Here is a 57,671-nt window from a genome sequence, read left to right as displayed (position 1 = left end):
TGCAAGAGGGGCAATTAGAGGCCAAGCGCTCAACAGCCCGCAATCTACTAGCCCTCGGTATGCTCAGCAACGAGCAAATTGCTGATGTCACAGGGTTAACGGTAGAAGACATTGCCCAATTATGGGAAGAAACCAAACACTGACATCGCCAGACGAAGGTCAGGCCTCCCATAAAACCCAATGCAGGCATTCAGCCCCCGTAGGAGCCCGACTCGTCGGGCGATCAGGCTATCTACAAGCGTTTACCCTCGACGCCCATATCCTTCCTGATCGCGCAATAAATAGGGGGATCAGGCCATCCACCATCAATCACCTTGGTGTCTCAATACGCAGTAGCGTAGTACCTATGATTAAGAGAATGTATGCTTATTGCTCATATGGTTTCTCAGTGTGCCAAACTCAGCCATAAGCATCCTCAACAGCCAGTTCCAACATGATCACTAGGTAGCCATGCCATGAGATTGAGTGCTCACGAAATTCAGATCATCAAAGCATCGGTCAAGGCAGTTTTTGGGCCCCAGGCAGAGGTCTCGCTGTTCGGTTCAAGAACGGATGATAATGCTAAAGGCGGTGATATCGACCTGCTGGTGTCGGTTAATGATGTTGTTGAACACCCCGCATGGGACGTCGCGCAGTTGCAGGCAAAAATCATCAAGCAATTGGGTGACAGGAAAATAGACGTGCTTCTGGACGCACCCAATATGCCAAGAGTTGCTATTCATCAGGTTGCGAAGTCGCAAGGAATAGCGCTGTGAATTTATATCCAGAGAGCCAAGAAAGACTCAGGTTTCTGAGCCGTGTAGTCGATAAAGAACTCAAACATCTAGAATATGCAGACCATCAGGTTTTTGGTGGGCTGTTAACTTATGACGCTGTTGAAGATCTGGATAAAACCCCAGAACTAGCGATGAAAGTAGAAGCATTTGTCAGTCGATTTTGTCGTTGCAAGATACCCTCGGAGATAAGCTGTTACCAGCGCTGCTTAAAGCACTGGGCGAGCCAGATCGGGCATTGCTTATTAACCTTGAAAAGGCAGAAAAGTAAGGTTGGTTGGCATCCTCTGAGCAATGGATCGCCCTCAGGCAACTACGCAACCAGATGATCCACGAATATATTGAAGATACGCAGACCCTGTTTGATGCGCTTACCACAGCGCATAGCAACAAAGCAGTACTTGAACATTTTGCGGATAAGCTTGGAAAACAGGTGTCGGTTCTGCTGTCGGGATAACACTAAGTCTAAGCGATCCGAACTATCTCCTGGATGTCGTCACAATCTATTCTGATCGCGCAATAAATTGCGCTCCTACGACCCCCTATGCACATACGTCGGTGGTTGCTGCTAGTCTATATAGGAGCTCGACTTGACAGACGCGATAACCTGCTGAATATGGTACGTTGGCTTAAGGATGGCAGATAAGGAAATATGATGAGCGACGCTAATGGACAGCGCGTAACGGATCACGATAGTCCCTGGAAAGATGCGCTTGAGAGTCATTTTGCTGAATTTTTGGCACTGCTGTTTGCAGATATTTATCATCATATCGATTGGTCGAAAGGGTATAGCTTCTTAGATAAAGAGTTACAACAGATTACCGCTGACGCCGATACTGGCCGACGTTACGCCGATAAACTAGTGAAAGTGTACGCCGATGACGGCAGCGAAACCTGGGTGTTGATCCATGTTGAAATCCAGGGCGAACCGGAAGACGCTTTTGCCGCGCGGATGTATACTTACCAATATCGCTTAAGAGATCGATACGGGATAGATGTCGTCAGCCTCTCCGTGTTGGCGGATACGCGAGCGAACTTCCGGCCTTCTGCCTTTCATTACCATTGTGAGCTGACCTTCACGTTTCCCATCGCTAAGCTGATTGACTGGGAATCGAAATGGGCCATTTTGGAATCCAGCGACAATGTATTTGCGTTGGTGGTGATGGCTCAACTGCGTGCCAAGCGCTTGGTGGATGGCAATGCAAGAACCCAGGCGAAAGTTAAGCTGGTTAGGTTGATGTTTGAGCGCAACTACAGCCGAAAGCAGATCCAACAGCTGTTTAATGTCATTGATTGGATGATTCAGTTACCTCACGGGCTGGAACCCGCTTTTCGCCAAGCGGTCTATGAAATTGAGGAGGCAAACAATATTGCCCTATATCAATACGTTTGAGCGCCACGGTATTGAAAAAGGCCTGCTGCAAGGCCGCGAGGAAGGTCGCTTGGCAGAAAAGCGTGAAACCGCTTTGAAGCTAATTAACCTTGGAGTGCTGACCGATCTTCAAATTGCTGACATCACAGGCTTAAGCGCACGTGATGTAGAAGCGTTGCGTTCTGATAACCACCATTGAACTCTGCCGAGTCTCTGCCAAGCGATTGAACTGACTGCATTTGGCGATTAGCAGTGGTTAGATCCTCCCTGATCGCCCAATGAATTACGCTCCTGCAAGTGCGATCAGGCCACCCACAACCCCTCACCGCTTCTGCAAATGCGCAATAGGCACTTCCACCTGCTGCGGGCGGTTGAGCAGGGTGAGCAGCAGCAGGGCGCGGTCCTGGCCTTTCAGTTCGGTCAGCTGGGCCAACTGGCCTTTGAACGCCCCCTCGGTGACTTCCACCGCATCCCCCACGTGAAAATACGCCTCCTGCTGGGTCTCTTTCTCCACAAGGTGCTGGTACAGCGTATCCACAATATGCTCGGGCACCACGGCAGGCTGGTCGCCGAACGTCACCAGCTTCAACACCCCCCGCGTGGAACGAATAGGGCGCCAGTTACTCGCCACCTGGTCTAACCTGATAAATAGATAGTGAGGAAAGAGCGGCTCGGTGATCCACACCAGCTTGCCGCGGCGCTTTCGCTGTACCGCCAGCACCGGATGAAAGACATGATAGCCCTGGTTTTCCAGCTGCTCGGTAGCACGGAAAGACTCGCCCCCCTTGCACTGGATCAGGTACCATTGCGCGCATTCCGCGTTGGCTTGGCTAGCATGAAGGCTCATGGCGCTCCTGGCGTTATAATGAGTTGAAGCACAAGGTTTGATACCTGTAAGGCCAACGGGCATTGTAACAAAAACGCAGCGACCCAACGCAGCGCAAATCAAGATCAGGGCAAGGGAAAGCGCCCGGAACAATCCCCGGGCGGTAGCGTGCCCGGACGCTTTATAAAACGGCCTGGTTCAGAAACGGAGCATCATGGAAGTAGCGGCAATATTTACCCTGATGGTGGTGGTTGCCACCTTAGCCGCCCTCGCGCTTACCCGCATTGCCCCCGATGCCATCCTGATGGCCGCCCTGGGATGCCTCGTCATCAGCGGCACCTTATCCCCCGCCCAAGCGCTACAAGGGTTCTCCAACCCCGGGGTGATTACCATTGCCACGCTCTACGTGGTGGCCGCAGGGCTCAAGGAAACCGGGGCCATTCAATGGCTCGCCCATCTTTTGCTGGGTCAGCCCTCAAGGCTTCGTCAGGCCCAACTGCGTGTGTTGCTACCCGCCGCCGGGCTGAGTGCGTTCATGAACAACACCACCGTGGTCGCGATGTTCATCCCCGCGATACAAGAGTGGGCCACACGGCTGAAACTGCCACCGGGCAAGCTGCTGCTACCGCTCAGCTACGCCGCGATCATCGGCGGCACCTGCACCCTGATTGGCACCAGCACCAACCTGGTGGTGGATGGCTTGCTGCAAACCGAGCGCGGTGTCAGCCTCTCGATGTTTTCACTGGCGTGGGTCGGCGTACCGCTGGTTGTCGTTGGTGGCACCTTTCTATATTTCTTTACCAACAAGCTCCTGCCCGAACGCCAGGGTGTGCTTGAGCAGCTCGAACAGGCCCGCGAATACGTGGTGGATGTCGAGGTAGAAGCCAAAGGCCCCCTGGTGGGTAAAACCATCGCGGACGCGGGCCTGAGCAGCCTGGCCAACGGTTACCTCGCGGATATCGAGCGCAATGGCGAATTGCTCAACAACATCCCGCAAGAAACCACGCTGCAAGCGGGCGACATTCTCATGTTTATCGGCGCGCCGGAGTGCGCCCGCGAGCTACGCCGTATTCGGGGCCTGAAGCCCGCCAGCGGCGATATTCACAAGCTGGATATCGCCCACCACCGGCGCTGCCTGGTGGAAGCGGTGATCGGCCCGGACTTCGGCGGGCTAGGGCAGACCGTCAAGGCGTCGCGCTTTCGCTCCCGCTACCAAGCCGTGATCCTGTCCATTTCACGCCACGGCAAAAGCGTGCCCGGCAAGCTGGGGGCGGCAACGCTACAAGTCGGTGATACCTTGCTACTGGAAACCACCCACGATTTTGTCGACCAGTACCGCTACCGCAAAGATTTTCTACTGGTCAGCAGCCTGAACGACTCCACACCGCCGGATTTCCGCAAAGCTCCCGTAGCGCTTGGCATTTTGGCGGGTATGGTGGTCCTCAGCGCCACCGGACTGCTATCGATTCTGGAAGCCGCACTGCTGGCGGGTGGCGGCATGGTCGCCACCCGGTGTGTACCGGTCAGCAAAGCGCGCCGCTATATCGATCTATCGGTCCTCGTCGTGATCGCCGCCTCGTTCGCGCTGGGGGCAGGCATGACCGAAACCGGCGCCGCCGCCCAGGTAGCCCAATGGTTACTGTTAGCCGATGACCTGGCTCCCTGGGCCGCGCTGGCCCTGGTCTACTTGTTGACCGTGGTGTTCACCGAGCTGATTACCAACAACGCCGCCGCCGTGCTGATGTTCCCCATTGCGGTTTCGGTCGCGGATCAGCTAGGCGTCAATTTTCTGCCGTTCGCCATCGCCATCATGTTTGCCGCCTCGGCCAGCTTCATGACCCCGCTGGGCTACCAGACCAACCTGATGGTACTCGGCCCAGGCGGCTACCGCTTCAGCGACTACCTGCGCCTCGGCGCACCGCTCAGCGCGATTGTCGCCGTCACGGTGATAACCCTGGTGCCACTGGTATGGCCTTTTTAAGACGGAAGACGCCGCTGCGCGGCTGAAGAAGTAAGAAGTAAGGGGTAAGAGGTAAGAAGTAAGGAATAAGAAGTTCTTCCTTCTTCCCTCTTCCTTCTTCCTTCTAATTACTTTGAGGTTATTTTGTGACTGCTTTTATATCGAATGAACGACGCGCCCGCTTGATCGAAGGCGTACACGCCGCCGGGCGTGAGGTCATGGCGGTTTATGAGCGTGATTTCTCCGTCGAGACCAAGGACGACCAGAGCCCGCTCACCGAAGCCGATATGGCCGCGCATCACTCGCTGCTGGCGCTGCTGAAGGACCTGACGCCCGACGTGCCGGTGCTCTCCGAAGAGTCCGCCGAGATACCGTTTGCCACCCGCCAGACCTGGGAGCGGTATTGGCTGGTCGACCCGCTGGACGGCACCAAGGAATTCATCAGTAAGAACGGCGAGTTCACCCTCAATGTGGCACTGGTCGAAAATGGCGTGCCGGTCTTCGGCATCGTCTACGCGCCGGTGCTGCAAACCACCTGGGTAGGGCAGGTAGGCGGTGAGGTCTTCAAGATCGCCCAAGGCATTTACATCAATATTCAGGTACGCGAACTGCCCGATCCCGAAGAGTCGCCCTGGAAGGTGGTCGGCAGCCGACGCCACGGCGCAGAAATCTTTGAAGCCTTCTGCAGCGGCCTGCCCGCCCACGAGTGCGTCTCGATGGGCAGCTCGATCAAGCTGTGCCTGGTGGCCGAAGGCAACGCGGATCTCTACCCGCGCCTTGCCCCCACCAGCGAATGGGACACCGCCGCCGCCCAGGCCATCGTCACCGCCGCCGGTGGCGAAGTGCTCAACGCCGAAACCCTGGAGCCCCTACGCTGCAACCAGCAGGAAAGCGTACTCAACCCATACTTCATCGTATGCGGCCAGCGCGACACACGCTGGGAAGAAGCGCTAAACAAGGCCTTAAATACTCATTAACTAGGTGAAAGCGGGGGTGTAGAAGCCCGCCTTGTCGGGCGATCAGACCATCGACAAGTATTCACCCACGGCACCATTCAACAGGTTCTCGTAGGAGCACGACTTGTCGAGCGATCAGGCCAACTACGAGCAGTCACATATAGCTACACAACCAAGCACTGGTCAACGTAGAGTCAACCATAAATAAAATGTATCATGCCGATAAATTGTCAACTGCCTTGTGTGTGAGCGACCACTTACAATTTGGCGCATACACAACAATGGGCATAAATCAGTATCAGGGCATGGGAATGCGTCCGGAAAATCCCCGGGCGGTAGCGTGCCTGAATGTCATCCAGTGAGGTTAAAGCAGTGAGCATGGAGCAGCCCCCGCGCAGTACTTACCAAGACGATGAAATCTCCCTCGTCGATCTAGCTAAAATCCTTATTCATCGCCGCTGGTGGTTTGTTGTTACCTTCGTTGTGGTAGTGCTGGCATCCGGTGGCTGGGTGCTACTCCAAAGCGGCAAAACACCGATTCAGGAAACCAATTACCAGTACACCACGCAGTTAGCGGTAGGCTACAAAACACCCTCACACCTTATTGAGCCGCTGCCCTCAATTGTTGAGCAGCTTAACGCTGCAATTATTCCCAGAGTGAAGCAGCAGAACCAAGAGTTTAATTCTTTCACTACCCAAGCCAGCTATACCGACAATTCAAATATTGTCACCATCACCACCAAAGGTGAGCAAAACAGCGCTATTGCTGACTTCCATGAAAAACTGACAGCACCAATTATTGAACGCCATGAGCGTCTTCAGCAAAGCTTAAACAATCAGCAATCACCCATCTTTCAAAATGGCCAACCCTCACAATTGATGCCTTCAGAAGTGGTCGCATTGGCTGTAGAAACACAATCAACTACCGAAACGACCCAGGGTGTAAACAGTAAATTAGTTCTGGTGTTAGGCATTGTGTTAGGCAGTATGCTCGGAATAGTGATGGCGTTTTTTGCAGAATTTTGTGCGCGTGTAAAAGAAAGTTTAAGTACAGAGACACTTAGTTAAATTAATTCTAGTATATTGAAAAACCACGTTATGAAGGTGCTATGTTTTCTCGCGTAAAAAAGCTCTACTTGTTATTAACTGCAGAGCAGCGTAAAAGACTTCTGCGCCTACAAGTGCTGGTAGTCCTTATGGCCTTTGCCGAGGTGGCTGGTGTGGCTGCTATCGGTCCCTTTATGGCGGTGGTCGGCGATATCAGTCGCTTGGAAGGCGAGGGGACATTAGCTCAGCTGTATGCAGCCAGTGGAATGGATACGCCCCATCAGTTTTTATTCTGGCTCGGGATTTTGGTGCTAGTGGTATTGACCTGCGCGGCGCTGATTTCGATGTACGCTACTTGGCGTTTGGCGCTTTATGCACAGCAAGTTGGCGCAGAACTTTCTATACGACTCTACCAACACTATATGCGGCAACCGTGGCTATTCCATGCTAGCGGGAGTAGTAGCCAACTGACTAATAAGATTGCTCAAGAAACAGGTCGCATTACCAATAGCATCATTCAGCCGTTAATGCAGATGAATGCCAAAGGCGTGATGGCATTGGTGATGGCTATAACGATATTTTTGTACAACCCTTTAGTGGCCATTGCAGGGTTGCTTATTTTTGGGGTCGCGTACTTTATGCTATATCGCACTGTGAGAAAGCGCTTAACCCAAAATGGTAAGGTGATTACCCGCACCAATCAACGTCGCTTTAAGCTGATGAACGAAGGTTTTGGTGGCATTAAAGATACCCTGCTGCTTGGCCGCCAGGCTGACTTTAATCAACGTTTCGCCGAAACTAGTCTAGAGATGGGGGTTGCGCGCGGTATCACAGCAGGCTTATCACAGGTGCCGCGCTATGCCATGGAGCTTATTGCCTTTGGCGCCGTCATCTTTTTGGTACTCTATCTGTTAGCCGCCCATGATGGCAATCTTGGTCAAATTCTACCTGTGCTCTCAGTATATGCCTTGGCCGGATTTAAACTTTTGCCAGCCTTTCAGCAGATCTACACTAGTTTAGCCAACGTTAAAGGCAATATTGCTGCTTTCGACAGTCTCGAAGACGACCTGACCGCCAGCCAGAACGCCACCCCTGGTAAGCCCGCTACAGCCGTTGGCAAGCTATCACCGAAACAACGCATTACGCTGGAAGATATTCACTTTGCCTACCCAGGAAAAGAGGATAAAGCGTTAGACGGCCTAACGCTTGAAATACCGCGTAACCAAGTGATTGGTCTAGTCGGGGCCTCTGGCTCCGGCAAATCAACGGCTATTGACGTATTGCTAGGCCTGATGGTGCCGCAGCAGGGCGCCTTGAAAGTGGATGGGGAAACACTCGCTGGCGTACGTCTACGTGCCTGGCAGAACAGCGTTGGCTTTGTGCCGCAAGCGATTTTTCTTGCCGATGCTAGCATCCGCGAAAATATTGCCTTTGGCTTGCAGACGGAGGCGATTGACGATGATCGCGTGATGCGGGCCGCGCAGATGGCGCACTTGGATGAGTTACTTGAGAATCTGCCCGACGGCCTAGCAACGTGCGTAGGTGAACGCGGAATTCAGCTCTCGGGTGGGCAGCGCCAGCGTATCGGTATTGCGCGTGCGCTTTATGATGATGCTGAGGTACTTGTGCTGGATGAAGCCACCAGCGCCCTTGACGGGATCACCGAAAAGCTGGTGATGGACGCCATCCATGACTTCGCCGGTAAGAAAACAGTCATCATGATTGCCCACCGCCTGGCTACCGTGAAACAGTGCGACAGCATCTACCTGCTCAAAAACGGGCGGGTAGAAGCCCAAGGCACCTACAGTGAACTTGCCGAGCGCAGCGAGATATTTCAGCGCATGGCAGAGCACGCCTGAGTTTTTTATCGACCCTGATACCCGAAAAGCTTTTAATGCAAAACAGCGTAACCGGGAAAGCCAATGTCTAACACTGTAACACTAGCCAACAGTACAGCTTTTGAAGCGGATCCAAGCCAAACTATCCTGCAAGCTGCGTTTAATCAAAGCATTACATTAGAGTATAGTTGCCGCACTGGTCGCTGTGGTATTTGCAAGGCTGAAGTGATTTCAGGCAAAACAGAAGTGATCAAGCCTGAAGAGTCACTTACGAGTGCCGAAAAGTCAGCAGGCCTGATTCTCACTTGCTGCAGAAGTGCGGCCACTAATGTGCAACTGGCTATAGAAGACTTGGGGGAGTTGGGCAACATCCAACCAAAAACGGTGCCATGTCGGATTGATGAAATAACAAAGTTGGCACCAGATGTTGTAGAAGTGACTCTAAGGACACCGCCAGCCAGTCGAATCGAATACTTGCCAGGGCAATATGTCGACATGATTGGCAAGGAGGGTCTACGTCGAAGTTACTCCATTGCTAATGCGCCAAGGGATGACGGAAAGCTCACCCTGCAAATACGCAAAGTCGAAAATGGCGAAATGAGCCATTACTGGTTTAACGAAGCCAAATCAAACGATTTGCTCCGTCTTGAAGGACCCCTGGGCACTTTCTGCCTGAGGAAAACTAAAGCAAGTAGGCTTGTCTTTCTCGCTACAGGGACCGGCATTGCACCTGTCAAGGCTATGTTAGAGCAGTTGGCATCATCACCAGAGGTCAATACCTACAGCCAAATTGACGTTTACTGGGGCGCGCGCACCGAAGAAGATTTGTATTGGAAGCCAAAATTTCCGGCTTTAAAGCTGCATTACACACCGGTTTTAACCCGATCACCTGAATGGGCTGGCGCAAAAGGATATATTCAGCAAGTTTTACTGGCCCGTGATGTAGACCTACAAGATGCTGTTGTTTACGCCTGCGGCTCAGAAGACATGATCAACAGCGCACACGCAGAATTAACGGCAGCGGGGTTGGCGGAGAGTCAGTTCCACTCTGATGCATTCGTAAGCTCAAACTAATTGAATTCCGGAGGAAGGATGAAGGCAGTGATATTGGCAGGCGGTTTGGGAACACGTCTGAGCGAAGAGACAGAAAGCCGCCCCAAGCCAATGGTAGACATTGGTGGCAAGCCAATCTTGTGGCACATCATGAAAATGTACTCCGCACACGGCATCAACGACTTTGTGATCTGCTGTGGCTACAAGGGTTACGTCATCAAGGAATACTTCGCCAACTACTTCCTTCATATGTCAGATGTCACCTTCAACATGCGTGACAACAACATGGAAGTGCATAACAAACGAGCAGAACCCTGGAATGTTACGCTGGTAGACACCGGTGAAAACTCGATGACCGGTGGCCGTCTACGCCGAGTGGCAGAATACATCAAAGACGAAGAATCTTTCTGCTTTACCTATGGCGATGGCGTAGGGGATATTGATATTACTGAGACAGTTCGCTTTCATAAAAATCATGGTAAAGCTGCCACATTGACTGCAACGTCACCCCCAGGTCGTTTCGGTGCACTGGATATTCAAAACCGTCAGGTAGTCAGTTTCAAAGAAAAACCAAAAGGAGATGGTGCACTGATCAATGGTGGTTTCTTCGTTCTGACACCCAAAGTGTTGAATTACCTCGTAGATGACAACAGTGTGTGGGAGCAATCTCCGTTAATGCGCCTGGCAGAAGATGATGAGCTCATGGCTTACGAGCATGATGGGTTCTGGCAGCCGATGGATACTCTGCGTGACAAGCACTTGCTGGAAGAGCTGTGGAGCAGTGGAAACGCTCCATGGAAGACCTGGGAATAAATCCATGACGGCAAAAGTGACCCCGGGCTTTTGGCAAGGCAAAAAAGTATTTGTCACCGGTCATACTGGCTTCAAGGGAAGTTGGCTTTCATTGTGGCTGCAAGAGATGGGCGCAAAAGTAAAAGGTTTTGCGCTAGAGCCGCCTACTAACCCTGCGCTGTTCATTGAAGCCAATGTTGCAGATGGGATGGAGTCGGAAATTGGAGACATTCGTAACCTCCAAGCCATCACTGCCAGCATGAAAGCATTCAATCCAGACGTTCTGATTCACATGGCCGCTCAGCCGCTAGTGCGGTTGTCTTACCGCGAGCCGGTGGAAACCTACAGCACGAACGTTATGGGTACCGTGCATATGCTAGAAGCTGCGCGCCAATGTTCGAACTTGAAGGCTATCGTTAACGTTACCACTGACAAATGCTATGAGAATCAGGAATGGGTTTGGGGTTACCGCGAGCATGAGCCTATGGGTGGCCACGACCCCTATAGTAACAGCAAGGGGTGTTCAGAACTGGTAACTTCTGCCTACAGGAACTCTTTCTTCAATAGCAAAGATTCTCCTGCATTGGCTTCCGCCCGTGCCGGTAATGTTATCGGCGGTGGCGATTGGGCAGAAGATCGATTAATTCCGGATATTCTACGGGCATTTGAGCAGAAGCAAGCGGTTGTTATACGAAACCCGTTGGCAACTCGGCCTTGGCAGCACGTATTGGAGCCTATTAGCGGCTATCTTATGTTAGCTGAACAACTTTACAAAACGGGTAGTACCTACGCAGAGGGGTGGAATTTTGGCCCCAGTGATGAAGATGTGATGCCAGTTGAGTGGATTCTGAACCACATGGTCGAACACTGGGGCCAGGGGGCAAGCTGGGAGCTGGATGAAAACCCGCAGCCCCATGAAGCCCAATTATTGAAGCTTGATATTTCCAAAGCAGCTGCCTTACTAAGATGGAAACCCCGTTGGTCACTCTCCCAAACGCTCGATAGCATTGTGGATTGGCACCATGGTTGGCTGAGTGGCGGCAACGCCAGAGAAATCACACTTAATCAAATCGCCCAGTACCAGACCAACTAAAAATTTATTCAGTTCCCAAACAAAGGCAAGTCATGTCACTTGAAAGCATTCGCCAAGAAATCAGCAAACTGGTTGAACAATACGCCGAAGAAGCACTTGCTCCTAAACCATTCGCACCGGGTGAATCTGTCGTTCCTCCTTCAGGGAAGGTTATTGGTGCGAAAGAACTTCAATTGATGGTTGAGGCTTCTCTAGATGGTTGGTTAACCACCGGACGCTTTAACACTGAGTTTGAGAAAAAACTAGCCGAGTTTATCGGCGTAAAACACCTGATTACCGTTAACTCGGGGTCCTCTGCGAACCTCGTTGCCTTCAGTACACTGACATCACCGAAACTTGGCGACCGAGCCATAAAAAAGGGTGATGAAGTGATAGGCGTAGCCGCTGGTTTCCCGACCACGGTTAACCCGATTGTCCAGTTTGGTGCTGTACCGGTATTCGTAGACGTGGACGACAAAACCCACAACATTAATGCCGACCTTATTGAAGCAGCGATTACGCCCAAAACCAGGGCCATCATGCTGGCTCACACGCTGGGTAACCCGTTCAATCTCGCTAAGGTACGAGAGTTATGCGATAAGTATAGCCTGTGGCTGGTAGAAGATTGCTGTGACGCCTTGGGGGCAACCTATGATGGAAAAATGGTCGGCACTTGGGGTGACATCGCGACACTTAGCTTTTATCCAGCACATCATATTACCATGGGGGAAGGTGGTGCCGTTTTTACCAACAATTCTCAGTTAAAAATGATTGCGGAATCTTTCCGGGATTGGGGGCGCGATTGTTACTGCGCGCCTGGTTGCGACAATACATGTGGCAACCGTTTTGGCCAGCAGTTCGGTACCTTGCCGCATGGGTATGACCATAAATATGTTTATGCTCACTTGGGCTACAACTTGAAAATTACTGACATGCAAGCCGCTTGCGGGCTGGCGCAGCTTGAGCGCGCCCCTGAGTTTATCGCAACACGAAAGCGTAACTTCGCTATCTTGAAAGAGCGACTAGTAGACCTTTCTGATTACCTTGAAATAGTCGAGCCAACGCCAAATAGTGATCCTTCATGGTTTGGGTTCCCTGTGACGCTGAAAGAAAGCAGCGGGGTGCAGCGTGTTGACCTTCTCAAATATCTTGACCAGCACAAAATAGGTACTCGTCTTCTTTTCGCGGGTAATTTGACTCGCCAGCCTTATTTTCAGAACGTGGAATACCGTGTAGTAGGTGACTTAGTAAATACGGATCGTACTATGAATCAGACCTTTTGGTTAGGTGTTCAGCCAGCACTGGGTGAAGCGCACTTCGAGTATGTAGCCGAGAAGCTGGAAGAGTTTTTTGGGCTGAATTTCTGAGTAATGAGGTTACCTCTTTGATCTCTATCTCGCCGAAAACAGCGCTGGTCACGGGTGCAACAGGATATATCGGAAGCGAATTGGCAAACCATCTTGCTAGCCAAGGTTGGTACGTACATGTGATTGTGCGCCCAACATCTGACTTATCTCTATTGGAGAGGCAAGGAACATATTCAGATTTTGTTATTCACCTATATGATGGCGCTTACACAAAATTATTAACTGCGTTAGAAAAATCTCAGCCTGATGTTGTCTTTCACTTGGCTTCTGCCGTTCTTAGTGAAGAAAGCCCGAATAATATTGATGTAATGCTTGAAGCCAATCTTCGCTTTGGTGTTCATCTGGCGCAAGCAATGTATTGTGTCGATGCAACTAGTATGGTGAACACGGGCACCTTCTGGCAACACTTTAATAGTGCGCCTTATGATCCAGTGAATTTATATGCGGCGTCTAAGCAAGCACTAGAAACTTTGCTACAATATTATGTAAATGCGAAGGGCTTCAGTATCATTAATCTGAAGTTATTTGACACTTACGGTGAAAATGATCCTCGGCCAAAATTACTGACTCTATTGAGAGAAATCTCCTGTAACCAAAAACCGCTTGCAATGAGCCCAGGTGAACAAAAAATAGATCTGGTGCATGTTAATGATGTGACAAGGGCGTATGAGGTGGCGGCACATAGGCTTTTGAATGGAAAAGTTTTAGGTATGGAAGATTACGGTGTTTCATCTGGCCGACCGGTAACATTGAAAGCACTTGTCAAAATAATTGAACAAATAATCGGGAAAGAATTGCCCATCCAGTGGGGAGAGCGAGCTTATCGTGAACGAGAAGTAATGGAGCCTTGGTCTGGAAAACCCATTCCTGGCTGGGTACCTGAAGTAAGCATAGAGTATGGAATAAAACGGTTACTTGTTAAACATTGACAATGGCGATTTTTTTATATTTTTTGAAACGTCAGATTTTTATTAATTGGTGTATATATGAATTCAGAGCTGACCCTTGCAGTTCCGACATATAACAGAAGAGACGCTGTTTACGAAAATGCTAAACATGCCCTTTATGGTATAAAAGATATGTCAGTTCAATATCTTGTTGTCGATAACAATTCTGAAGATGGCACTTATGAAGACCTCGTTAACGCGTTTGGAGAAAACAAGCAAGCTCGATTTCTAAAAAACTCAGAAAATATTGGCTATTTTGGTAACTTTGTAGAGTTGTTTAAGCGCTGTGAGACTAAATATATATTAATATCTTCTGATGAAGATTTTTTTTTAACAGAAAACATTAAAAAATTATTGTGCTTTCTCAATGAGAAAGATCCAGTACTGGTCTCGCCTCAAGTTCTTTTACATGGTAATAGGTTATATAGAGGGCGATACAAAAATTCAGTAATTAATCCAAAAGATATAAGAAAAAGTGCTAATTATTTATCTGGTTTAGTTTTTAATGTTGAGAGATCCATGGACGCGATTAATTTTCTGGAAAAAAATAGTGGTAATCAGATGGTGAAGCTTTATCCTCAAGTCATAGTTGCATGCTTTTTAGCTTTCCAAGATAAACTTTATTGGTTTGGCCTACCTTTGACTAAAAAGGAGTATCAGTTAGATTCAAAAATAGTCGATTCTAATGGGCTGCCATATGCTGATATTGGCTCCAGAATCACCCAGTTTCAATGTTTTGATAAGATTCTATCTGAAATGATTCTATCTGAAATAAAGGTGAATAAAAAAAACAATAAAATAGTAAAAAAACTAAAGAAAGAAAACTTTTATTTAATGTTATCTATCCTTGAAGATTCAATGCCCGTAAGCGACTCACGTGGTTTTTCAGAAATTTATGAGATTCGCTTACAATCATATATTTTTTTAAAACTATTAAATTTTTTACGTCTGAGTTTTTTTGGAATAAAGCCTTTAGTGAAATATATCGCGGGTCTAAAGAGTATAAGGCTGAAGGGTGGGAGGTTATGAAATCAATAAAGCTATTAATTAAAATTATTTTGGATAAAATTGAAAAGGGAGTAAGAAAGTACCGGGGTTTGAAAGCCAAAACCCAATGTGGTGGTCATAAAGGAAGTGTTCAGGTTGGTGGGAAAACGCATCTTACCAAAAAAACTTTCTTAGGTATTAACGCGAACTTTAATGGTTTAGTTATTAGTGGTGGAGGTAAAGTAGTAATTGGCAACCATTTTCACTCAGGCCCAGATTGTTTATTTATTTCTCAAAACCATAATTTTGACGGTGGTAAATCGATCCCATATGATAATACTTACATATATAAAGATATTGAAATCGGAGATTGCGTCTGGCTTGGTAGTCGGGTAATTGTACTTGGAGGCGTAACAATTGGTGAAGGTGCAATTATACAGGCAGGAAGTTGCGTAGTAAATGATATACCGCCATATGCAATTGCGGGAGGACATCCTGCTAAGGTATTTGCTTATCGTGATGTAGAGCATTATGAAAGAATAAAAAAAGAAGGTAAATTTCATTAACTATAGGGTTTCTTAAATATATGTACACAATTGCAAATATTCGCCCCTTAGGGCATAACGTTGGTAATCATGCAATCCATTTTGCACTTCGTCAGATGTTGCATGAAACTTTTGGTAGATTTGTCTCAGTTATCGACTACCCTGCCACAAGTAAGCATGAAAGTACTGCTAAAGCTGGTCTTACTCCTGCAACTGTTTATGAAATTAACCGCTTTGCTGATGGAGTGATCGTTGGAGGTGGTAATTTATATGAAAATGATGAAATAGCCGTCGATGCTCGTGCTTTATCAGCATTACAGCCACCTTTATTACTTTTTTCAAACTCGCGCGGTCGAATTTATGATCGTCATGGTAACTTTTCAGAACGCTCAGATGTTATTCCAGATCATAAGCTTAAAACATTATTATCTCGTGCAGATATGTCACTTTCACGTGATAGCGCCACAAATGGTTACCTAAGCGCTATTGATAGCCGTGATGAACTGGGATGGTGTCCAACTATTAACATGGCACGTTATGCGAATTTGTTGCCAGCACTTCCTGATAATGAAGATGTGGGTACCTTAATTTCCGTTCGGACACCTAACCTAATGAATTTACCATATAGGTTTCAGAGTCGGATACAAAACCACATCGAGACGGCTATTGATCACTTGCGAGCCACCGGGCACCGTCGTATTCGTATACTATGCAATGACAGTAGAGATCTTGATTTCGCGACTGCTTTTCGCTACACCAAAAATGTAGATTCTGTTTATACGAATGATGTATATCAATATTTAGCGTTGCTTAAATCTGCTGATTTGGTCGTAAGCTATAGACTTCATGCGACATTACCTGCGGTTTCTTTTGGTACTCCAACAATAAATATTGTCTATGATGAGCGTGCACATTCATTATTCGACGATCTAGGTATGACGCCTGCAAGCCTTAATCTAGTAGATCTTAGCGACAATTTCATTCCAGAACTGAAGAAATGGATTGATAAAGGTGGCTATAAAAAATCAGATCATATTACAATAGCTAAAGATTGGCTTGAAAAAAGTGATATGCAATTTTCTAGGCTTGCACAGTTTAAGGCGCTTATGGAAAACTATCTTAAAAATGGAGCCTCCAAAATATAATGCAACCTGAATATGATTTCCCTATTGTCGCCTTTCATGTTCAAGCAAGTAAGACAGTTGGTATGGGGCATTTAGCTCGTTCTTCAGCTCTTATAGACTCACTTAATTCGTTGGGGGTCAAAACAGTATTACAGTTAGATGCTGATGAAAAGGGGAGGTCTGAGGCTGAGTCAAGAGGCCATTATATATTTTCTGATGTTTCATCCTTGGCTACTGTATTGATCATAGATGCAATTAACATCCCGGCTTCACTATATGACTTAGCTAGAAATTTTTACCCACGTATTTTGATATCTCCTATTTGTGATAATCCGCTTATCGCTAGCCATATTTTAGTAAGGGATGCACCTGAGGAGTTACAAAAAATGGTCGAACCATCTCATTCTCAATTGATAGTAGATCCCGATTTTGCATTTGTAACTGCAGGTGGCGTTTCACCTTCTGTAAAGAAATATAAAAGAATTAACGCAGGTATATGTTTGTCAGGTGCGGATAACACTCTAGATATTGAAGAAATTATACATTTAATATTTGAAACACCCTATTTAGATTCGATTAGTGTTATCGATCGTAGGGAACCAATATGTAAAGTGCCTAAAGGGAAAAAATTATTTCATGCTGTCCCAAATGGAAAACCGTGGGAATTCTTCTCTAAAATTAATTTTTTCATTGGAGGCGATGGTGTCATGCTTGCTGAAGCCATTGCACGAGGTATACCTGCGATATCGTTAACAACCTTGGAGCGAAAAGCTAAAAACCAAGCACTAGCGGATTCAGGAGCTTTAAAAGCTATATTGCATGAAACTATAGATGTTAAAAGTATTTTTAAATTATTCTCTTGTAGAGAAGAAATATATAAAATGCATGAAGCTGCATTGTCTTTAAATGGAGCAAGGCGGTCATCTAAATTATCTGAAACTATAATCAATATAATGGGGTGTTAATTTTATGAGCATTAATCCGGAATTTATTGCAGAAGCTGGAAGTAATCACAATGGTGATTTGAGTAGAGCGTGTGAGCTGATTGATATCGCATGTAATGCAGGTGCATCCTCTATAAAATTTCAGTTTATTTTTGCAAAAGGATTATATTTGCCAGAGATTCGCGATGGGCAGCGTACTATTAATAATCCTGTTTATGATCAGCGGTTGAGTGAAGAGATGTCTGAAGAAGAATGGGAGAAAATATGGTCTTACGCTAAAGAGAAAGGTATTAATATATCCGCTTCTGTTTTTTGTGAGCGAGGTATTGAACTGCTGAAAAAGCTTGGAGCTTCCTACGTTAAAATTGCTTCTACAGATCTGAATAATCATTCTCTGATTGGTAAAGTTTGTGCGGTCTTTCCAAGAGTGATTGTATCTACTGGTATGGCGTCACTCTCAGAAATTGACGAAATGCTTCAGTTTGTTAATAAAAATCATCCGAATACAGATCTCCATTTAATGCATTGTGTGTCGTCCTATCCTTGTCCAGTTAGTGAAGCAAATACACAAAGAGTTGCATTATTAAAACAGTCGTTTGGAGTTCCAGTAGGGTATTCTGATCACACAGAAGGAGAGGTCTCTGCTGCTATGGCGTTAGTTCAGGGTGCGAGCTTCTTTGAGAAACATTTCACCTCAAATCGTACACTGCCAGGTTTCGATCATGCGCATGCTTTGGAACAAAGAGAACTTTCAAGTTACATAAATAATATTTCAAGTGCTGCTATAAGTTTACAACAACACCCAAATAGCCATTCGAAACAGGAAATGATTACAAAAATACGTGCTCGTCGTGGTATTTATGCAGCTAGGGACTTACCCGCTGGTCATACGTTATGTGCGGAGGATTTACTATTTGTTCGCCCTAGTACAGAATTCTCAGCAAATGATATTTCTGAATTAGTCGGGAAAAAAATATCTGAAGATACACCCCGATTTTCAGCACTTGGTCTGGGTGATAAAGTTAAAATCGTTTCGTCAAACTGGAAAGATGCCTCTTCATATTGGGAAAAAGAAATGAAGGAAAAAAAGATGGCGCCTAAAAATTCAAGTCAGGAAAATTAAGTTGTGCGGCCGTTTGTATTTATTTACGCTAGAAGTGACTCTTCGCGTTTACCTAATAAGCCAATGATTAAACTTGGAGGTTTAAGGCTTATTGATATTGTAATTGAGCGTGCGCTTAGAGTGACCTCGGATTGTGTCTTGTTGACAAGTAACCGTGAAGTCGATGATCTGTTGGTTGAACATTTTAATAAAAGAGGGCTAAAAGTAGTTCGTGGGCATTCCACTAATTTAGTAAAGCGCACCCTGACAGCCTTAGAAGAAACTCAAGCAACCCATTTCCTTCGTTTGAATGGAGACTCTCCTCTCTTTGAACCTGAATTGGCATACCATATCTCAGATAAACTTGAACATAACAATCTTATTAGCAACCTTATATGTCGTACTTTTCCTTATGGAGTAGCTTTGGAATGGATAGAAGCTGAGTTTTACAAAAGTATGGCTTCTTTAGCTGAGAAGTCAGAGCAAGAGCATGTTACTCAGCATATTTATCGAAATATTTTTGGGTTTAATTTTTTATCTCTGACTCAATCACGAGATGATAGCTTTTTGAAGTTAGCATTAGATACACCTAGTGATTATGAGCGTCTTCAGTCTTTATTTAAAAATCATGATGTTGTGAGTACACCGTACTGGGAAATATTTAATCTTACTAAACCAAGCTTAAAAGTTAAGTAAAAGAAAAAAGTGGCCTCAAGTTCCAAGTGCAACACTATTGTAAGTGTTTGATTGAAAAGCACATTTTTCTTTAGCATGTCAATGTAAACCTCTAAAACCGTTTGTGTGTTCAGCATCTCTCTAGTCCGGGTATTCAACTAATCAGCAATGGCATCGAGCTTTTTGGCTGTACACCGACTAGTGAAGTAATGAAGTGACCCCCTCCAGAGCTGCACAGGCTATAGTGCAGCTATCAGGAGGATGAGATGAACAACGAACCCTCAGTCAAACGCTGGACCGACAAGCGCAAAGCCGCTGTGTTCATGGATATCTTCAAGGGCAAGACCGCCGTCGCTGAAGTGGCTCGACAACATGACCTCACCGTTTCGGAAGTCGATGGCTGGATCGAAGAGGCCCAACGCAACATGGAGAACGGGTTCCGAGCCCGGCTCAAGGATATCCGCAAGCAGTACGAGTCCGCTCTGGGGAAACCAAGGAGGCGCCGGGCGAGGCTCACCTGCAGATCTATGCATCAAAAAAGCTCAAACGCCTGCTCGACGAGGACGAGAACTCGTAAGGTTGTTTCAGGCGGAACTGGCCCAGGAGGGCCACGTGGTATCACTCGTCAAGCTATGTCAGTGGCTGGGGCTGTACTATCGACCCAAACCACGTTACCTGGCGATCAATACCGATCTAGCCTCTTGAGTAAAGCTGGCTCTGGAGCGATTCCCAAGCTATGGCTATCGTCGTCTGCCCTCAGTGACCACACGACCGGATGACCGTTGGGCCACCAATCTGACGCACGTTTGGTGCGGCAAGGATCGACGGGCCAGCCTGGCGGTGATTATCGATTGCTGCACGCGAGAAATTCTCGCTTGGCGATTATCGGACAATGGCAGCAGCAAGACCGCCGAAGCCGCGCTGGAAGAGGTTCTGGTGTATCGATTCGGCGCCCTGGGTCGTATTCATCTACCTCTGGCACTGAGGTCGGAAAATAGCCTCGTATTCATCAGTCGGCATTACACGGCGATAGTGAAGGCCTATGGGCTCACCCAAGAGTTCACGACGCCATATAAACCGGAGCAGAACTAGCTTGTCCAGTGCTTATTCCGTTCATTGAAGGTGGAGTGCATCTGGCAGCATCGATTTGAGTTGTTGGGCCAAGCTAGAGCAGTTCTCGGGCGCTGGATGCGGTACTACAACGAAGAACGGCCACATCAGTCACTAGGCTGTGTGGCGCCCCGAGCACACCCTGCAATAGCTGCGTAGGGTGTACATAAAGCAGGGGGAATTCCACGGGGTCGCAGTGGCGCGACCTGCCGGAGCGTTATGGCCCCTGTAACACCGTCTATCAACGTTTCCGACAGTGGAGCGATGATGGCACTTTCGATCAGATGTTGACTCGCTTGCATCTACGTTTGTGTAAAGATGAGTATATGGATTTCGATATAGATTCGACCTCCATTAGAGCTACTTGGTCGGCCAGCGGTGCTGGCAAAAGGGGGATCGATAGAATCGGTAGACCATGCGCTTGGCCGCAGTCGCGGCGGGTTGCCACGAAGATAAACCTGCTGTCCGATAGTCGAGGCTTCCCCATTACGTTTTCTCTATCCGCTGGCCTGCGTGCCCGAAGCCTGGCCTACCGCATCAATTTGACCGGTCGAAATATTGTCAGCGCAATAATATGGTGGAGCGACTATTTGGTTGGTTGAAGGAAAAAACACCGACTCAATACGCGTTACGACAAGTTGGCCAGTAGCTTCAAGGCTATGGACACTGGCTTGCATTGAGCGATACATGAGAGCCGACTTTTCAGACAGAACCTAGCTCGAACAGCTGGCTATTCGGATGCAGTTTGGGTGTGTGACGTGCCCGTCGTCGAGTTCAGCGAGCTCGAAACCCTGTAAGGCTTGCGTCGTGCCCATTATCAATCTTGATCGTGTGACGTGATATCTCACGCGGTACGGTACTTACAGAGAGCCTAAGGCGGCGAGCGATGCCGCGAAATGATTGCTTCGTGTACATCAACATGATTAAAGCACACTCTTCGATCAAAAGATGGCGATAGTGATGAATCATAGCGATAGCTTACCAAGTGAGTCAGGTGTTTCACTTGGTCATTGAGATCGCTAAGGTTCAATTTTTATGTAATTAGGTTTAAATTATACTTTTATAGAAAAAGGTGTTTTGTGACTGTATTTAAGGATATATTTAAAACTTTGCGAATGGAGCCTGAAGTATGGCTTTTGTATTTATATGGCCAGAAATTAGATGATTTTCCTCACCTTAAAAACGCAAAGCCACGCTTTAAAGGTATGTTCCTAAGGCTTGCGATTTTTTTATATGGCTTATTCAGCCAGTCCTTTTTTTTTAGAAAGCCAAAAGTATTAAGTGAGAGCGATATTCTTGTTTATGCTGGAAGTAAAAACCAAAAAGATGCCTTAAAGCCGACTGTGGAAAGGTTGTTAGATAAAGGTATAAATGTTGTGACTTTAGTGCAGCAAAAAGTCTTTGATAACGAATGCAGAAATAATGGTTTTAAGTCAGTATTTCTTGGCCCAAGAGAAATAGTAAAAGTTTTGGTTGTTTTTTTTATACGTTTTCCTGCTCTTTATTTACAACTCCGTAAAAGACACAAAAGTTTGTTGTTATATAAGATCGATGCCTTTTGTGAATCTTATAAATATCTTGTATATTTCGATGAAAAACTGAAGGAGTGTAAACCAAAAATAATTCTAGTTTCCAATGATCACAACGTAGATACTAGATCGCTTTTAGCAATAGCTCGTACTATGGGTATTAAAACTGCTTACTTGCAACACGCTTCAGTAAGCCATGTTTTTCCTGCTCTAATGGTTGATTATGCTTTTTTGGATGGGCTTGCTGCTTTAGATGTCTATAAGAAGTGTAGATATAGCAAACCTCATTCTATACATCCGAAATCTAATGTTTTTTTGTCAGGACAAAAGAAAAGTCTTGGTATAAGTAAATTTCCAGGCAATCATTTTTTAGGATTGGCACTTAATAAATTAGATAAGCCTGAGGACATAGAGGTTGTTATTGCTTCTTTGCACTCAAAGGGTATACCTGTGTTAGTGCGATGGCATCCAGGGTTGCAAGGTAAAAAACTTAAGCCTATTCTTAATATTATCGACAGATATACTAATGCTGAGAAGAGTAACCCTCTAGATGAGCCTGTAGGGAAATTTATTTCTAGGTTAGATGTTCTTGTCGCTGCAAATAGTAGTATTCATTTAGAAGCCGCCCTGATGAAAGTTGTTCCTATATATTATGAATATAGTCCGGTTTACCATCATGATTACTATGGTTATGTAGAGAAAAAAATATGTTATGAAGCTAGAAGTGTTGATGAGATAATTAATCTTTACCATGAAGCTATAGCTGGATTAGCGATGATAAATAAAAAAGCAATACAGTTTTTTAGTGCAACTTATGAGACTGAGTGGGAAGGGAAAGAGGGAGAGCTCGTTGCGAAAAATTTATATGAAATTTTACATGAAGCTCGATTGGAAAGTCTATGGGGTTATTTAGAATCTAATGAGGTTTAATTTTCACTGTTAACTGTTTGGATTTATTGATATGAATGTTCTTGTAACTGGCGGAGCTGGTTATATTGGCTCACATGCACTGGTGGCACTTATTGAAGCGAACTATGATGTTGTCGTTTTAGACAATTTGATAAATGGATCAGCTGAAGCAGTCATGCGCGTTGAGAAAATAACTCAAAGAAAAATTCCTTTTTATGAAGGTGATATACGGGATTCTAATTTTTTGAATAGTATATTCAAAAATCATGATATTGATGTGGTTGTTCATTTTGCAGGTCTTAAGTCTGTTGGTAATAGTGTAAAGAACCCAATCGAATATTTTGACTTTAATGTAAACGGTACTATTTCTCTTGTTAAAGGAATGGAGTTGGCCGGTATCTACCGTCTGGTTTTTAGTTCTTCAGCCACAGTTTATGGCGATAGCAGTATTATGCCGTTACACGAAGATTTGCCTACAGGAGAACCAAAAAATCCTTATGGTCGCTCTAAACTGATAATAGAACAGATGCTTCAAGATCTAGCAAAAAGTAATTCTCGTTGGTCTATAGGCTTGCTTCGTTACTTTAATCCAGTTGGGGCTCATGAAAGCGGTTTGATTGGCGAGAGTCCTCAAGGTACTCCAAACAATCTACTACCATATGTGGCTCAAGTGGCTGTTCGTCGTTTGCCAAAATTAGCTATATTTGGTAACGACTACGATACGATAGATGGCACAGGTATACGTGATTATATACATGTAATGGACCTAGTCGAAGGGCATGTGAAAGCTATTAAAAAATTAGAAAAATCAGGTGGTCTGAAAATTTGGAATCTTGGTACAGGGAAAGGTTACTCAGTTTTGGAAATGGTAGATGCCTTTGAAAGTGTATCAGGCCGTAACATACCTTATTATTTTCAACATCGACGTGAGGGTGATGTTGCGGTTTGTTGGGCAGATGTGTCACTAGCAGAAATTGAGTTAGGTTGGCGTGCCAAGCGTGATTTATTGGATATGGTAGGCGATACATGGCGCTGGCAAATTCAAAATCCAGAGGGATATAGGTAATAAAGTTATCCTGAGTTCAAACATTAAACGCAGCACCTGCGGTTTGTAGTGCCCCTGAATGCTCTCCCAGGAACACTTGTGCCGGTGTCCGGTATGCCAAGCGTTTTCTAGGGTGTTTGTTCAAATTGGCAACGACTCTCCTTAAGTCTTGAGTCGCTAACTTTTGGAAGTCCGGTCCTTTAGGGAAATATTGGCGAATCAGGCCGTTGGTATTTTCATTGGGACCACGCTGGCTGTAATGCTACCCTGATTTTTGCACACCCAGCAATAGCTGCGTAGGGTGTGCAAAAATCAGAGGGCATAATAGCAGCACAAGAAGGTTCCTACATCTGAGCGGATGCCCCTTTATCGCCCTGGAGCCGCCAATCAGGTCTGGTCAATGGATTTTGTGTTTGACCGGAGGGGAGGCGGACGAGTGATAAAGAGCTTTACCGTTGTCAACGGGACTATCCATGAAGCCGTGGCTATCGTGGTTGAACATGCCATTGGCGGACTGTTTTTGATCATCTGGCTTTACAGCGTGGCCTACCTAGCGCCATTCGTACGGATAATTGAAAGGAACTCTATGGGCGCATCATTCTGTCATGGGCTCATCTACATGGTGGTGCACTGTTTTTAATTGAACCTGGAAAACCTAACCAAAACGCCTACATCGAATCGTTCAATGGGCGCTTCCGAGATGAATGTGTGGATGAGCCTTGGTCCATCAGCCTTCATCACGCCTAGGTGGTCAGTGAGGCATGGAAGCGGGAGTACGACGAAGAAAGACCGAAGAAGCGTCTTGAAGGGTTGACACCATCAGCCTATGCCGAGCGACTGGTGGTAAAACACGATAAAGTTACTTCTGAGTCTAAACCCGAGTGCTACTGAAGATTGGGTGAAGTCGTACTGAGCAGCTGAACAATATGAAAATATGGAAGTTTGTGAATTTTTGAAAAATTTATGCAAAGGATAATCAATTGAAACTCCTAATTACCGGCGGAGCGGGCTTTATCGGCTCCGCTGTTATTCGCCATATCATCAGAAACACCGAAGATAGTGTGGTTAACGTAGATAAGCTTACATATGCTGGCAATCTTGAATCGCTGGCCGCTGCTAGTGACAACGAACGTTATATCTTTGAGCAGGTAGATATCAACAATCGCGTCGATCTTGATCGCGTTTTTCGTGAGCAGCAGCCGGATGCGGTGATGCATCTTGCAGCAGAAAGCCACGTTGATCGTTCAATCGACGGCCCGGCGGATTTCATCGAAACTAATATTGTCGGAACTTACACTTTACTAGAGGCCGCGCGTTACTATTGGCAAGGGTTAGGTCACGAAAGACAACAAGTCTTCCGTTTCCACCATATTAGTACCGATGAAGTCTACGGCGATCTCCCGCATCCCGCCGACACTACGAACTCTGCACACTATCTGTTCACTGAAACGACCCCTTACGCCCCTAGTAGCCCCTATAGCGCAAGCAAAGCCAGTTCAGATCACTTAGTTCGAGCTTGGCGCAGAACCTATGGCCTGCCGACACTAATTACCAACTGTTCTAACAATTATGGCCCTTATCACTTTCCTGAAAAGCTGATTCCGTTGATGATTCTTAACGCTTTAGAAGGAAAGCCGTTGCCGGTATATGGCAAAGGGGATCAGATACGCGATTGGCTTTATGTCGAAGATCATGCCCGTGCGCTTTATAAAGTTATTACTGAAGGGAAAGTCGGTGAGACATATAATATTGGCGGTAATAATGAAAAACAAAACATTGAAGTTGTTCTTTCTCTGTGCGATATCCTTCAGGAGTTGTATCCGCAGTCGACGCCATACCGTGAGCTGATTAACTATGTCCCTGATCGCCCCGGCCACGATATGCGCTATGCAATTGATGCCAGCAAGATCCAGAAAGAGCTGGGGTGGCAGCCACAAGAAACATTCGATACTGGTATTAGAAAAACTGTGCAGTGGTACTTGGACCATCTTGATTGGTGTAAGCGAGTCCAAGATGGGAGCTACCAGAGAGAGCGCATGGGTTTCAACAAATGAAAATCTTACTACTAGGCAAAACAGGTCAAGTTGGCTTTGAACTACATAGAAGTCTCTCTTCTTTGGGCACTGTCATCGCCCCAGGCAGGGCAGAGTTGGACTTACATAAGGAACACGCAGTAGCCAACTACCTAGCCTATACAAAACCGAGTATGATCGTAAATGCCGCCGCTTGGACAGCTGTAGACGCTGCCGAGGGTAAAAAAAATGAAGCTGAGCGTTTGAATACCGGTCTACCTGCACAATTGGCCCAATACGCTGCCGCTAACAGCGCCCGTCTGTTTCACTACAGCAGTGATTATGTTTACCCTGGCAATGGCGAAATGCCATGGAAAGAAAACAGCGACACTGGCCCCTTGAGCCACTACGGTAAAACCAAACTCAAGGGCGATGAAGCTATTGAGCAGAGTAGCGCGGACTACGTTATCTTCCGCACAAGCTGGGTCTACAGCGCAAGGGGTAGCAACTTCATGAAAACCATGTTGCGTTTGGCTAAGAGCAAATCCGAGCTTAGCATCGTGGCAGACCAGATAGGTGCTCCAACGCCAGCAAGACTGATCGCCCAGGTAACCACTCTGGCTATCCACCGACAGCTTCGAAAAGGCTTATACCATCTGGTTCCCAAAGGTGAAACCAGTTGGTACGGCTTTGCCCAGGAAATCTTCCTCCTGGCACAAAAAAACGGCGAACAACTAACCATAAGCCCCGATAACGTCTACCCCATCCCAACCAGCGACTACCCCACACCAGCAACTCGGCCGCTGAACTCGCGGATGGAGGCAACCAAACTGGAAACCGCCCTTAGCATTCAGTTGCCAGACTGGCAAAGCCAACTGGAACTGACCTTGTGCGAATACCTGGAGAAATAGATGAAAGGCATCATTCTGGCCGGCGGTTCCGGCACCCGTTTGTACCCCATTACCCGAGGCATCTCTAAGCAGCTTCTACCTGTGTACGACAAACCCATGATCTACTACCCGCTTTCTGTTCTCATGCTTGCAGGAATAAGGGACATTCTCGTCATCACCACTCCCGAAGACCAAGATGGCTTCCAACGCCTGCTAAGTAACGGTAGTCAATGGGGTATTAATCTTACTTATGCAGCGCAACCCAGCCCGGATGGACTGGCACAGGCTTTTATCATCGGTGAAAAATTCATCGGCGGCGACAGCGTATGTTTGGTACTTGGGGACAACATCTACTACGGTCAGGGCCTTAGCAGGATGCTTCAAGCTGCCGCCACCCGTGATAAAGGCGCTACCGTATTCGGTTATCAGGTAAATGACCCAGAGCGTTTCGGTGTGGTGGAATTTGATGACAATCTGCGGGCCATTTCCATTGAAGAAAAACCGGCCAATCCGAAATCTGATTATGCTGTTACCGGGCTCTATTTTTACGACAATGACGTAGTAGATATAGCAAAACAGGTAGAACCCTCAGAACGTGGTGAACTTGAAATTACCAGCATCAACCAGGCTTACCTAGAACGTGGTGACCTCAATGTTGAATTGCTCGGCCGCGGCTTTGCTTGGCTCGATACCGGTACGTTTGACTCCTTGCATGACGCCGCTAGCTTTATCGAAACCCTGGAAAAGCGGCAAGGCCTGAAGATCGCTTGCCTAGAAGAAGTAGCTTACCGCATGGGCTTTATCGGTGAAAAAGAGCTGTTGGCTGAGGCTGAAAAACTCAAAAAGAACAGCTACGGCACCTATCTGAAGAAGCTGGCTAAAACTGCTAATAAGCGAGCACTATGAAAATTATCGAGACCAGAATTCCAGATGTAAAAATCATCGAACCAAAGGTGTTCGGAGACGAACGCGGTTTCTTTATGGAAACCTGGAACGAAAAGGCCTTCCGCGAAGCTGGTATAAACGCCACCTTTGTGCAGGACAATCACAGCCGTTCGGTTAAAAACACCCTGCGCGGCCTGCACTATCAAGTCAAACAGCCCCAAGGAAAACTGGTACGAGTAACTCGTGGCGAAGTGCTCGACGTGGTTGTAGACTTGCGGCTGGAATCGCCTACCTTTGGTCGGTGGGTCGGGGAATATCTTTCTGAAGATAACAACCTTATGCTGTGGGTCCCTCCGAGGTTTGCACATGGTTTTTTGGTAGTAAGCGACGAGGCTGATTTTCAATACAAGTGCACAGATTTCTATGCGCCGGAGTATGAGCGTTCGATAGTTTGGGATGATCCTGATATTAGTATTGAATGGGGTGTGTCTGAAGTGGATAAATTACGACTTTCTGCGAAAGATATGATGGGACAAAGCTTTGACGCAGCTAAAACTGAATTGTTAATTTCTTCTTGACGATTTTGAAAGCTCCCTTTTTATTTCAACTTAAGCGTAAAATGCTATGAAATTATTATTGGTTTCCCATTCATCTGGCCTCTATGGCGCTGAAAAGTCTCTTTTAACCGTTGCAAAAGGGCTGGTCAATTCTGGTCATGATGTAAGCGTTGTTATACCGAGTAATGGAAAACTTAAAGTTAAATTAGATGAAGGTGGTATACCGGTTATCGTCTGGAAGTATTATGGTTGGTTAGGAAAAAGGCATAGAGCTCTAAAGGGTTTCTATAGATTGGTTTTTAATTTTTTTTCATGCCTTTTTTTTTGCTTGGTTAATAGGGTGAAGGTTGATGTTGTTTATACGAATACAGTCACTACTCCATTTGGAGTTTTTTATTCTTTTTTTAAGAGGAAAAAGCATGTTTGGCATGTCCGAGAGTTTGTCCATGAAGATATGGGAGCAGAATTTGATCTGCCAAAGAAAATGACTTCTCGTCTTTATTTTATTAATCACTGTTACTCTATATTTAATTCTAGTGCTGTTTCTAAAAAATTTAATCAATACTTTGGCTTTCATAGTTCATCGGTAATTTACAATGCGATAGAAGGAATAGAAAAGCGAGTATGCGTTGAACCGCGTAATCTTGAACGAAAGAGAGCTAATAAGATACTTATGGTATCAAGTTTGCACGAAGGTAAAGGTCATTTGGATGCGCTGAATGCCTTGACGAGTCTTCTGAAGACCTACCCGGATTTACTGTTAACAATAGTTGGTAGCGGTAATTATGATTACACAGAAAAATTAATAAATTTCGTTAGCGAAAATGGATTAGAGTGTAATGTTGACTTCAAAGGTTATGTTGATAATCCTATTGAGCTGATGGTCGAAAATGACATTTTTCTAATGTGTTCCAGAAATGAGGCTTTCGGAAGAGTAACACTTGAAGCTATGTCTGTTGGCTGCCCTGTTATTGGGGCAAATAGCGGTGGAACCCCAGAAATATTGGGCTATGGTAAATACGGTGTTTTGTATAATCAGTATGATGTGGAAGACCTGTCTCAGAAAGTGATTAGCTTGCTAGAGAGCCAAGAAGAAAAGGAAAGGCTGACTCAAATCGGGCCATTACGAGCAAAGGATTTCTCATGCAAAGTTATGATTGATAAAATCAATTATGTTTTGACTCGGTTTGATTCTAATTTGTAATTTCTGGTGATGATCTATAAATTGTTCTACGACAGAGTAGCAACAATAAGAGCGCCAATTCACATTGTATTGCCCTTGCTGTATAATGTTATTTGAGTCTGAATTGCTGACGCGATGATACTGGAGTTTGTATAGAGAGTTATGTGATTTTATATTAGGGAAGGTCTGATAAAAGTTGTCACGTATTAAGGAGTTTTTTGGATTGATTTATGCACTGGATCAGGTAAAGAGTCAGAAGATGTCAATTAAGCTATGGCTATTTTTGCTACAGGCGTTCTTAATCTTGATGCTCGTTCTGCCGACCTCTTTTCAAGCTTCGCGTGGTGCTGTCTTGATTTTAATTACCTGTGTTGCCAGTATTCTGGCTTTTCAAAAATGGCGCATTAATCGCGACATTATTTTTATTTGGTTTTTAACCATAGTTGTGGGCTTGTTTGGTGTTTTCTGGGGGGTTATTAACTCGGCTCCAGGCGCTTTAAGAGTTGCAACAGTTTATCTGATATGGCCTATACTTTATCTTCTTTTTATCGGTTTGGCTCATGAAGAAAGAGTGATTAAAGCTATAGAGTCTGCGTTGTTGCTAGGGATAGCTATTGCTACTTCTATGTCGCTTATAGTGATGTTGTCTGGCCTACTTGGTTATGGTGCTTTTGTTTTTCCACTACTAGAATTTCAAGATGCAGGTTTTGGCAACTACGGAGGCATTATAGAGTTTCGTATCTATAGCTTGACTACTGTGATGTATGGGTTCCCCTTTGTGCTTTCGTATATATTAGTTCGTAGGCGAGAGCTTTATGGCCTTAAAAAAATTGGCATTTATCTATTGTTACTTGCTATCGTGATGGCAGCACTCGGTTCAGGTAGGCGGGGATTCTGGTTGGTGATGTTGTTAACACCATTCATTATATTGCCTTTTTTGCAACTGTCTTTATGTAGACTGAATCCTGTGCCTTTTTTGTCGCTAACATTTAAATCTGCCATCGTTGCTTCATTTGCCATTGGGGCGGCTATTGTGGCGATTGGTCTAAACCCTTTGGTTTTGATAGAAAACTTCATTTCAGCGTTTCAGGGGCAGGAAATATCTAGTGGTGTTCGATTCTCCCAAGCAGAATCACTATGGCAAAAATTTACTGAGTCACCATTCGTCGGCCATGGGCTTGGAAGTACTGCTGATGTGGTGAGCTCCCCTTCTACGCCTTGGGCCTATGAGCTTTCTTACCTAGCGCTGCTTATGAATGTGGGTCTGGTTGGTTTTCTGGTTTACTCTGCCGCGGTGATTTGGGTCACGCTGAAAGGTATTGAGCTATCTCGTAAAAATGTAGAGTTCGCCAAGCTCTTTGTTCCTCTTATTGTGGCTCTTTTTGCGTTTTTAATCATGAATGCTACCAATCCCTACCTCGCAAAGTTTGACTACCTTTGGGTTATCTTTCTCCCCGTCGCTCTTATAAACGCCTATTTAACTAAACGGCCCAAAAATGATTGATATAGTCATCGTAAACTGGAACTCAGGCCATCAGTTAAAAGAATGTGTGGATTCCGTTATCATCCACAATAATGGCGAGGTCTCGCAAATTATTGTGGTAGATAACGGCTCTACAGATGATTCAGCTAATGCGATTGAAGCCCTGCCTTATGTGGACGTTATTCGTACGGGCCAAAACCTTGGCTTCGGTGCTGCCTGTAACCTCGGAGCAAAAACCGGGAAATCTCCCTATATACTTTTTCTTAACCCAGACACACTCCTGGAGGCAGATTCTATATCCGTACCTTTGGCTTATATGGAGCGGCGTGAAAACGAAAAAATTGGCATTTGTGGTATTCAATTGGTCGATGAGCAAGGCAAGGTAAACCACACTTGTGCTCATTATCCGACATTGCGCCGATTAGTATCTTCTGCCTTGGGCTTGGATAAATTGCCTAGTTTGAAAGGCTCCGGGGTCCATATGAAAGACTGGGATCACCTCAGTTCGTGTGCTGTTGACCATGTGATGGGTGCATTTTATCTAATTCGGCGTGAAGTTTTTGAGCAAGTGGGTGGATTTGATGAGCGATTTTTTGTGTACTTAGAAGATGTCGATCTCTCAAAGGTTGTGAAAGATAACGGTTGGTACTGCTGGTATTTAAAAGAAGCAAAGGCCTTCCACGCTGGAGGCGGCACTTCCCGTCAGGTAAAAGCAAATCGCCTTTTCTACTCATTGCGGAGTCGATTGCTCTATGCTTTTAAACATTTTCCCCGTTGGCAAGCTTGGCTTTTAGTGACAGTGACGAATGTGGTTGAGCCTTTTACGCGCTCGACCTGGTGCTTGCTACGTGGTGATATCGCTGGCGTTAAACATACTTGGGCTGCTTATCGTATGCTTTGGTTGTCCATGGTACACATTCTTCGAGGTGATGGGCGGTATAACCCATGAAAGTGTTGCTGCTCTCTCGGTACGGGGTTCTTGGTGCTAGTTCCCGCGTTCGTTTTTTACAATATTTGCCGTATTTTTATTCGCAGGGTTTAGAGATAACGATTAAGCCCTTGTTGTCAGATACCTATCTGCAGAACCTTTATAATGGAGGTTCCCGCTGGCGAGAAGTGCTTAAAGGCTACACAACCCGCATTTTTGCATTGCTAAGCGCTAGGCGTTTTGATGTTATCATTATTGAAAAAGAGCTCTTTCCGTTTATGCCAGCCATTGCTGAGCGCTTCCTGAGGCTCATAGGTGTATCTTATATAGTGGATTACGATGATGCTTTGTTTCACCGTTATGATTGTCACTCCAATCCTTGGATCAGGAGGCTACTTGGAAAAAAGATTGATTCCGTTATGCGTCAGGCTAGTTGTGTAATTGCGGGCAATAACTACCTTGCTGAGCGTGCGCGTCGCGTCGGTGCAAGACGTGTCGAAATCATTCCTACCGTGGTAGACGCTGAACGTTATCATCCAAAACAGAAATCAGGCATAAAGATGCCTATCATCGGCTGGATTGGCACCCCTCAAACCAGTCGTTATCTGCAACCATTGTTGCCGGTACTTGAGTCCATAAAGAGTGAAGTACCTTTGCGTTTCGTGGCTATTGGGGCAAATCCAGAGGATTTTGAAGGGACGTTGGTAGAAACATGGCCATGGTCCGAGGATACAGAGGTTGAATCGTTACAACAGTTTGATGTTGGAGTCATGCCATTGATGGACTCACCTTGGGAACGTGGTAAGTGTGGGTATAAGCTGATTCAATATATGGCATGTGGGGTGCCAGTTGTGGCTTCTCCGGTAGGAGTTAATGTCGAGATTGTGAAGCCCGGAGAAAATGGGTTACTAGCTAGCTCTATTGAAGAGTGGGGGCATGCACTGAGGCAGCTTCTTCAGGAAGAACCATCAATGCGCAAGCAAATGGGGGCGGCAGGGCATGCACTGGTGAAAGATAGGTATTCACTGCAGGCTCAGGCACCGAAGCTCCTAAAAATAATTTATGAAGCAGCCTAAGAGCTATAACCTCAATTTCTGTATTGGTGAATTCAGTTTGACAAGAGAATCGGAACGCATACTTTTTGTCGTAAATACCCCGTCTTTTTTTCTTTCACATCGCTTGCCTATTGCTGTTGCCGCAAAAGCTGCGGGGTACGACGTGCATGTTGCCTCGGCGGCTGGAAAGGTAGTAAAGAAAATTCAGGATGCCGGTTTTAAACATCATACTATCGCATTTGCTCGAAGTGGCCAAAATCCGTTGGTTGAGTTCAAGACCTTAATGCAGCTGGTTAAGTTGTTTCATCGGGAAAAGCCTGATCTAGTGCACCTCGTCACTATTAAACCAGTGCTATATGGTGGTTTGGCGGCTCGCATTACCAGAATTAAATGTGTGGTGTCTGCGGTTTCTGGTCTCGGTACAGTCTTTGTGGCGGATTTGGTGACGGCCAAATTGCGCAGGTGGTTAGTCACTCGTCTCTACACATTGGCTTTCAACCAAAAGCGACTTGCGGTTATTTTCCAGAACCCTGATGACCGTGACACTTTGCTTGCAACTGGCACTTTGCAGATGACTGAAACACGGATGATTCGCGGTTCCGGCGTTGCCTTGTCTGATTACCCCTATCTCCCGGAACCAGAAGGTAAAACGGTTGTGGTTATGGCTGCGCGTTTATTGAGAGATAAAGGCGTATTTGAGTTCGTTGGTGCGGCGAATATTCTTCGTGAGCGCGGTGTAGAAGTAGATATGAGGTTAATAGGTTCCTCAGATCCCGGAAACCCGACCAGTGTGACCGATACGGAGCTAGAGCGCTGGGAAGAAGAGGGAGTGGTCACGCTTATGGGCTATCGCACAGACATCGCTCATCAGTATGCTTCTGCCAACGTTGTGTGTTTGCCATCTTATTATGGCGAAGGCCTACCTAAATGCCTGGTTGAGGCAGCTGCTTGTGGTCGCGCTGTTGTGGCAACAAACCACCCGGGGTGCCGAGATGCAATTCGGCCTGATGAATCCGGACTTTTAGTACCGATAAAAAATAAAGTTGCACTAGCCGATGCTATTCAACAGTTGGTTGAGTCTCCGGAGTTGAGGCAGCGCATGGGCGAAGCGGGCAGGGTACTGGCGGAAGAGGTCTTTGCTATTGAGAAAGTTGTGGATCAGCACCTGCGGATTTATGAGGAGTTGCTAGATGACGCGCACAAACAGGTATAAATCCAAGTGAATATCTTATTAACCGGGGCTACAGGATTTGTAGGTAAGCGGCTTGTTGATCAGATCAATGACCAGGGAGTCCATGTGCTTACTTGTGCAGTGAGGCGTTCAGGCTCTGCTAAATATGGGCATGAAGTTCTGGTTGATGGTCTTCATGCAGATACGGACTGGTCCAGTGCTTTGAGTGGTCAGCCGGAAGTGGTCATTCATGCTGCCGCTCGCGCGCATGTCATGAAAGATGAAGTGCCAGACCCGTTGGCAGAGTACCGCAAGGTTAATGTAGAAGGTACTCTTCATCTTGCCCTCCAGGCTGCGAAGGCGGGAGTATCTCGTTTTATTTATATCAGTTCTATCAAGGTTAACGGTGAACAGACTCCGAAGAGCAAACCATTCACCGTTGAGAATGTGCCAACACCTCAAGATCCCTATGGTGTTTCCAAGCTGGAAGCTGAGAACGGTTTGCTTGAGATTGCTTCTGAAACAGAGATGGAGGTTGTCATCATTCGCGCCCCTCTAGTGTATGGGCCAGGGGTGAAAGGGAACTTTGCCAGTATGATCAAGTTAGTTGAGAAAGGGCTGCCGCTGCCCTTGGGTGCCATTCACAACAAGCGTTCACTGGTGGCTTTGGACAATCTGGTTGATTTAATCATTACATGCGTTGATCACCCCGCTGCCGCCAATCAGGTGTTCCTTGCCGGTGATGGTCAGGATGTGTCTACTACAGAATTATTTTGCGGCGTTGCCCAGGCAATGGGTAAGCCCGCCTGCTTGATTCCTGTGCATGCGGGTATTTTGATGTTTGGTGCTCGCCTGTTGGGTAAGCAAACCGTTGCGCAACGTTTGCTAGGTTCCTTACAGGTGGATATTTCTAAAACACGTAAGATATTGGGCTGGGAGCCGCCGTTGACGGTGGAAGAAGGGCTGCGACGTTGTTTTGTTTCGGAGAATGAATGTTGATTCGGTTATTTGATTTTTTCTTTTCGTTGCTTGGCTTACTATTCGGTTTCCCTGTGTTGTTAGCTCTGATGGTTATTGGTTTTTTTGATACTGGCTCTCCGGTTTTCTGCCAGGAGCGTGTAGGGCGTAACAAAAGGGCGTTCACGCTGGTGAAGTTTCGCACCATGAAGAAGGATACCGCCTCGGTGGCTAGCCATTTGGCGAGTGCCAATGCGATAACCCCTTTTGGGCGTTTCCTGCGACGTACCAAGCTGGATGAGTTGCCTCAGTTATGGAATGTGCTGAAAGGTGAAATGAGCCTAGTGGGGCCACGACCTTGCTTGTTTAACCAGGAGGAGCTAATTGCCGAGCGTGAACAGCGTGGTGTTCTGGCTGCACGCCCGGGTATTACTGGCCTAGCGCAAATCAACGATATTGATATGTCTACTCCTCAATTGTTGGCCGAGACCGACCAAAAGATGCTGGAGAGTCTCACTACAAAAGGCTACTTCACGTATATCATTCAAACCGTTCTAGGCAAGGGTAAGGGCGACAGGATCCGTTAGAACTATCAAGCAAGGAAAAATTGATTTATGAAACTCCTTATCACCGGTATGGCTGGCTTCATTGGCCACGCGGTGGCCAGACGTCTTTCAGGTCAAGGACACGAAATCGTCGGAATCGATAATCTTAATGACTATTACGATGTCGCACTTAAGCAGGCACGGTTAGCAGATCTGAAAGCGTGTAGTGATGTTCGTTTCATAAGACTTGACTTGGCTGATCGAGTGGGAATGGAGTCGCTTTTTTCCGATGAGCGTTTTGACCGAGTAATCCACCTGGCCGCGCAGGCAGGCGTACGTTATTCGTTGGATAACCCCCATGCTTACGCTGAGTCCAACCTGGTTGGCCATCTTAATGTGTTAGAGGGTTGCCGCCGTCAACGGGTGGAACATTTGATTTATGCTTCATCTAGCTCTGTATACGGCATGAACGATAAGGTCCCGTTTGCGACTCATGATGCGGTGGATCACCCCATTAGCCTGTATGCAGCTGCCAAAAAAGCCAATGAGCTGATGTCGCACACGTATTCTCACTTATATGGGTTGCCCACTACCGGCCTGCGTTTTTTTACTGTGTACGGTCCGTGGGGGCGTCCGGACATGGCACCTTTTAAGTTTACTCAGGCTTTGTTAGCAGGTGAGTCAATTCAGGTGAATAATTATGGCGATATGCAGCGTGACTTTACTTATATCGACGACATCGTTGAGGGCGTGGTTCGCGTTTTAGAGTTGGTGCCACAGCCAGGTAGCAGTACGGCATCACCCGATACGAGTACAGCACCCTATGCACTTTATAACATTGGCAATGGCCGCCCAGTAGCATTGATGGATTTTATCCGTGCTATTGAGAGAGCTACCGGCTGTGAAGCGAAGTGTGACTTCCGCGCCATGCAACCGGGTGATGTGCCGCGGACTTGGGCTGATACCGAGGCACTGTTTGAAGCTACAAACTATAGGCCGCAAGTCGGCATCGACGAAGGTGTTGCGCGCTTTGTCAACTGGTATCGAGATTTCTACAAAATTTAAGCTGTAACGTAAGGAAGCAAGATGAAAATTGCCATTGCTGGCACTGGCTATGTAGGTCTTTCCAACGCCATGCTGCTTGCTCAGCATAATGATGTCATCGCTCTCGATATCGTGCCTGAAAAAGTCGCGCTTCTGAACGATAGACACTCGCCCATCCAAGATAACGAAGTTAGTCAGTTTCTGGCTAACCGCGACCTGAATTTTACTGCCACGCTGGACAAAGTGGCCGCGTATCGTCATGCAGATTTTGTCATTATCGCCACGCCGACGGATTACGACCCAGCAACCAATTATTTCAACACCCAAAGCGTGGAAACCGTGATTCAGGATGTTATTGAGATCAACCCCGATGCAGTCATGGTGATTAAGTCCACGGTGCCGGTGGGCTACACCGCTGAGGCGAGCAAGCGTTTTGGGACGCAGAACCTGATTTTCTCACCTGAGTTTCTTCGCGAAGGCAAGGCACTATACGACAACCTTCATCCCTCCCGCATCATCGTTGGTGAGCGCTCTGAACGGGCTGAGACGTTTGCGAGTTTACTCAAGCAAGGAGCTATCGAAAAAGACGTGCCAGTGCTATTCGCAAATAGCACCGAGGCTGAGGCAATCAAACTGTTCGCCAATACGTATCTCGCCATGCGCGTGGCCTACTTCAACGAATTGGATAGCTATGCAGAGAGCCACGGGCTTGATGCCCGGCAGATCATTGAAGGGGTAGGGCTTGATCCGCGTATAGGCAAGCACTACAACAATCCGAGCTTCGGCTACGGCGGTTATTGCTTGCCTAAAGATACCAAGCAGCTGCTGGCGAACTACGATGAAGTTCCCAACAATATGATCCAAGCGATCGTCGATGCCAATCGCACGCGTAAGGATTTTGTCGCCGAGCAAATCATTAAGCGCCAACCTAAGGTCGTGGGTGTTTATCGCCTGATCATGAAAACCGGCTCAGACAACTTCCGCGCTAGTGCTATGCAAGGGGTGATGAAACGCGTCAAAGCGAAAGGCATTGAGGTGGTGGTATTTGAACCGGCATTGGAAGACGACACCTTTTTTGGTTCGCGTGTGTTGCGAGACCTTGACGCTTTCAAGGCCGAGGCTGATGTCATCCTTTCGAATCGGATGGTGCCGGAACTCGAAGATGTGAGAAGTAAGGTCTATACTCGCGACTTGTTTGGCACCGACTAAGCCCGAGCGGAAGGATCCCGTATGACGAAATCAGGACACTTGCACCGTTCCATCGCCGGGCTCAGCCGTGGTAAAAAACGCTTCATCATGGTAGCTGCTGATCTGGTGGCCTTGCCGTTGGCGCTGTGGTCGGCTTACGCGCTGCGTTTAGCTGAATGGTGGCCAGAGCGCTACATTGAACCTTTCTGGTGGCTGTTTTTGATTGTGCCGCCGGTTGGCGTTTTCGTGTTTGCGCGGCTAGGGCTTTATCGCGCCGTTGTCCGTTTTATGGGGCCCCAGGCCCTTTGGGCGGTGGTCAAAGGGTCGCTGCTGATGGCGATGCTGATGTATGCGGCGGCTTATTTCTACCAGTGGCAACAGTTTCCTCGTTCGGTACCGATTAACTTTGCGTTGGTTACCCTGGTGTATGTTGGTGGTACTCGCCTGATTGTGCGAAGTTATTATCACTGGCTGATTAAACATTATACCGAGAAGGAGCCCGTTGCCATTTACGGAGCGGGTGGGGCTGGGGCGCAACTGGCACTGGCTCTTTCCAGCGGGCGCGAGTTCTACGTTGCCGCCTTCATGGATGATGATTCGGCGCTTTGGGGGAGTACCATCAAGGGTGTGAAGGTTTATAACCCTTCCAACTTTAAGGAGTTAGTCGAGCGGTTGGGTATCAAGCGGGTACTGCTTGCCATGCCGACCGCCACCAAGGCGCAGCGTAAACATGCGTTGGATCAATTGGCCGATTTCCCCGTTCGGGTGCAAACCGTGCCCTCCATGCCAGAGATCATTTCGGGTACGGCGAACGTTGATCAGCTTCGCGAGGTTGAGCTTGAGGATTTGTTGGGCCGCGATCCTGTTCCCCCCCAGCAAAAGTTGATTGATGCCAGTATTCGCGAAAAAGTGGTAATGATCACCGGTGCGGGTGGTTCCATCGGCAGCGAAATGTGCCGCCAGGTAATGCGCGGTAAGCCCAAGGCGGTGATTCTTTTTGAAGTCAGTGAGTTTGGTCTTTACGCCATTGAGCAAGAGCTTGAAACGCTGCGCATCGAGATGGGCGAGGCGTTCCCCATCGTGCCTTTACTGGGGAATGTGTGTGATCGTAATCGTGTAGAGGCGGTTATTCGTCATTATGGGGTGCAGACGCTCTATCATTCTGCGGCTTACAAGCATGTGCCGATTGTGGAAAATAATGTGCTCGAAGGTGTGCGTAATAATGTGCATGGAACCCAGGTCGTTGCCGAAAGTGCTGCCAAGCTAAGTGTTGAACGTTGCGTCTTGATTTCTACCGATAAAGCCGTGCGCCCCACTAATGTGATGGGGGCGACCAAGCGAATGGCCGAACTGGTATTGCAGGACTTAGCCACACGCTATGCCTTGAAGGATAATCACCGCACCATCTTCTCCATGGTCCGCTTTGGTAATGTACTGGGTTCCAGTGGCTCAGTCGTGCCCTTGTTTCGGCGCCAGATCGAGCAGGGCGGCCCCATCACTGTTACACATCCGGAGATCACTCGCTATTTCATGACCATCCCCGAGGCGGCGTTGCTGGTGATTCAGGCGGGCTCCATGGCGGAAGGTGGAGATGTGTTCGTGCTGGATATGGGCGACTCGGTGAAAATTGTCGACTTGGCAAAGCGGATGATTCAGCTGACGGGCCTTGAGGTGAAAGATGCCGACAACCCCGATGGCGATATAGAGGTCGTCTTCAGTGGCCTACGACCCGGTGAGAAGCTCTATGAGGAGCTATTGATTGGCGACAACGTAGCGGGAACCTTACACCCCAAGATACTGCGTGCCCATGAAGAAATTCTTCCGCGACATGAGTTATCCGCACTTTTGAAAGAGCTGGTTGAGGCGGAGCAAAATCTTGATAGCCACCGCGCCTGCGCAGTGCTAAAGCGGGGGGTCAGCGGCTTCGCTCATAGCGGTGATGTATGCGATCTTTTGCCCAATTATCAGCACATCGTTCATAAAGCTGAGGCTGAGGCTGAGGCTGAGGCTGAGGCCAGGCCTGCTAGGCATTAAGTTTTTAAATAGCTGATCGCTCAACAAGTTGAGCTCTTACGAGACCCGCTTTATCGGGGCTTCGTGGGAGCCAGCCTTGTTGGGCGATTTTGTTTTTGGCGGGATGATTTTTGGTCGTCAAATTCATTGAGCTCCTTCGGGGCGGTTTTTGTTTTTGTGTGATACGTTTCTTATGTAGTGATTGTTGATAAGGAGGTACGCATGGAGGCATGGCCAGAGATTCGTCATCACGGTGGGGCGGGTGGGGTCACCGGTAGCTGTCATCAGTTGATCGCGAGCAGTGAGCACTCGCTACTCGTGGACTGTGGGTTGTTCCAGGGGGAAGACGCCGAGGAAGATAGCCTGGCGCAGCTTGAGGTGGGGTTTGATATCAGCACGGTGAAAGCGCTGGTGATTACTCACGTCCATATTGATCATGTGGGCCGTTTACCGTACTTGCTGGCGGCGGGTTTCAAGGGACCGATTCTATGTTCCGAGCCTTCTGCCGTGCTGCTGCCGCTGGTGATTGAGGATGCCCTGAAGATTGGCTTTACCCGCAATGCGCGGTTGATCGAGCAGTTTCAGGCCCGGTTACAAACGCAGTTGGTGCCGATTCCTTACGGGCAATGGCACTCGGTGGTGGAGGACGATGCGCTGACCATGCGGGTGAAGCTCAAGCGGGCAGGGCATATTCTGGGCTCCAGCTACGTGGAAGTGGCGCTGAACGATACCGCCCAGGGCAACAAGAAGCGGGTGGTGTTTTCCGGCGATTTGGGTGCACCGCATACGCCGCTGCTGCCTGCGCCGAAGTCGCCCTATCAGGCGGATCTGCTGGTGTTGGAGTCCACCTACGGTAACCGCAACCATGAAGGCCGCCTGGCGCGTGGCCAGGCGTTGAAAGCCTCCATAGAGCAAGCGCTGACTAACCGGGGAACGGTGGTCATTCCGGCATTTAGCATTGGCCGCACCCAGGAATTGCTGTACGAGCTGGAAACCATCATGCATGGGGCTTCACCCGATTCCGACTGGCGCTCGTTGGAGGTGATTGTCGATTCGCCGTTGGCGGCGCGCTTTACCCAGGTGTACCGTTCGTTAAAACCGTTTTGGGATGCCGAGGCCCAGCGCCGTTTGCGTTCTGGGCGGCACCCGTTGAGTTTTGAGAACGTGTACACGGTGGATGACCACACCACCCACGAGCAAACCGTCCGTTACCTGGCCGAGAGCGGTCGACCGGCGGTGGTGATTGCTGCCAGCGGTATGTGCGCAGGCGGGCGCGTGGTGAATTACCTCAAGGCAATGCTCGGCGATCCCCGCCATCAGGTGCTGTTTGTGGGCTACCAGGGCGCTGGTACGCCAGGGCGGGATGTTCAGCGCTACGGGCCGGAGGGCGGTTGGGTCGAGCTTGATGGCGAGCGCATTGACATTCTTGCAGGCATTACCACCATCAGCGGGTACTCAGCCCACGCCGGGCAGCGCGATTTGCTCAACTTTATCAAACGCATGCGCCGCTGGCCGCGTGAGGTGCGCTTGGTGCACGGCGATGGCCACGCCCGCCGTAAATTGAAAGGTGCCATTGAGGCCATGGCCCGAAAAGCCGGTCGGCAGGTGCATGTCGTCTTGCCTTCGGTGTATGAATGACCTGGCTGAACTGAGCTGCTTTCCTACGCCATGCCGAGCGAAAAGCTCAATCCGCACTTTGTGATGTGAGGACATTGGAATGCCTCCAGCGCGATAGCGCCGAAGGCAGGATAGAGTCCGAGGGGGAGTCCATTCTTATCTTGACCACCGATGCTTGAAAACGCGTTTCCCACTCTCGAGTTGCCAGCGCCAAATATGAGTGACTATCCCTCCTAGCACAATATTATGCACATAGACGCCCGAACTGAAGGAGCTGTAGGATTCAAACTGATTGACCGTTAACCAATAGACAAAAAAGGCAACGGCAAACAGTGCTAAATCATTCGGTATTACCCCGCCTTTCCAGGCCAACCATGTTCCTCGGCCTACCCAAAACGCAAGGGCTGCTATGACGCAGATGCCCAAGAGCCCATAGGCTACCCATACTTCAAGAAAGTAGTTATGCAGGTGGCCAAATCGCTCTTTAATTTCCGTTGGGAGCCAAGGGGTATGGTCCATCACCAACCCACGCCCTTCACTTCCCCAGCCGACCAGGGGACGTTCCTCGATCCACTCTAGAGCGGCGCGCCAGCTATGAATGCGAATGCCGATACTCGAGTAGGGTATGGCGCTAACGTCGCCCTCTATTATTTTTTCCACCACAGGACTTTCTTGGGACAGCCGATGCTTGAAGGTACCTTGAAAAAGGATGGACACTGCTAATAAAACCATCAGCAAGCCAATGACAACGATCATCAGCTGCCTAGCTAAGTGTGCGGGGTTGTGTTTCGTGCGTAACAGCGCCCGAATCAACCACAGTGCTACCGCTAACGGCAGGGCAAGCGTTAAACCCAGCCAAACGGCCCGGGTCTGGCCGATGGAAATGCCGGTCAGGCAGATACCGATCAGCACCAGTGATACCGTTATTCTCCAGGGAACGAATCGACCCTGTACCCGGCTGAAGCGCGGAGTAAATACGATGAGCCCTAGCAGTGCCGCTCCAAACAGCATGGAGCCGTGCTGGGCGTTACGGTAGCCCAAGTCAGCCCGTTTTCCCTGCAAACCTGCCTGCCATTCTTCAAGCCCGTTGCCAAATGCCAACGTAGCTATTAGCCAGCCTATAAAGGCCAAGCCCCATATCAGCAGGGTGTTGCGGGTACTGCCGCCCAGAAACCAGGCGATGGCGATGAAGATAAACAGCTTGGCTAGTCGGTCCAGTTTGGGGTTGCTTGCTGCCCATTCTGGGTGGTGCGATACCGCCAGGCTCCAGGAAATTGTTTGAACGACTAGCGCCGCCAATAGTAGCCACAGCGGCCCGCTGTTGCGAATATTTCGCCCATACGCCAGCACCGCACCCAGGCCGAGAAGAGCGCAAAGCGTCTCGGCCGGGCTGCCGACCGAAGGCATTAGAACGGCGAACCCTGCGTAAAGCACAAGGGTCAATACGCCTGACCACCAAAGAATGTCAGGGCTTTTCCAGGCGGGGTCTCGCTCCCAGATATTACTGAACCTCATGCTGTATTCCCTTCATGATCGAGCTACTAGATACCCATTTGTCGTTAACCATTAAGCTTGCAAGGTCCCTTGAAATCGTTAATTAAATTGATCACGAGGTTCAGCACGCCAGCCAGTGGCATTTTGAAGGTCGTCATCGCTTAGTCCGGCTTATTATGAGGGCTTCTTTGTCGTCCCTTAGAAATGGTTTTTAAACGCTCAACTGGGATAACGACGGGTGTACCGAGTAAGGGGGCATCAAGAAGTTTGCTTGTTGTCATCTAGATTTGAAGAAATGTAACCGGAAGGCATTTTGTGTTTCTGCCTTGCACCATTCCTCCTCCCTCATCCCCTGTCTGGCTGCAAGGACCAATTCGATGTGGGCTTTCTATCGCTTATTAGAGGTTGTCGGCAGACCTGTTCGTATCCTATTGGTCGGGCAATTAAAAAGGGCGCTAGGATACCAGAATTTACACTGGCGTCAGCCAAATTCATCATGGGATTGCCTGAGATGGGGTAATTTTGTGTGCAAAGTGCTTGCCAGTGGTTTTCCCAGCAGCTCATATCCAGCAGCTCATATCGAGCAGGTCTTACTCGGCACTGTGGCTTGTGTCGATGCCAATTGCATTATTGATCTGTTGGCTCCATTCGCTACGCGCCCCATCACCCATGATTCTGTGGTACGGTTTTTTGACGCTCAAGGTTGAGTATGCCCGCGCCTTCTTCCTGGTAGGCCTCGGCCTTGAACTAGGTGTAGTCCGTCACCAGGCTTGCGACGAGGTAGTCATTGGGCGTTAAGCGAGAGTACTTGTTGACTGATTCTCGTCAGCCGATTGATGCCGACCTGAATACTCGTGTGCCATCGGCCCGACGTAATGGGTGAAGTGAGCTTGAATCCAAGACGACAGGAAATGATTAAAAAGTAGGCCATTTAACCCGCTCCAATAGGTTGTTAGAAGTGCTACAGCTCGGATGCGATACCGCCTGAAGTGCTATGAGAAATCCGTGCTAGCACCAAAGGTGGCTGTTAGTTAGAATATAAAAAATATTTTATTAGCTATCTAAGCCCCAGCCCTGTCTATGGCACAGGCCTGTTAAAATAATGTCTTATCTCTCGGATTAAGGTGTCGTGGATTATGAAGTACGTGTTATTTCGATCTCGCTTATCTATTACTAGTGGAGCGGGACAATTAATCAAGCTTCAGGCTCATGAGTTAAAGAAGCAAAATCACGCCTGCCAAGTTTATTGTGAGAAGAAACGTTTTAAGTTTTTTCTTTCAACTGGCTTGTGGGCTCGTAAAACACGTCTAAAATCCAATATTTTAGTCTTGCCAGATAAAGATTCATTTATAATTGATCATTCGGGCGTTGTGAAAAATGCAGACGTGAATTTTGTTCATAACGTGGGGCAAGGTCGGGCACAGTTGACTGAAGAAAATCTTGCTAATGACCTAACTGATAATGCGATAGCTGATACTAAAAGTCATGTAATTGCCAATTCATTTTTAGTTAAAAAAGTACTCAGGAATGAGGGGGTTGCAGAAGAACGCATCAGTGTTGTTTATCCGTCTTATGATAAAGAAAGATTTAATGTTGATAAAAGGATTGTTTTTCGAGAAGATGCACGCAAAAAATTAGGCGTGGCGCCTGATATAAAGCTGATTGGTTACATAACTTCTGGTAACTTTAAAAAACGCGGTTTAGATTTATTTCTAGATATCTGTGGGCAATTGCCTCAATCCGAATACGCTTTTTTTCTGCTAGGTGGTGATAGTATACCAGATGAGTACCAGTCCCATGAGCTTGTTCGGAGCGGTCAATTGATCCATAAGCCCAAATGCAGTCATCCTGAATTTTGGCTCAGTGCGTTGGACTTGTTTGTTTACCCAGCGCGCTTTGAGGAATTTGGAATGGTGATTCCTGAGGCCCTAGCAATGGGGATTCCGGTAGTGACATCCCGCTTGGTCGGTGCTAGTGAGATCTTATTAGATGACTATCAACAATTTTTGATGGAAACGCCAGCATTGACACCCTTCGTTGAGACAATTAAACGATTAATGAGTGATCAAGGCTGTTACCAAAAGTTACAGCAATGTGGCTTTGAAAGTTTGCGCTATACTGATCAGGATTATTCCCAAAGAACTCTTTCAGTGATTGGGTCACTGAGGCCGTTATCAGAATCATAAGTACCATGAGTGCTGAGGTTATATTCAATAGAGCTATATTATGTCAATTGCTTGAAGGTGAGGCGTAGAAGGCATTGTAGTCAATTTACTAGATGTTTTTTGCGAATCAGGGCGATGAGCGGCCTTGATCAGGAATACGCCTAATTCATCGGGAGTCCTAAAAACGAGATGGCGAGTATTTCTCTCTTTTACGATCATGGTGTTACCGCCAGAATATGACTCAAGAGGGTTACTCGCCATAGGTGAAAGATTGCCAGCCCGATCAGCATCATGAAACATTGATCTTCTGCAAAAAGGCAGAAGTAATTCTTGCCGGAGAAAAGCGTTCCAGCCAACGTTCATCAATAGGGTAGCCGTCAGCGTCAAGAATGCCATCAACACGGGCTGCTAACGCCTCTGGTGTCATTTCACACAGGTAAGCTTCCAACTCACCGGTCATGATATCACGTACCCCACCTGGGCAATCGACTGAAACAATGGGAGTTTGGCAGGCCAGCGCTTCGAACAGTACGATACCAAGCCCTTCATGTGCCGAGCTCAGAATAAATAAACGAGCATGGTGCATCCATGGGTAAGGATTTAATTGGCGGCCCGCAAAAATAACGTTCTCAGCAATTCCAAGCTCAATGGAAAGCGCCTCAAGTTCTTTGCGTAATGGCCCCTCGCCGACAATCACAAGCGGGAGGGTTGTTTTCATTTTGGCATACGCCCTCAGCAAGAGGTCATGGTTCTTTTGCGGTACTAAACGGGCCACGTTGAGTAAATAAGGGAAATTGGGTCGCTCCGGGAAGTCATCTTTCATGGCCTGCTGGATGGCGGCCAAAGGGCATGGATTTGTGATGGTTCTCAATGATAAAGGCTCTACCTTTAGCGCCTGCATTGTCGTCGCTATTTGTTTTTCGACCCCGTGAGAAACGGTAATTAGATGTTTATTATGAAATAGGCAGCGTGCTTTCAGTTGTTCCAGCCAGGCATCGTGGCCTAAGGTTGGCTTGACGATATTTTCCAGAACGTAACAGGCGCGCGTGTCCTGGAAAGACCAAACTGTTTCGAAGGTACCGATACCGCGAAAGATAATCCGGTCAAAAGCGCCGTATTGGCGCTCCAGGCGGCGTATTTCGCGTTGAAACAGTTTTCCGCCCCACCAGCCAGATAATAAAAAATAGCTTTTGCGTAGCATGCTATTGAGCAGGCGTGCGGCGATCTCGATGACGCCGCCTATACCTGATGTCCACATGGCACGTGAAAGCTCGAAATGATGAACATTGACGCGTTCATTGCTCGGTTCCAACTGGGGTGGGCGCGACTTGAAATACATCAAGTGGCTCTCATGTCCCTGTTCTGCAAAGCTGTCTGCAAGGTTCACCGCTACTCGTTCCATCCCACCAATTTTTAACGTACGAACGACAATCAATACCTTCATGAAGGTGAATCCTTTTGGTGTAGCGGAGGTTGCATAATAGGGTTGTATTAGGAGTGACTGACCACAGTGCCGGTTTTCGATCAGTACAGTGTGTGTCTCGGATATAGCAGTACAGATGTGAAAGATATCCTTGAGAACAGGTGCCAGGGCGTTAGCAAGTCATCAGGCTGAGAGCGGCAGTTGCAAGTGCTATCTGCTAGCGTGCCCTAGAGCCAACTTACAAGAAACAAGCCCGCATAAGGTGTTGTGATGATAAAATCAATGTTGGTCAACGGGTTATGTTACTTAATGAATCACTAGAATGGTTAGGTATGCCTGGAATATTATCCGCCTGATTACCTGCTTGCAACCGTGTTTCTGGTGTTCAGCAAGGATTGCTTCACAGGCCGTGTCGCAACGAGTTAAGTGGGCTATGGCGTAATTTCTGATATTTTAGTTCGGATTTCTCATACACTTCAGTCAGTACCGCACCCAGGCCGTTAAAAGCATACTGGAAGGGGTTAAATGGCCTACTTTTTAACCATTTCCCGTCGTTCAGACACACTTCCACCTTCCCCTCATTACGTCGGGCCGAGGCGCACTAGCAGTCAGATCTTCACCAACCGCTTATAGGGCGGTTAAAAAGCATTATCCGCATCTGTACAAGCACCAGGCCTCACTTGAAACGGCTGTTCGCGACCCGCGGATCGTACACTTTATCGGCGCTGTTAAACCGTGGCACCCAACATGTGTTCATCCGTTCCAGGAAGACTTCATCGCTTATTCAAGCCATACCCCATGGCCCATCGATAGAAAGACATTGATGTCGTCATTATCTTGGCCTGAGCGTATGCGTCGGGTGCTCAAGCAGCCCAAGGTTCGACGACGTCGTCGGCTGACGGCCTCCTAGTTGCTGCGCTGAGCTCAATCTGTAAGCGGCAAGGTGGCTGTTGTCTGAATGGCGCACGGCATTGGCCCATACCCGAGCCTATCAGGAAAACCACCACCGCCAGGATGCTGCGCAGGTTATCCCCACCGCAATTGACGCCAGCGGGCTTCGCAGGCCAATGGCCACCGCCCCGGCGGCCACGGCCGCAAGCCGCGCGCCACCGTCGCCATGCACGATCATGGGCGTTATCACGGCAATCAGTACCGAACTCGACATGGCATCGACGAAGCGCCGCACCAGGGGGCTTAAAGGCACGGTGGCCATGATCAACAGGCCCAGGACCCTGGAGCCGTAGGCGATCAGGGCCATTAATGAGATCGCCAATAACGATTGCCAGATTTGCAGCGAACTCATGAGCTGGCGCCCCTGAACCAGCGACCGGGCAACAGCACGGCGACCACTCCCCCCGTCAGGGCGCCTACCATCACGTGCAGATAGGGGGGCAGCCACCAGTACGCCATCATGGCGCTGATGGCGGCCGCCAGCCAGGGGATGGCCATGATCGCCTGGGGCTTTCCTCCTACCACGATCATGAGCAGAAAGCAGAGCATGATCACGTCAAGACCGAACCGTTCTGGCTCGGTGATCCCGCCACCAAAGACCAGCCCGATGGCGGTGCCTACCACCCAAGCGCTCCATAGCGCGATCCCTCCCCCCAGCAGAACGCCCAGGTTACGCTCACCCCGGTGATATTCCCCCAGGGCCATGGCCCAGTTCGAGTCGGTGAGCAGGATCACCATGGCGAATTGCTGACGTCGCGGTAGTGGTTTGAGCCAGGGGTAGAGCGCTGCACTCATCAGCATATGCCGGGTATGGATGGCCAGGGTGATCGCGGCCAACGCCAGCAGGGGCAGGGGCGAGTGCCACAGCTCCAGGGCCGCAAACTGCGAGGGGGCGGCAAACACAAAAAGGCTCATCAGCATCGCTTCCCAGTCGGCCAGCCCCTGATGCACGGCCGCGACGCCGAATGCCAAGCCAAACGCCACCGTGAAAGCGGCCAGCGGCAGCATCAGGCGTATCCCTTTCCAGGTGCCCGTTCTATCGAGCCGAGTCGGGTTTTCCTTTGAATTCATCGCGTAACCTTTCTCAAAACGGCAGGTCATGATAAAAACAAACAGACCTGCTTGTTTTTTTGTTTCTTGAAGTCTACCTTGAATAACGTGCACTCGCCAATCCGCTAGGTGCCGCCTTATATACAGCAAGATAATAGCAACAAACTGTCGATTAACTCGGCCGGGGAAACTGTATGAACGTTACTCGCAATACGCTACCGCTTGTCGTTGCCGCTCTGGCGCTGCCTGCCTACGTGGCTTCAGCACACGCATCGACTTCCTTCATTGCCAATTCCTTCTATGACCAACAGCACCCTTTCTCTCGCTATGGTTACATCGAGTGGGCTGAGACGGTGAAAGAGCTTTCCGATGGTGAACTTCAACCCGAGGTGTATACCGGGACGGTGCTGCTAGCCCCCCGTGCCAGCCTGCAGGGGATCCAGGACAATATTGCCCAAGTCGCTCATCATGCGGCTATTTACACGCCTTCCGAAATGCCGGTAGCCAATGCCGTGCAGGAACTGGGGTTCAACTATTCTGACCCGTTGATCAGTGTTCTGGCCGTTACCGACTTCAGCCTGAACAATCCCACGCAACTTGCCGAGTGGGAAGAATTGGGTATCGTCTACCTGGGCGCCTACAACACCCCGCCCTATGTGTTGATGTGTCGTGAGCCCGTTCGCAACCTTGAGGAACTGAGTGGCAAACGTATCCGCACGGCCGGTTCCACGGTGTCTGCGTGGGTCGAGGAAGCGGGGGGCACGCCGGTCAATGTGCCTTCCAGCGAGATGTACAGCGGTCTCGACCGCGGCTCACTGGATTGTGCGACCAATGCGGTCAACGATCTGGTGGATCGCTCGCTGTGGGAGGTCGCCGAACACACCACTCTTCTGCCTACCGGTATGTATTGGTCCGGCCCTCAGTGGGGCTTCAACGCGGGTTTCTGGGCTGACCTCAGCGATGAGCAGCGTGAAGTTTTCAAGGAAGCAAGCGCCAAGGCCATGACGCGCATGGTGGTTCAATACATCGGCGCGGCTGAAGCCGCCATGGAAGAGGCCGAAGCCAACGGCAACAATATTTACGAGCCGGAAGACGACCTGATGGCGTCGGTGGAAACGTTCCGCGATGAAGCGCTGGAAAACGTCTACGACAAGGCCCGTGATCAATACGGCGTCGAAGACCCTGAAGCGCTGATCGATGACTTCCTGGCCACCTATGACAAGTGGGAAGCCTTGATCAGTGAGGTTGACCGCGAGGACGAAGAGGCGTTAGCGGAATTGGCCATGGAAGAAATCTTCGACAAACTTCCTGCAGACTACGGTATTTATTAATCCTCAAGCCGCAAGGCCGCCTCAATGAGGCGGCCATGGCCGAGATAGGGAAGGGTTCGCCATGACAAAGCGACAGAACCAGGAAGAACGCTCACACCAAACCCAGACCCGGGTCACGCAGGCAACGATCGAATGCATTCTTGCCAAGGGCATTCGTGCGACCTCGACCGTTGATGTTGCGCGTCAGGCCGGGGTTTCTCGCGGCGCGTTGGTTCATCACTACCCGTCTAAAACCTTGTTGATGCAGGCTGCGCTCGAGGATTTGCTCAACCGCGAGGTTGAAAGCGTCCGGGAGATGGCGATAGGCGTCAGCGAAGGCAGGATGAACTTCGACAGCCTGTTGAAGGCCTTGCATGAGCATTTCAAGGGGGACATGTACATGGTGACCCTGGAGTTCCTCACCAATGCGCGCACCGATCCCGACATCATGAGTGCACTGGTGCCGCTTGCCGCAAGGTTCAATGACTCGTTGGAGAAGATCTGGGAGCAGTTGGTTTCCAGCTCGGAACACACGTCACATCAGAACCGGGTCGCTCTCAATGCCACCCTGTGCATGATGCGCGGCATGGGGGCTCAGAGCATATGGCGTGATGACCCTGAGCTCTACAGGGACATGCTGATTTTCTGGAAAGAGACGCTTCTGAAACTGGGTTTTTCTGCCTCAGATTCGACGAGGAGTGAGCCCGCATGATCATCAAGCGCTTCGAGTCTCTGAGCTACTGGTTTGCCAAAAGCGCTCTGGTGCTGGCTACGCTCTTCTTGATACTGATGGCGTTGCATGTCTCGCTGGACGTAGCGCTTCGATACGTGTTCGGGAAGTCGTTTGCGGGGACGCTGGAATTTGTTTCTTTCTACTATATGGTCGCGGTGGTCTTCCTTCCGCTTGCCTATGTCGAGCTCCAGCAGGAGCACATCAGTGTCGACGTGCTCGCCGGCAGGCTTCCTCCTTCCTTGCAGCTAGTGCTTTACCTGTTTGCCAGTTCGCTCGGCCTGATCTATTTCGGCATGCTCTGCTACCAGAGTTATCTCGATGCTTTAGAGGCCACAATAAGACTGGAAACTGCCATGGCGAATTTCCAGTTCTATCTCTGGCCTAGCCGCTGGGCGTTACCGGTTGGCTTTGCCGCCATGTGCCTGGCCATCATCGCCAATATGATCAAGGCGCTGCGTCTACGCCGAGCCCTGTAGGAGTTCCCCCATGAGTAATATCGAAATAGGCGTGGCAGGCATTGCCATCGCCTTGGCCCTGATCGCCCTGCGTGTGCCCATTGGCGTCGCCCTGGGGCTCGTATCGATCATCGGCATCAGCGAGTTGACCAACATGCGGGTGGCCTGGGGCATGATTTCCGCCACACCGTTCGACTTTGCGGGCACCTGGGAGCTGACGGCCGCGCCCATGTTCCTGTTCATGGGCTACTTGTGTACCAGCACCCGAATGACCCAGGGGCTGTTCCATGCCATGCGGCTTTACCTGGCTCGATTGCCGGGTGGTTTGGCCGTCTCCAGTGTGATGGCATCTGCCTTCTTTGCTGCCGCTTCTGGCTCCAGCGTCGCGACGTCCGCGGCCATGTCGCGCATTGCTGTACCGGAGATGCTCAAGCACCACTACGACAAGGGGCTGGCGACAGGTACCGTGGCGGCGTCAGGCACCCTGGGCTCCTTGATTCCTCCCAGCGTGCTGTTGGTGCTCTACGGTGTTTACGCTCAAGTTTCGGTGGGCCAGCTGTTCATGGCCGGGTTTATTCCGGGGGTGGTCTCGGCTCTGCTCTATATCGTCATGATCATGGTGCGGACCAAGCTTAACCCGAGCTTGGCCGGTGATGTTGACGTGCGTTCCACCTGGGACGAGAAATGGGATGCCTTTAAAGATATCTGGCCGTTACCCCTGCTGATTGGCTCCGTGCTGGGCGGGATTTTTCTGGGTGTTTTCTCGCCGACCGAAGCTGGCGCGGTGGGCACTACTATCGCGGCCGTCATCGCCTTTTCGCGACGCACTCTGACCATGGAGGCGATCAAGGAGGCGCTGGTCAGCACGGCGGTGAGCACTGCGAGTATCTTCATTATCCTGATTGGCTCGCTGTTTTTCACTCGCTTTCTCGCCATGAGTGGGGTGCCCGCTGCCTTCTCCGAGCTGATTCTGGGAGTCAGCACCGAGACGTGGTGGATCATTCTCGCGGTGGCGCTGATCTATCTCGTGCTGGGGATGTTCATTGATTCCATCGGCCTGTTGTTGCTTACGCTGCCGCTGATCCTGCCGCTGGTCGAAGGGGCCGATCTCAACTTGATCTGGTTCGGGATCATCGTCGTCAAGCTGCTCGAGGTGGGGCTGGTGACGCCGCCTATCGGGCTGAATGTGTATGTCATCAAGGGCGCGCTGGGTAAAAGCGTCACTCTTTCTGAAGTCTTCAGGGGCGTAAGCTGGTTCATCGTCATGGACGTTATTGCCCTGTTGCTGATCGTGCTGATCCCGGCACTGTCACTTTATCTCCCACAAAAAATGTTTTAACGCTCGCTCTATCAAAAGGAATTCCAATGAAATCGACTCGTTTTATTAACGCCAATGTGATTGATACGCGTAACGGGAAGGTACTCGCCAACCAGCAGGTGCGTGTACAAGAGGGCCGTATCGTTGCGGTTAGTGAATCCCCCTTAGAGGGCGACGATGACCAGGTCGTCGATGTCCGTGGGCACTTCCTGATGCCAGGGCTGGTTGATTCCCATGTTCATGTGACGGCCATCACGCCCAATTTTGCCTTGCTTGAAACGCTTTCGCCGTTTTATGTCGGCGCCAAGTCGAGTGAGCTGCTGGAAGATATGCTGATGCGCGGCTTTACCACCGTGCGCGACGCCGGTGGTGCGGATTACGGCCTGGCGAAGGCGGTCGATGAAGGGGCTTTGGTGGGGCCGCGCATCATGTACGCTGGCAATGCGCTTTCCCAGACCGGCGGTCATGCCGATATGCGCGGGCCGGGGCAGCAAACCTTCGAAGGCTGCTTCTGCTGCTCTGGCCTGGGCCGGGTTTGCGACGGTGTCAGCGAAGTGCGTCGAGCTGCACGAGACGAGATCCGCAAGGGCGCCACCCAGATCAAGATCATGGCGTCCGGCGGTGTGTCTTCGCCCACGGATCGTATCGATAGCACCCAGTTTTCCATCGAGGAAATCGACGCGATCGTCGAGGAAGCAACGGCGGCCAATATCCACACCATGGCCCATGCCTACACGGCACGCGCCATCAACCGGCTGATTCCCCGGGGCGTCAAAACCATTGAGCACGGGAACCTGATGGATGAAGAGAGCTGCCGTTTGTTCATCAAGCACGACGCCTACCTGACGCCAACGCTTGCCACCTATGATGCCTTGGCCAAGGAAGGCGTTGAGGCTGGTATGGCGGAGCACTTGCAGCGCAAGGTGTTTGATGTTCTTGATGCGGGCGGTAAGGCGCTGGAAATGGCACAACGCCATGGCGTCAAGATGCTATTCGGCACGGATTTGCTGGGCCGAATGCAGCGTCATCAGCTCAATGAATTTCATCTGCGCAAGGATGTGGTGCCAACCGACGAGTTGATCCGTACCGCCACCTGCAATGCCGCTGATGCCTTTGATTACGTTGGCGATTTTGGCGAGATTATTCCAGGCGCCCGCGGCGATATCATTGTCCTCAAGGACAATCCGTTGGATGACATCAATGTGCTGACCCAGCCGGATGAACAATTGATGCTTATCATGAAAGACGGTGCCTTCTATAAAAACACGCTGTAATAATACGCTGTAGTGAACGTTGTGATGTGGACTGAAGAGGCCCTGTAAGGCCTCTTTCGTCCCGTGCTGGCGACCATGCGTCTTCCGGTCTTTGTCGATACAGGGCTTTTCCGGGGGCTCGTTTTGGTGGCTTGATCCTTCCTGATCGCCCAATGAATTGGGCTCCTGCGCGACCCACCTGCATGGGGCGGGTATCTCCGCTTCATGGCCCATTCGGTGTTTTTAAGTGTCCCAGCATATTCGGCTGACCTTGAGGGCAGTCGCTACAGGTAATGGGTGATCTATTATAATAGATCAAAATCGTTCTATGATATATTATTGCAGATCAAAGCTTCTTGAGTTTCACCGTATAGTGTGATCTATTTTAATAGATCAGAATTACTATTTGATATAGAAAAGTAGATCAAATGAGCTATGGAACGGAACAACTGGCCGCACAACTCAAGGCGGCACGAGAAGCTAAAGGGTTGAGTCAGCGGGAACTGAGCGCGCTTGCCGGTGTGCCGCAGTCGCACATCTCGAAAATAGAAAATAATGCCGTTGACCTGCGCGTCTCAAGCCTTTCTCACATCGCCCACGCGCTGAACCTGGAGTTGATGCTCGTTCCCCGCAAGGCGATTCCGGCTGTCCAGTCAATCACCCGCAGCGTCGCCAGCGCGCCGGTCATCAACGCGGCAACACAGCGGGAACTCGACCGCATCCGCGAGACGGTGGATGCACTTGCATCGCACACATCCAGAGCGAGCATCGACAACCTCCAGCGCCGCATCCGCGAGATCACCCAAATCCAGAGCCAGATTGACCCTGACATTCTAAAAAAGGTACGGCGCATCCTTGAGTCTATCGAGTCCTCGGGCAGCCATGAGGCCGTCAATCTGGCTGTCGAAAATATCCGCGCTTTGCGCAATCAGCTCGCCCATCGAGCCTCGTCCCAAGAGACGCTGCGTGCCCCAAGACCGGCCTATCGGCTAGAGGAGGATCAAGATGGCTGATGTCTCTGTCCTTGATGTCCTGCTTTATGGGGAGCCTATCGGCACGCTCACCAGTGTTGGCGGAGACCGAACGATTTTTGCCTTCAACCACGCCTATATCGACAACCCTGACAGGCCGACGCTGGGGCTGGCCTTCAAGGACGAATTCGGCGCGCTGCTGACGGACTTCCGAGCCTATCAGAAGCGCGTGATGCCATTTTTCTCGAATCTTCTACCTGAAGGCCATCTGCGTAAATACCTTTCAGAGAATGCGGGCGTAAATCCCGAGCGTGAGTTTCATCTACTTAGGGCATTCGGTCATGACCTGCCCGGTGCGGTCACGATCAAACCCGCTGATGGCGAGGCATGGCCGCCGATTGGCGGTGAGAGTACCGATGCCGATGAGACCGAAGGTGGTCGCCGTGAGCATGCCTTGCGGTTCTCGCTTGCTGGGGTGCAGCTCAAATTCTCGGCGGTTCTGGCACCGACCGGCGGGCTGACAATTCCCGCATCCGGCGTTGGTGGGTCATGGATCGTGAAACTCCCATCATGCGAGTTCGAAGGCGTTCCCGAAAACGAGTTTTCGATGATGACGCTCGCGCGCCTTATCGGAATAGATGTCCCACCGATTGATCTTGTCGATGTCGGCAGCATCAAGAATCTGCCCGAAGGAATCGACAAGATCGGCCAAAGCGCCTTCGTTATTGAACGGTTCGACAGGCTGTCTGACGGCAGCGCCGTTCATATCGAGGATTTCGCACAGGTCTTCGATGTCTATGCCGAGCAAAAGTACAAAACGGCCACCTTGCGCAATATTGCACAGGTACTTGCCGCTGAGACCAGCGACGCCGATATCGCCGAATTCATCCGGCGGCTGGTGTTCTGCGTTCTGATCGGAAACGGCGACATGCACATGAAGAACTGGTCGCTTATTTATCCCGACCGGCGAAACGCAGCGCTCGCTCCGGCTTACGATCTTGTCTCGACCATCCCTTATATCCCCAACGACAATATGGGGCTCAGGATCAGCCGGGCTCGCGCGTTTTCCGAACTGACCAATGACGAGCTTGAGCACTTGGCAGCCAAAGCCGCCATTCCCGAAAAGCTTGTACTGGATACGGCTCACGAGGCGGTCGCACGCTTCCACCAGCACTGGCAGGTCGAGAAACACAATCTCCCGATGACAAAGCAAGTTCGTGAGGCTATCGAGGCTCATATCAAGAGCCTCCCTATAGCGCAATAAGAAGCGACCACGATCAAGCGCGAAGCATTTTTGCCCCTGGCCAAGGGTCAGGTCTGTCCGGATTCCAAGCATGAAAGAGCACACGATGTGTGCCCAGTGGATGCCGTTAACGGTCATTGTTCGTCATTAATTGGTGCTGAGTTGCTCGCGTTTGGCTGGCTAGTATCTATGTATTTTATTGATTTTAAAGTGTTGTTCTTATTTTCTACACTAGCGCTAATAATTTTGAACATGAAACTAAATGTCCTGCGAAGCCGAGAGTTGCAGATTCAAATCCCCTCATCAGGTGTTAACGTCCGACGTTAGCTGTAATACCAGCCCGTCTTGACTGGCTGGTACTTTTCTAGTGGGACGATACCGCTCTGAGAAGGCTCCTTTGAGCAGGCTCAAGGCGAGAGCAAACGATCAGATTAAACCATACTGGTTCGCTTTCATTCGCAGGTAGCTAAGGCCGTCGGTGAGCACTTCCTCGCGGGAGGGAGCGACATCGCGCCAAACGGAGAGGGCACTGGCCACCTGAGGGGGCACGGTGATAAAACTCTCCATGGCCATGCCGCCCTTGAATTCAATGGCGGCAAGAGCGGTGAAGACTTCGTCCCAGGTAATCGTGTCGCGGCCTGGCGTGCCACGGTCGGATGCGGACAGATGAATGTACTTGAGGTGCTCTCGGGCACGAAGAATGCCTTGGGCGATGCCCTTTTCTTCGATATTCATGTGATAGGTATCGAGGTGGACAAAGACATTTTCGGCACCGACCATCTCGCATAGCATGACTGCCTGGTCGGCGGTGTTGAGCAGGTGGTTTTCATAGCGGTTCACCGCTTCCAGCCCGTATAGCATTCCTTTTGACTGGGCGTAGGCGGCGGCTTTTTCGACCACTCGGGCCGTCGCGTCGTACTCTTGCTGAGTGGGGCGGTAGCCGGTGCGCTGACCAATGCCGCCGTAAATGACCCCGCTCATCGCCTTGGCGCCTATCTCGGCGGATTTATCAATGGCCATGGTGAGAAAGTCGAGTGCACCTTCTGGGTTGTTGGTAGGCAGCTTGTCCAGGGGGAGCCCAAGCGAGCAGACACAATCTACCTCAGCTTTTTCCAGCAGGTTGCGTGTATGGGCGGTATCGACCCCCATGGGATCCAGCATCGTTATCTCAAGAAAGTCGATGTCGTGCTTGACCGCTTCGGAAATGGCCAGCTCGGCGGCTGGCCGATCCCACTCCATTGCCCACATGGCGGTATGTACGCCAAAGCCACTAACACTCATGGGTCACTCCTTCTATTGTTGTGTGAATGTGCGATTCTTGTGTGGATACGATGGTTATGTGTAAGTGCGTTTGTGATGTAAGTGCGTTTGTTATGTGAGTACGTGCTCGTTGCACACTTACGTCACCGTGGCGGAATCCTCAGGCACTTGCCTTGCGCCTTGAGGAGAACCTGGCCCAGAGGTAGCGCACCACCATGACGGCGAGGAGAATCCCGCCCCATAGCGCCGTTGCCAGGTGTTGGTTGGTGCCGAGCAGGTTAAGACCGGAGCTGATGACCTGCAAAATGATGAGTGCCATGACAACCGGCGCTACGCGGCCAAAACCACCGAAGGGGTCAACCCGACCTAAAAAGCAGGCCAGCACGGTGATCAAAAGGTAGGCTTCGCCATGGCCAACGCGCACCGAGTTGAAGCGGCTGGCCATGATGATGCCCGCGATACCGCACATGATGCCGGACAGTACGTACACCATGGTGAGGGTGCGTCTTGTGCTGATGCCTGAGTAGCGTGTAGCGGCTGTGTT

54 protein-coding genes and 5 pseudogenes (2 of these 59 cut by a window edge) are annotated in these 57,671 nt (G+C 49.1%); 50 read left to right on the top strand and 9 right to left on the bottom strand.

The features are described from left to right. The 5 genes from ADS46_RS02880 to ADS46_RS18805 form a co-directional block, all read left to right on the top strand. A protein-coding gene (locus tag ADS46_RS02880; protein ID WP_234346752.1) for a hypothetical protein crosses the window boundary here: on the top strand, nt 1-143 show its 3' end. It extends 208 nt beyond the left edge of the window; 143 of the gene's 351 nt are visible here — the last part of the coding sequence; its start codon lies beyond the left edge, outside the window; it ends in the stop codon at nt 141-143. A 312-nt stretch (nt 144-455) separates the two neighbouring features. Beyond that, complete coding sequence (locus tag ADS46_RS02875) at nt 456-755, top strand: nucleotidyltransferase domain-containing protein (protein WP_066316041.1); 300 nt, start codon at nt 456-458, stop codon at nt 753-755. Beyond that, complete coding sequence (locus ADS46_RS18425) at nt 752-1,102, top strand: hypothetical protein (protein ID WP_199825179.1); 351 nt, start codon at nt 752-754, stop codon at nt 1,100-1,102. Before ADS46_RS02875 ends, ADS46_RS18425 begins: the two co-directional genes overlap by 4 nt. A gap of 326 nt (nt 1,103-1,428) precedes the next feature. Next, nucleotides 1,429-2,166 (top strand): hypothetical protein, encoded by a 738-nt coding sequence (locus tag ADS46_RS02870; RefSeq protein ID WP_066316038.1) that lies wholly within the window; start codon nt 1,429-1,431, stop codon nt 2,164-2,166. Next, on the top strand, nt 2,144-2,344 hold the full coding sequence (locus ADS46_RS18805) for a hypothetical protein (protein WP_066316036.1): 201 nt from the start codon (nt 2,144-2,146) through the stop codon (nt 2,342-2,344). The genes ADS46_RS02870 and ADS46_RS18805 overlap by 23 nt, the downstream gene beginning before the upstream one ends. A gap of 123 nt (nt 2,345-2,467) precedes the next feature. Here the strand turns inward: ADS46_RS18805 and rfaH are convergent, their stop codons facing one another. Continuing rightward, on the bottom strand, nt 2,468-2,992 hold the full coding sequence (gene rfaH / locus ADS46_RS02860; protein WP_066316034.1) for a transcription/translation regulatory transformer protein RfaH: 525 nt from the start codon (nt 2,990-2,992) through the stop codon (nt 2,468-2,470). A gap of 193 nt (nt 2,993-3,185) precedes the next feature. On the opposite strand from rfaH, the gene ADS46_RS02855 reads away from it, so the two are divergent. From ADS46_RS02855 to ADS46_RS18390, 19 genes and pseudogenes are all read left to right on the top strand, one after another. After that, entirely contained in the window at nt 3,186-4,952 is a 1,767-nt protein-coding gene (locus ADS46_RS02855) for an SLC13 family permease (protein WP_066316032.1), read from the top strand. Between the two features lie 125 nt (nt 4,953-5,077). Continuing rightward, nucleotides 5,078-5,908 carry a 3'(2'),5'-bisphosphate nucleotidase CysQ gene (gene cysQ, locus ADS46_RS02850; protein WP_082925956.1) on the top strand — a complete coding sequence of 277 codons (831 nt, stop codon included), beginning with the start codon at nt 5,078-5,080 and terminating at the stop codon, nt 5,906-5,908. Nucleotides 5,909-6,265: 357 nt separating this feature from the next. Beyond that, complete coding sequence (locus tag ADS46_RS02845) at nt 6,266-6,955, top strand: hypothetical protein (protein WP_066316030.1); 690 nt, start codon at nt 6,266-6,268, stop codon at nt 6,953-6,955. A 41-nt stretch (nt 6,956-6,996) separates the two neighbouring features. Next, the gene (locus ADS46_RS02840) at nt 6,997-8,793 is read left to right on the top strand and encodes an ABC transporter ATP-binding protein (RefSeq protein ID WP_066316029.1); all 1,797 of its coding nucleotides are present in this window, start codon (nt 6,997-6,999) and stop codon (nt 8,791-8,793) included. A 63-nt stretch (nt 8,794-8,856) separates the two neighbouring features. Continuing rightward, the gene (locus tag ADS46_RS02835) at nt 8,857-9,846 is read left to right on the top strand and encodes an FAD-binding oxidoreductase (RefSeq protein WP_066316028.1); all 990 of its coding nucleotides are present in this window, start codon (nt 8,857-8,859) and stop codon (nt 9,844-9,846) included. 18 nt (nt 9,847-9,864) lie between these two features. Continuing rightward, the gene (gene rfbF / locus ADS46_RS02830) at nt 9,865-10,638 is read left to right on the top strand and encodes a glucose-1-phosphate cytidylyltransferase (RefSeq protein WP_066316025.1); all 774 of its coding nucleotides are present in this window, start codon (nt 9,865-9,867) and stop codon (nt 10,636-10,638) included. Nucleotides 10,639-10,642: 4 nt separating this feature from the next. Next, a complete protein-coding gene (gene rfbG / locus ADS46_RS02825) occupies nt 10,643-11,710 on the top strand; it encodes a CDP-glucose 4,6-dehydratase (RefSeq protein WP_066316021.1) in 1,068 nt (355 codons plus the stop codon). A gap of 32 nt (nt 11,711-11,742) precedes the next feature. Then, complete coding sequence (gene rfbH / locus ADS46_RS02820; RefSeq protein ID WP_066316020.1) at nt 11,743-13,056, top strand: lipopolysaccharide biosynthesis protein RfbH; 1,314 nt, start codon at nt 11,743-11,745, stop codon at nt 13,054-13,056. A 17-nt stretch (nt 13,057-13,073) separates the two neighbouring features. Then, nucleotides 13,074-13,985: an NAD-dependent epimerase/dehydratase family protein gene (locus tag ADS46_RS18420; RefSeq protein ID WP_199825178.1), complete on the top strand. Its 912-nt coding sequence runs from the start codon at nt 13,074-13,076 to the stop codon at nt 13,983-13,985. A gap of 57 nt (nt 13,986-14,042) precedes the next feature. Further along, nucleotides 14,043-15,032 carry a glycosyltransferase gene (locus ADS46_RS18415; RefSeq protein ID WP_082925954.1) on the top strand — a complete coding sequence of 330 codons (990 nt, stop codon included), beginning with the start codon at nt 14,043-14,045 and terminating at the stop codon, nt 15,030-15,032. Beyond that, on the top strand, nt 15,029-15,556 hold the full coding sequence (locus ADS46_RS18410; RefSeq protein ID WP_082925953.1) for an acyltransferase: 528 nt from the start codon (nt 15,029-15,031) through the stop codon (nt 15,554-15,556). The genes ADS46_RS18415 and ADS46_RS18410 overlap by 4 nt, the downstream gene beginning before the upstream one ends. Before the next feature lie 20 nt (nt 15,557-15,576). Next, nucleotides 15,577-16,680 carry a polysaccharide pyruvyl transferase family protein gene (locus ADS46_RS18405; RefSeq protein WP_082925952.1) on the top strand — a complete coding sequence of 368 codons (1,104 nt, stop codon included), beginning with the start codon at nt 15,577-15,579 and terminating at the stop codon, nt 16,678-16,680. Beyond that, nucleotides 16,680-17,624 carry a hypothetical protein gene (locus ADS46_RS18690; RefSeq protein ID WP_156524463.1) on the top strand — a complete coding sequence of 315 codons (945 nt, stop codon included), beginning with the start codon at nt 16,680-16,682 and terminating at the stop codon, nt 17,622-17,624. The genes ADS46_RS18405 and ADS46_RS18690 overlap by 1 nt, the downstream gene beginning before the upstream one ends. Nucleotides 17,625-17,628: 4 nt before the next feature. Beyond that, entirely contained in the window at nt 17,629-18,726 is a 1,098-nt protein-coding gene (locus ADS46_RS18400) for an N-acetylneuraminate synthase family protein (protein WP_082925951.1), read from the top strand. Nucleotides 18,727-18,729: 3 nt separating this feature from the next. Continuing rightward, on the top strand, nt 18,730-19,401 hold the full coding sequence (locus ADS46_RS18395; protein WP_156524462.1) for a cytidylyltransferase domain-containing protein: 672 nt from the start codon (nt 18,730-18,732) through the stop codon (nt 19,399-19,401). 245 nt (nt 19,402-19,646) lie between these two features. Next, a pseudogene (locus ADS46_RS19150) lies at nt 19,647-19,766 on the top strand (hypothetical protein); the annotation flags it as partial. Between the two features lie 373 nt (nt 19,767-20,139). Further along, nucleotides 20,140-20,472, top strand: a complete 333-nt coding sequence (locus ADS46_RS02790) for a DDE-type integrase/transposase/recombinase (RefSeq protein WP_199825176.1) — start codon at nt 20,140-20,142, stop codon at nt 20,470-20,472. 21 nt (nt 20,473-20,493) lie between these two features. Further along, nucleotides 20,494-20,649: pseudogene (locus ADS46_RS19145) on the top strand (integrase core domain-containing protein); the annotation flags it as partial. 26 nt (nt 20,650-20,675) lie between these two features. Then, nucleotides 20,676-21,207 (top strand): annotated as a pseudogene (locus ADS46_RS18390) (transposase); the annotation flags it as partial. 57 nt (nt 21,208-21,264) lie between these two features. On the opposite strand, the gene ADS46_RS19140 reads toward ADS46_RS18390, so the two are convergent. Continuing rightward, the gene (locus ADS46_RS19140; RefSeq protein WP_420706084.1) at nt 21,265-21,459 is read right to left on the bottom strand and encodes a helix-turn-helix domain-containing protein; all 195 of its coding nucleotides are present in this window, start codon (nt 21,457-21,459) and stop codon (nt 21,265-21,267) included. A gap of 110 nt (nt 21,460-21,569) precedes the next feature. Here ADS46_RS19140 and ADS46_RS02785 point away from each other — a divergent pair, with 110 nt between their 5' ends. Beyond that, entirely contained in the window at nt 21,570-22,949 is a 1,380-nt protein-coding gene (locus ADS46_RS02785; RefSeq protein WP_156524460.1) for a hypothetical protein, read from the top strand. 31 nt (nt 22,950-22,980) lie between these two features. Beyond that, complete coding sequence (gene galE / locus ADS46_RS18385) at nt 22,981-23,994, top strand: UDP-glucose 4-epimerase GalE (RefSeq protein WP_082925948.1); 1,014 nt, start codon at nt 22,981-22,983, stop codon at nt 23,992-23,994. Between the two features lie 16 nt (nt 23,995-24,010). On the opposite strand, the pseudogene ADS46_RS18945 reads toward galE, so the two are convergent. Beyond that, nucleotides 24,011-24,226: pseudogene (locus ADS46_RS18945) on the bottom strand (IS30 family transposase); the annotation flags it as partial. Between the two features lie 75 nt (nt 24,227-24,301). Between ADS46_RS18945 and ADS46_RS18940 the strand changes: the two are divergent. The 16 genes and pseudogenes from ADS46_RS18940 to ADS46_RS02705 form a co-directional block, all read left to right on the top strand. Beyond that, nucleotides 24,302-24,864: pseudogene (locus tag ADS46_RS18940) on the top strand (integrase core domain-containing protein); the annotation flags it as partial. An 89-nt stretch (nt 24,865-24,953) separates the two neighbouring features. Beyond that, nucleotides 24,954-26,027 carry a dTDP-glucose 4,6-dehydratase gene (rfbB, locus tag ADS46_RS02775; protein WP_066316003.1) on the top strand — a complete coding sequence of 358 codons (1,074 nt, stop codon included), beginning with the start codon at nt 24,954-24,956 and terminating at the stop codon, nt 26,025-26,027. Further along, on the top strand, nt 26,024-26,896 hold the full coding sequence (gene rfbD, locus ADS46_RS02770; protein WP_066316001.1) for a dTDP-4-dehydrorhamnose reductase: 873 nt from the start codon (nt 26,024-26,026) through the stop codon (nt 26,894-26,896). Before rfbB ends, rfbD begins: the two co-directional genes overlap by 4 nt. Then, nucleotides 26,897-27,781, top strand: coding sequence for a glucose-1-phosphate thymidylyltransferase RfbA (gene rfbA, locus ADS46_RS02765; RefSeq protein ID WP_066315999.1), 885 nt, complete (start codon nt 26,897-26,899; stop codon nt 27,779-27,781). It abuts the gene before it with no gap. Then, nucleotides 27,778-28,338 carry a dTDP-4-dehydrorhamnose 3,5-epimerase gene (gene rfbC / locus ADS46_RS02760; RefSeq protein WP_066315997.1) on the top strand — a complete coding sequence of 187 codons (561 nt, stop codon included), beginning with the start codon at nt 27,778-27,780 and terminating at the stop codon, nt 28,336-28,338. The genes rfbA and rfbC overlap by 4 nt, the downstream gene beginning before the upstream one ends. A 46-nt stretch (nt 28,339-28,384) precedes the next feature. Continuing rightward, nucleotides 28,385-29,521: a glycosyltransferase family 4 protein gene (locus tag ADS46_RS18370; protein WP_082925947.1), complete on the top strand. Its 1,137-nt coding sequence runs from the start codon at nt 28,385-28,387 to the stop codon at nt 29,519-29,521. Nucleotides 29,522-29,759: 238 nt separating this feature from the next. Beyond that, the gene (locus ADS46_RS02750) at nt 29,760-31,004 is read left to right on the top strand and encodes an O-antigen ligase family protein (RefSeq protein ID WP_156524459.1); all 1,245 of its coding nucleotides are present in this window, start codon (nt 29,760-29,762) and stop codon (nt 31,002-31,004) included. Then, a complete protein-coding gene (locus ADS46_RS18365; RefSeq protein WP_082925946.1) occupies nt 30,997-31,932 on the top strand; it encodes a glycosyltransferase family 2 protein in 936 nt (311 codons plus the stop codon). The genes ADS46_RS02750 and ADS46_RS18365 overlap by 8 nt, the downstream gene beginning before the upstream one ends. Further along, on the top strand, nt 31,929-32,987 hold the full coding sequence (locus ADS46_RS02740) for a glycosyltransferase family 4 protein (protein WP_066315988.1): 1,059 nt from the start codon (nt 31,929-31,931) through the stop codon (nt 32,985-32,987). Before ADS46_RS18365 ends, ADS46_RS02740 begins: the two co-directional genes overlap by 4 nt. Then, complete coding sequence (locus ADS46_RS02735) at nt 32,974-34,179, top strand: glycosyltransferase family 4 protein (protein ID WP_082925945.1); 1,206 nt, start codon at nt 32,974-32,976, stop codon at nt 34,177-34,179. The genes ADS46_RS02740 and ADS46_RS02735 overlap by 14 nt, the downstream gene beginning before the upstream one ends. A gap of 6 nt (nt 34,180-34,185) precedes the next feature. Next, entirely contained in the window at nt 34,186-35,136 is a 951-nt protein-coding gene (locus ADS46_RS02730) for a UDP-glucose 4-epimerase family protein (RefSeq protein WP_066315986.1), read from the top strand. Continuing rightward, on the top strand, nt 35,133-35,681 hold the full coding sequence (locus ADS46_RS02725; RefSeq protein ID WP_066316057.1) for a sugar transferase: 549 nt from the start codon (nt 35,133-35,135) through the stop codon (nt 35,679-35,681). Before ADS46_RS02730 ends, ADS46_RS02725 begins: the two co-directional genes overlap by 4 nt. Nucleotides 35,682-35,708: 27 nt before the next feature. After that, a complete protein-coding gene (locus ADS46_RS02720) occupies nt 35,709-36,704 on the top strand; it encodes an NAD-dependent epimerase (RefSeq protein WP_066315984.1) in 996 nt (331 codons plus the stop codon). Nucleotides 36,705-36,725: 21 nt separating this feature from the next. After that, nucleotides 36,726-37,892, top strand: coding sequence for a nucleotide sugar dehydrogenase (locus ADS46_RS02715; RefSeq protein ID WP_066315982.1), 1,167 nt, complete (start codon nt 36,726-36,728; stop codon nt 37,890-37,892). 21 nt (nt 37,893-37,913) lie between these two features. Next, entirely contained in the window at nt 37,914-39,905 is a 1,992-nt protein-coding gene (locus ADS46_RS02710; RefSeq protein ID WP_066315979.1) for a polysaccharide biosynthesis protein, read from the top strand. Nucleotides 39,906-40,106: 201 nt separating this feature from the next. Further along, a complete protein-coding gene (locus tag ADS46_RS02705) occupies nt 40,107-41,522 on the top strand; it encodes an MBL fold metallo-hydrolase (RefSeq protein WP_082925944.1) in 1,416 nt (471 codons plus the stop codon). Nucleotides 41,523-41,657: 135 nt separating this feature from the next. Here the strand turns inward: ADS46_RS02705 and ADS46_RS02700 are convergent, their stop codons facing one another. After that, complete coding sequence (locus tag ADS46_RS02700; RefSeq protein ID WP_082925943.1) at nt 41,658-43,016, bottom strand: O-antigen ligase family protein; 1,359 nt, start codon at nt 43,014-43,016, stop codon at nt 41,658-41,660. Between the two features lie 1,115 nt (nt 43,017-44,131). Between ADS46_RS02700 and ADS46_RS02695 the strand changes: the two genes are divergently transcribed. Continuing rightward, nucleotides 44,132-45,181: a glycosyltransferase family 4 protein gene (locus tag ADS46_RS02695; protein WP_066315973.1), complete on the top strand. Its 1,050-nt coding sequence runs from the start codon at nt 44,132-44,134 to the stop codon at nt 45,179-45,181. Nucleotides 45,182-45,449: 268 nt separating this feature from the next. Here ADS46_RS02695 and ADS46_RS02690 read toward each other — a convergent pair whose 3' ends face one another. The 3 genes from ADS46_RS02690 to ADS46_RS02680 all read right to left on the bottom strand — a co-directional run bounded on the left by ADS46_RS02690 (nt 45,450) and on the right by ADS46_RS02680 (nt 48,605). Next, nucleotides 45,450-46,604, bottom strand: a complete 1,155-nt coding sequence (locus ADS46_RS02690; RefSeq protein WP_066315970.1) for a glycosyltransferase — start codon at nt 46,602-46,604, stop codon at nt 45,450-45,452. Between the two features lie 970 nt (nt 46,605-47,574). Then, nucleotides 47,575-47,886, bottom strand: coding sequence for an AzlD family protein (locus tag ADS46_RS02685; RefSeq protein WP_066315964.1), 312 nt, complete (start codon nt 47,884-47,886; stop codon nt 47,575-47,577). Continuing rightward, complete coding sequence (locus ADS46_RS02680; RefSeq protein WP_066315962.1) at nt 47,883-48,605, bottom strand: AzlC family ABC transporter permease; 723 nt, start codon at nt 48,603-48,605, stop codon at nt 47,883-47,885. The genes ADS46_RS02685 and ADS46_RS02680 overlap by 4 nt, the downstream gene beginning before the upstream one ends. 173 nt (nt 48,606-48,778) lie before the next feature. On the opposite strand from ADS46_RS02680, the gene ADS46_RS02675 reads away from it, so the two are divergent. The 7 genes from ADS46_RS02675 to ADS46_RS02645 all read left to right on the top strand — a co-directional run bounded on the left by ADS46_RS02675 (nt 48,779) and on the right by ADS46_RS02645 (nt 55,888). Further along, a complete protein-coding gene (locus tag ADS46_RS02675; RefSeq protein WP_066315961.1) occupies nt 48,779-49,915 on the top strand; it encodes a C4-dicarboxylate TRAP transporter substrate-binding protein in 1,137 nt (378 codons plus the stop codon). Nucleotides 49,916-49,976: 61 nt separating this feature from the next. Then, nucleotides 49,977-50,606 carry a TetR/AcrR family transcriptional regulator gene (locus ADS46_RS02670; RefSeq protein ID WP_066315959.1) on the top strand — a complete coding sequence of 210 codons (630 nt, stop codon included), beginning with the start codon at nt 49,977-49,979 and terminating at the stop codon, nt 50,604-50,606. Continuing rightward, entirely contained in the window at nt 50,603-51,103 is a 501-nt protein-coding gene (locus ADS46_RS02665; RefSeq protein WP_066315956.1) for a TRAP transporter small permease, read from the top strand. The genes ADS46_RS02670 and ADS46_RS02665 overlap by 4 nt, the downstream gene beginning before the upstream one ends. A gap of 10 nt (nt 51,104-51,113) precedes the next feature. Next, on the top strand, nt 51,114-52,421 hold the full coding sequence (locus ADS46_RS02660; protein WP_066315954.1) for a TRAP transporter large permease: 1,308 nt from the start codon (nt 51,114-51,116) through the stop codon (nt 52,419-52,421). 26 nt (nt 52,422-52,447) lie between these two features. Further along, on the top strand, nt 52,448-53,674 hold the full coding sequence (locus ADS46_RS02655; protein WP_066315952.1) for a metal-dependent hydrolase family protein: 1,227 nt from the start codon (nt 52,448-52,450) through the stop codon (nt 53,672-53,674). 407 nt (nt 53,675-54,081) lie between these two features. Next, on the top strand, nt 54,082-54,666 hold the full coding sequence (locus tag ADS46_RS02650) for a helix-turn-helix domain-containing protein (RefSeq protein WP_066315951.1): 585 nt from the start codon (nt 54,082-54,084) through the stop codon (nt 54,664-54,666). Then, nucleotides 54,659-55,888 (top strand): type II toxin-antitoxin system HipA family toxin, encoded by a 1,230-nt coding sequence (locus ADS46_RS02645; protein WP_066315950.1) that lies wholly within the window; start codon nt 54,659-54,661, stop codon nt 55,886-55,888. The genes ADS46_RS02650 and ADS46_RS02645 overlap by 8 nt, the downstream gene beginning before the upstream one ends. A gap of 405 nt (nt 55,889-56,293) precedes the next feature. Here ADS46_RS02645 and ADS46_RS02640 read toward each other — a convergent pair whose 3' ends face one another. Both ADS46_RS02640 and ADS46_RS02635 read right to left on the bottom strand, forming a co-directional pair. Next, nucleotides 56,294-57,148, bottom strand: coding sequence for a sugar phosphate isomerase/epimerase family protein (locus ADS46_RS02640; protein WP_066315948.1), 855 nt, complete (start codon nt 57,146-57,148; stop codon nt 56,294-56,296). A gap of 139 nt (nt 57,149-57,287) precedes the next feature. Beyond that, nucleotides 57,288-57,671, bottom strand: partial view of an ABC transporter permease gene (locus tag ADS46_RS02635; protein WP_066315947.1) — the 3' portion only. It continues 642 nt past the right edge of the window; the window shows 384 of its 1,026 coding nt (coding positions 643-1,026); its start codon lies off the right edge, out of view; the stop codon is at nt 57,288-57,290.

Source organism: Halomonas sp. G11 (assembly GCF_001663515.1).
Taxonomy (GTDB): Bacteria; Pseudomonadota; Gammaproteobacteria; order Pseudomonadales; family Halomonadaceae; genus Vreelandella.
The sequence above is the reverse complement of the archived record's forward strand: the minus strand, read 5'-3'. Positions and strand labels throughout refer to the sequence as shown.

Coding starts and splice junctions, on each gene's coding strand:
- rfbC (WP_066315997.1), top strand. CDS start 27,778: ATGAAAATTATCGAGACCAGAATTCCAGATGTAAAAATCATCGAACCA.
- ADS46_RS02845 (WP_066316030.1), top strand. CDS start 6,266: ATGGAGCAGCCCCCGCGCAGTACTTACCAAGACGATGAAATCTCCCTC.
- ADS46_RS02640 (WP_066315948.1), bottom strand. CDS start 57,148: ATGAGTGTTAGTGGCTTTGGCGTACATACCGCCATGTGGGCAATGGAG.
- ADS46_RS18690 (WP_156524463.1), top strand. CDS start 16,680: ATGCAACCTGAATATGATTTCCCTATTGTCGCCTTTCATGTTCAAGCA.
- ADS46_RS02875 (WP_066316041.1), top strand. CDS start 456: ATGAGATTGAGTGCTCACGAAATTCAGATCATCAAAGCATCGGTCAAG.
- ADS46_RS02680 (WP_066315962.1), bottom strand. CDS start 48,605: ATGAATTCAAAGGAAAACCCGACTCGGCTCGATAGAACGGGCACCTGG.
- rfbD (WP_066316001.1), top strand. CDS start 26,024: ATGAAAATCTTACTACTAGGCAAAACAGGTCAAGTTGGCTTTGAACTA.
- ADS46_RS02675 (WP_066315961.1), top strand. CDS start 48,779: ATGAACGTTACTCGCAATACGCTACCGCTTGTCGTTGCCGCTCTGGCG.
- ADS46_RS02720 (WP_066315984.1), top strand. CDS start 35,709: ATGAAACTCCTTATCACCGGTATGGCTGGCTTCATTGGCCACGCGGTG.
- ADS46_RS18400 (WP_082925951.1), top strand. CDS start 17,629: ATGAGCATTAATCCGGAATTTATTGCAGAAGCTGGAAGTAATCACAAT.
- ADS46_RS02840 (WP_066316029.1), top strand. CDS start 6,997: ATGTTTTCTCGCGTAAAAAAGCTCTACTTGTTATTAACTGCAGAGCAG.
- ADS46_RS02705 (WP_082925944.1), top strand. CDS start 40,107: ATGGAGGCATGGCCAGAGATTCGTCATCACGGTGGGGCGGGTGGGGTC.
- ADS46_RS02645 (WP_066315950.1), top strand. CDS start 54,659: ATGGCTGATGTCTCTGTCCTTGATGTCCTGCTTTATGGGGAGCCTATC.
- rfbH (WP_066316020.1), top strand. CDS start 11,743: ATGTCACTTGAAAGCATTCGCCAAGAAATCAGCAAACTGGTTGAACAA.
- ADS46_RS18370 (WP_082925947.1), top strand. CDS start 28,385: ATGAAATTATTATTGGTTTCCCATTCATCTGGCCTCTATGGCGCTGAA.
- ADS46_RS02690 (WP_066315970.1), bottom strand. CDS start 46,604: ATGAAGGTATTGATTGTCGTTCGTACGTTAAAAATTGGTGGGATGGAA.
- ADS46_RS02670 (WP_066315959.1), top strand. CDS start 49,977: ATGACAAAGCGACAGAACCAGGAAGAACGCTCACACCAAACCCAGACC.
- ADS46_RS02870 (WP_066316038.1), top strand. CDS start 1,429: ATGAGCGACGCTAATGGACAGCGCGTAACGGATCACGATAGTCCCTGG.
- ADS46_RS02710 (WP_066315979.1), top strand. CDS start 37,914: ATGACGAAATCAGGACACTTGCACCGTTCCATCGCCGGGCTCAGCCGT.
- ADS46_RS02695 (WP_066315973.1), top strand. CDS start 44,132: ATGAAGTACGTGTTATTTCGATCTCGCTTATCTATTACTAGTGGAGCG.
- ADS46_RS02655 (WP_066315952.1), top strand. CDS start 52,448: ATGAAATCGACTCGTTTTATTAACGCCAATGTGATTGATACGCGTAAC.
- ADS46_RS18405 (WP_082925952.1), top strand. CDS start 15,577: ATGTACACAATTGCAAATATTCGCCCCTTAGGGCATAACGTTGGTAAT.
- ADS46_RS02735 (WP_082925945.1), top strand. CDS start 32,974: ATGAAGCAGCCTAAGAGCTATAACCTCAATTTCTGTATTGGTGAATTC.
- ADS46_RS02665 (WP_066315956.1), top strand. CDS start 50,603: ATGATCATCAAGCGCTTCGAGTCTCTGAGCTACTGGTTTGCCAAAAGC.
- ADS46_RS02715 (WP_066315982.1), top strand. CDS start 36,726: ATGAAAATTGCCATTGCTGGCACTGGCTATGTAGGTCTTTCCAACGCC.
- ADS46_RS02740 (WP_066315988.1), top strand. CDS start 31,929: ATGAAAGTGTTGCTGCTCTCTCGGTACGGGGTTCTTGGTGCTAGTTCC.
- rfbG (WP_066316021.1), top strand. CDS start 10,643: ATGACGGCAAAAGTGACCCCGGGCTTTTGGCAAGGCAAAAAAGTATTT.
- ADS46_RS02685 (WP_066315964.1), bottom strand. CDS start 47,886: ATGAGTTCGCTGCAAATCTGGCAATCGTTATTGGCGATCTCATTAATG.
- galE (WP_082925948.1), top strand. CDS start 22,981: ATGAATGTTCTTGTAACTGGCGGAGCTGGTTATATTGGCTCACATGCA.
- rfbF (WP_066316025.1), top strand. CDS start 9,865: ATGAAGGCAGTGATATTGGCAGGCGGTTTGGGAACACGTCTGAGCGAA.
- ADS46_RS02650 (WP_066315951.1), top strand. CDS start 54,082: ATGAGCTATGGAACGGAACAACTGGCCGCACAACTCAAGGCGGCACGA.
- rfaH (WP_066316034.1), bottom strand. CDS start 2,992: ATGAGCCTTCATGCTAGCCAAGCCAACGCGGAATGCGCGCAATGGTAC.
- ADS46_RS18410 (WP_082925953.1), top strand. CDS start 15,029: ATGAAATCAATAAAGCTATTAATTAAAATTATTTTGGATAAAATTGAA.
- ADS46_RS18415 (WP_082925954.1), top strand. CDS start 14,043: ATGAATTCAGAGCTGACCCTTGCAGTTCCGACATATAACAGAAGAGAC.
- ADS46_RS02835 (WP_066316028.1), top strand. CDS start 8,857: ATGTCTAACACTGTAACACTAGCCAACAGTACAGCTTTTGAAGCGGAT.
- ADS46_RS02700 (WP_082925943.1), bottom strand. CDS start 43,016: ATGAGGTTCAGTAATATCTGGGAGCGAGACCCCGCCTGGAAAAGCCCT.
- ADS46_RS18365 (WP_082925946.1), top strand. CDS start 30,997: ATGATTGATATAGTCATCGTAAACTGGAACTCAGGCCATCAGTTAAAA.
- ADS46_RS02750 (WP_156524459.1), top strand. CDS start 29,760: ATGTCAATTAAGCTATGGCTATTTTTGCTACAGGCGTTCTTAATCTTG.
- ADS46_RS02660 (WP_066315954.1), top strand. CDS start 51,114: ATGAGTAATATCGAAATAGGCGTGGCAGGCATTGCCATCGCCTTGGCC.
- ADS46_RS02855 (WP_066316032.1), top strand. CDS start 3,186: ATGGAAGTAGCGGCAATATTTACCCTGATGGTGGTGGTTGCCACCTTA.
- rfbA (WP_066315999.1), top strand. CDS start 26,897: ATGAAAGGCATCATTCTGGCCGGCGGTTCCGGCACCCGTTTGTACCCC.
- ADS46_RS19140 (WP_420706084.1), bottom strand. CDS start 21,459: ATGATTCATCACTATCGCCATCTTTTGATCGAAGAGTGTGCTTTAATC.